We start from the raw sequence: 55,795 nt of genomic DNA on the forward strand, positions 1-55,795 counted from the left end.
GAGGCCCAGGTGTGCTTCTCCCTCTCGGCGGCCGCGCGCGCGATGGTGTCGATCTACCGGCCGATCCTCGAGCCGATGGGGCTCACGCACCCGCAGTACCTGGTGATGCTGGGCCTGTGGCAGGACGACCGGGCGGGCACCCCCACCACCGTCACCGGGCTGTCCGCCCGGCTGCTGCTCGACCCGGGCACCCTCTCGCCGCTGCTCAAGCGGCTGGAGCGGCAGGGCCTCCTCGAACGGCGCCGGGCCAGCGGCGACGCGCGCGTCGTCGAGCTGCACCTCACCGACGCCGGCCGCGCGCTGCGGGCGCGGGCGGAGCAGGTCCCCGCCGCCGTCGTCGCCGCCAGCGGGCTGAGCCTGCCCGAGCTGGAGCAGGTGCGCGACGTCGCCGACCGGGTGGTCGCCGCCTCGCAGGGCGCGCAGCCCGCGACGGTGCCGAGGTCGAGGTGAGCGGTTCGAGCTCGAGGTCCGGAACATCGATCTCGGGCTCTCGCCTCGACCTCGCGGCGAGGCAGGTACGGTGACGCTCATGACCGACGTCACACCCGCCTCGTTCGCGCCCGGCCTCACCCCCGACGACCTCGCGGGGACGGTGCCCGACCCGCGCACCGCGCCGGCCGTGCGCTGGGGCGTGCTGGGCGCCGGCAACATCGCCGGGTCGTTCTCCGACGGGGTCCGGCAGCACACGGCGTCGTCGGTCGTCGCGGTGGGGTCGCGCGACGTGGCCAAGGCGGAGGCGTTCGCCGCCGCGCACGCGCCCGGCGCGCGGACGCACGGCGACTACGCGGCGCTCGTGTCCGACCCGGAGGTCGACGTCGTCTACGTGGCGACGCCGCACAGCCACCACCACGAGCACGCGCTGCTCGCGGTCCGCGCCGGCAAGCACGTGCTCGTGGAGAAGGCGTTCACGCAGGACGCCGCCCAGGCGCGGGAGGTGCTCGACGCCGCCCGCGACGCCGGCGTCTTCGTCATGGAGGCGATGTGGACCCGCTTCCTGCCGCACGTGGCCGCGCTGCGGGGCGTCCTCGCGCGCGGCGAGATCGGGCGTGTCGTGAGCGTCATCGCCGACCACGGACAGCACTTCCCGTTCACCCCCGAGCACCGCCTCTACGCGCCCGGCCTGGCCGGCGGAGCGCTGCTGGACCTCGGCGTCTACCCCGTGTCGTTAGCCCAGGACCTGCTGGGCGCCCCCACGACCGTCACGGCGGTCGGCGCGCTTGCCGAGACCGGCGTGGACGGGCAGGTCGGCATGGTGCTCGGCTACCCGGACGGCGTGCAGGCCACGCTGTCGACGACGCTGTGGTCGCGCACCGCGAACACGGCCGTGATCTCCGGGACCGAGGGGCGCATCGAGGTGGCGCGCACCTTCTACGCGCCGACGTCGTTCACCGTCGAGCGGCACGACGGCGCCACCTGGGCCTACGACGGGTTCCGCGGCGAGGGCAAGCAGTACCAGGCCGCCGAGGTCGCGCGCCGCGTCACGGCGGGGGAGACCCAGAGCCCGCGCATGTCGTGGGACGGCACGCTGGAGGTCATGGACACCCTCGACGAGGTGCGCCGCCAGGTGGGGGTCGTCTACCCGGGCGAGTGAGCCGCCTCAGCGCGTGAGGCGCCGGCCGCTGACGTCGGTCGGCGTGATGCTCACCCACACGTTCTTGCCGTCGTCCTGGTAGCTGACCAGGCCGGTGGCGCGCGCGGCGTCGAGCTCCGCGTCGGTCTCGAGGATCCGCGCCGTGCCCTTCACCACGACGCTCGTCGCGACGCTCTCGCCCCACTCGTCGGCCTCGAACGCCACCCGCGAGTTCACCGTGAGCTCGACGAGCTTCGTCCCCGGGTGGGTGCGGAAGTACACGACGCCGTCCGCCGCGGCGAAGGACACGGGGAAGATCTCCGCCTCGCCGCCGACGGCCGTGGCGAGCCGGCCGAGGCTCTGCGTGCGCAGGAAGTCCCAGCAGGCGTCCTCCGTGAGGAGGGTGACGGGCTGGCTGGACGACGACTCGGCAGGCATGCGACCTCCTGGTACGACGGGCGGTGTCGCTCCCATCGTCGCGCCCCGACGGCCGTGTCGCGCGGCGGGCCGGGATGGAGTGGGTCACGCGGTGCCCGCGCGACGCGTTGTCGCCGCCACCGACTACCGTGTCTGCGTGAGCAGCGCACCCGGGTACTTCGTCTCGTTCGAGGGCGGCGACGGCGTCGGCAAGACCACGCACGTCCGGCTGCTGGGCGACTGGCTGCACGAGGTGACGGGCCGGGAGGTCGTCGTGACGCGCGAGCCGGGCGGCACGGCGCTCGGCCTCGAGCTGCGCAGGCACGTCCTGCACGGCGGCGACATGGACGCCCGCAGCGAGGCGCTGCTGTACGCGGCGGACCGCGCCCACCACGTCGCGACGGTCGTGCGGCCGGCGCTGGAGCGCGGCGCGGTGGTCGTGACCGACCGGTACCTCGACTCGTCGGTGGCGTACCAGGCGGGTGGCCGCGAGCTCTCCGAGGAGGAGATCGAGGCGCTGTCGCTGTGGGCCACCCGCGACCTGCTCCCCGACGTCACCGTGCTGCTCGACCTCGACCCGGTCGTCGGCGCCGCCCGCCTGTCCGGGGCGCCGGACCGCCTGGAGCGCGCCGGCGACGAGTTCCACCGGCGCACGCGCGAGACGTTCCTGCGCCGCGCGGCGGCCGACCCCGAGCGCTGGGTGGTGGTGGACGCGGCCGCGCCGCTCGACGACGTGCAGGCGCAGGTGCGCGTGGACGTCGCCGCACGCCTCGACCTCACGCCGGTGGTCGAGGAGGCCGTCTCCGACGCCGTCGCCGAGGCCGACGAGGCGGCCGAGCCGGGGGAGGGACGCGCATGAGCGTGTGGGACGACGTCGTCGGGCAGCCCGACGCGGTCGCCCTGCTGCGCCGCGCCGCCACCGACCCGTCCGCGATGACGCACGCGTGGCTGCTCACCGGGCCGCCCGGCTCCGGCCGTTCCGTGGCGGCGCGCGCCTTCGCCGCGGCGCTCCAGTGCACGGGCAGCGACGGCGAGACCGGCGGCTGCGGCCGCTGCCACGCCTGCACGACGACGCTCGCAGGCACGCACCCGGACCTCACCGTCGTGGCCACCGACAAGGTGGTCATCACCATCGACGAGGTGCGCGACCTCATCATGACGGCGTCGCGCACGCCGTCCTCGGGCCGCTACCGCGTCATCGTCGTCGAGGACGCGGACCGCATGGCGGAGCGCACCACGAACGTGCTGCTCAAGGCCATCGAGGAGCCGCCGCCGCACACCGTCTGGGTGCTGTGCGCCCCGAGCGCCCAGGACGTGCTGCCGACCATCCGGTCCCGCTGCCGGGGCGTCGTGCTGCGGGTGCCGCCCGCCCAGGACGTGGCGGACCTGCTGGTGCGCCGCGACGGCGTCGACCCGGCGGTCGCGCTGACGGCGGCGCGGGCCGCGCAGTCGCACGTCGGGCTGGCGCGCCGGCTCGCGCGCGACGGGGACGCCCGCCGCCGCCGCGACGCCGTGCTCGAGGTGGCGCGCCGCATCCGCGGGGTGGGCGACGCCGTCCTCGCGGCGGGCGAGCTGGTGGACGTCGCCAAGGCCGAGGCCGTCGCGGCGACGACGGAGCGGGACGCCGTCGAGAAGGCGGAGCTGCTGCGCGCGCTCGGCGTGCACGAGGGCGACACGCTGCCGCCCCGCCTGCGCTCGCAGCTCAAGCAGCTCGAGGACGACCAGAAGCGCCGCGCCACGCGGCGCCAGCGCGACGTCCTCGACCGGTCGATGGTGGACCTGCTGTCCCTGTACCGCGACGTGCTCGTGGTGCAGCTCGGCGCCGCGGTCGACCTGGTGAACGCCGAGCACGACGCGACCGTCCGCGCGCTCGCCGCCGACTCGACGCCGGAGCAGACCATCCGCCGGATGGACGCGATCGGCACCGCGCGGGAGCGCCTCGAGGGCAACGTGGCGCCGCTGCTCGCCCTCGAGGCGATGACCGTCGCGCTCCGCCCGCAGGGCTGATCCCAGGCCGCCCGAGCGGCTCCGGGGGCGGTCGGTGGCGCCTCGGCGCGAGGCCGATAGTTGCCTGATCGCCCCCGATGCTGTGAGGTGTTCCGCGGCGGGGGCCATGGTGGCCTCCGCGATCTGACTGGGGGTTGGCATGAGGATCCTGCTGCTCGTCTCGGCGTTCAACGGGCTCACGCAGCGCGTGTGGGGGCATCTGGCGGACCGGGGGCACGACGTCGGCGTCGAGCTCGCGCCGGCCTTCTCCGCGCCGGAGGACCTGGTCGCGCGCGTCGAGGAGATCGGCCCGGACCTGATCCTGGCGCCGTTCCTCAAGCACCGCGTGCCCGAGGACGTGTGGCGGCGCTGGACCACCGTCGTCGTCCACCCCGGTCCGGTCGGCGACCGCGGGCCGTCCTCGCTGGACCACGGGATCCTCGAGGGGCGCGAGCGCTGGGGCGTGACCGCCCTGTCCACGGTGGAGGAGATGGACGCCGGCCCCGTGTGGGCGACGTCGACCTTCGCGATGCCGTCGCCGCCGGTCGCCAAGAGCGCGCTCTACAACGGGCTGGTCGCGGACGCCGCGATGGCGTGCGTCGACGAGGTGCTGCGGAAGGTCGCCGCGGGCGAGCCGCCGGTCCCCGCCGCCGAGCTCGACCCCGAGGTGCCCGGCACGGGCGAGCTGCCCCTGCTGCGCCGCGCCGCGTTCGAGCTCGACCTGACGCGCCCCGCCGCCGAGCTCGCGCGCACGGTCGCGGCCGCCGACGGGGCGCCCGGCGCGCCCGCGACCGTGCGCGGCGCGCGGGTCTGCCTGTTCGACGCCGTCGCGACCCCGGAGACGATCTCCCCGGACGCGGAGCCCGGCACGGTCGTGGGCCGCGACGAGGACGCGGTGGCCCTCGCGACCGGCGACGGCACGCTGTGGGTCGGTTACGCCGCCACGCTCGACCGGAAGCGGGGCACCAAGCTGCCCGCCGCCTGGGTGCTCGACGTCGCCGGCGTCCCGTTCCACCCGGCGCCCGAGGCGCTCGCCGAGTCCCTCTACGAGCGCGACGGCGACGTCGGGTACCTGACGATCCGCTCGTACAGCGGGGCCATGCACACGCAGCAGTGCCGCCGCCTGACCACCGCGGTCGAGAAGGCCCTCACGGAGGACACGCGGGTGCTGGTGGTGCGCGGCACCGAGCACGCGTTCTCCAACGGCATCCACCTGGGCGCCATCGAGGCCGCCGAGGACCCGGCCGCGGAGGCGTGGGCCAACATCCAGGCCATCGACGACCTGTGCGAGGCGATCGCCCGCGCCGACCAGCTCACCGTCGCCGCGTTCACCGCGAACGCCGGCGCCGGCGGCGTGATGGCCGGACTGTGCGCCGACGTCGTGCTGGCCCGCGACGGCGTGGTGCTCAACCCGTACTACGACATGGGCATCTTCGGCTCCGAGCTGCACACCTGGACCGTCGCGTCGCGGCTCGGCGAGGTCGACGCCGACCGGCTGCTCGGCGCCAAGCTGCCCGTGTCGGTCGCGGAGGCCGCGCGCGTCGGGCTGGTCGACGCCGTCGGGCCGCGCGACCCCGGCCTGTTCGCCGCCTGGCTCGCCGACCGCGCCGCGGCCCTGGCGACGCCGGAGGGGCACGCCGAGGCGGCCGCCACGGCCCAGCTGCGCGCGCCGCGCCGCCCGCTGTCGTACTACCGCACGGTGGAGCTCGCCGAGATGGCGCGCGACCTGTTCGACGACCGCCGCGGGTTCGCGGCCAAGCGGCGGGACTTCCTGCGCAAGTCCGCGCCCGCCGTGACGCCGGAGCGGTTGCGGTTCGAGGACGCCCGCGAGACCGTCGCCCGATGACGACCCTCGCGCGCCGCGCCGCCCGCGGCCTCCTGCTGGCCGGAGCCGCGGGGGTGCTCGCCCTCCTCGTCACGGCGTGCGCGTCCGGCGAGGGCGCGGGCGGCGCGGCGACCTCGGCCTCGCCGTCGTCCCCGGAGCCGTCGCCGTCGGCGTCGTCTCCCGAGCCGGGGGAGGACCCGGCGGCCCTGGCCCCGGGCGAGCACGCGCGGGGTCTGCCCGAGGGCGCCGAGGGCACGATGGACAGCCCGGCCGGCGCCGGCTGGTCGCCCACGCCCGGCGTGCTGCTGGTCGTGACCTACGGGTCGAGCACCTGCCCGCTGCTGGCGCAGCCCGAGGGCGAGCGGGACTCGTCCGGCGGGACGGCCGTCGTGACGTTCGAGAAGCTGCCCGACGGGCCGTGCACGATGGACTACATGCCCACGACCAGCGCCGTCGCGCTCCCGGAGGGCGCCGACGGGGGCGACCCGCTGACCGTCCGGCTGGGCGACCGGGGCACCGTCGAGGTGGCGCCGCGGGGTGCCGAGGGGGAGACGGGGCCGATCGCCTGGGTGGCCCCGAAGGGGTGACCCGACCCCTGCACGGACCACGCGAGGGGCGACGGTAGGTTGGGCGGGTGAACCTCGACGAGCGCCGCCCGACCGCCCGCCGCACGACCACACTCCGCACGACCGGTCGGCGCGCGTCCGCCGCTCTGGTGGCGGGGGTGCTGCTCCTCGCCGGGTGCACGGCGCCCGCCAAGGAGCAGGCGCCGGCGGGCTCGGCGTCGGGCCCCGCGGCGTCGCAGGCACCGGACGGGTTCGAGAAGTTCTACGGGCAGGCGCTCGAGTGGACCGACTGCAAGGGCGGGCTGCAGTGCGCGACGGCCGCGGCGCCGCTGTCCTGGCACGACGCGGGCGCGGGCAGCATCGAGCTGGCGCTGGTGCGCAACCCCGCCGACGGCAAGGACCCGCAGGGCTCGCTGCTGGTCAACCCCGGTGGCCCGGGCGCCTCGGGGGTCGACTTCGTGCGCAGCGACGCCGAGAACGACGGCTCCACGTTCGGCAAGAAGCTGCGGGACGCGTTCGACATCGTCGGGTTCGACCCGCGGGGCGTGCAGGACTCGACGCCCGTGACGTGCTTCGACGACGCGCGCAAGGACGAGTCGCTGGCCAAGGACTTCGACCCGAGCACCGACGACGGGCTGGCCGCCATGGAGGCGGAGTCGCGCGCGTGGGGCGAGGCGTGCGCGGAGCACACCGGTGACGTCCTCGGCCAGGTCGACACGCAGAGCGCCGCCCGGGACATGGACATGCTCCGCGCCGTCCTCGGCGACGACCAGCTGCACTACCTCGGGTACTCGTACGGCACGCAGCTCGGCGCCACCTACGCGGGCCTGTTCCCGGGGCGCGCCGGCCGCCTGGTGCTGGACGGCGCCATCGACACGACGCTCTCCTCGGACGAGATCTCCGCCGGGCAGGCCGTCGGCTTCGAGAACGCCCTGCGCGCGTACGTGGCCGACTGCCAGGCCGGCAAGGGCTGCCCCCTGCCCGGGTCGGTGGACGACGGCATGCAGCGGATCAAGGCCCTCTTCGACCAGGCGTACGAGCGCCCGCTGCCCACCTCCGACGCCGACCGCCCCGTGACCCGCACGCTCGCGTTCTACGGCGTCGCCCTGACCCTGTACAACCAGGCGAACTGGCCCGTCCTCACGCAGGCGCTCACGGAGGCGATCACCAGCGGGACGGGCGACACGCTGCTCTACCTCGCCGACGCCTACAACGACCGGAACGCGGACGGCACCTACTCGTCGAACTCCTCCGAGGCGTTCCGCGCCGTCGGCTGCCTCGACGACCGCGGCACCACGGACGTCGGCGAGATGCGTGCCGAGGCGGCGGAGATCGAGAAGAAGGCGCCCACCGTCGGCGAGTTCTTCGCCTACGGCGGCACGACGTGCGCCGACTGGCCGGCCCCGCTGGCGAAGAAGGAGTTCGACGTCCACGCGAAGGGCGCGGCGCCGATCGTCGTCATCGGCACCACCAACGACCCCGCCACCCCGTACGCGTGGGCGGAGGGCCTGGCGAAGACGCTGGACTCCGGCGTCCTCGTCACCTACGAGGGCGAGGGGCACACCGCGTACTCGCCGTCGCGCCCGTGCGTGGCGGACGTCGTCGAGTCGTACCTCGTGGACGGCGACGTCCCGAAGGACGGCACCACCTGCTGACGCCCGCGGGCGCCACCGTCAGGCGAGCTCGTGCTCCACGGCCGCCGGCTGGTGGCTGCGGGCCCAGTGCCGCAGGGCGAGGACGCCGAGCACGGAGATGACCACCAGCCCCACCACGTAGAAGACGGTGGACCACGTCGACGCGCTGTCCGCCGTCGCCGGCAGCAGCTGGCCGTAGGCGAGCTCGTAGTGCAGGCCGCCGGTGACCTTGATCGCCAGCCAGGCGGACAGGAAGCCCATCGAGTCCCACAGCGCGTGCAGGCCGACGACGGTCAGGTAGGCGAGCAGCACGCCCCCCGTGAACCGGTACTTCCCCGCCGCGGAGGCGGCGCCGAAGATCGCGGCGCCCAGGATGGCCGTCCACAGCACGTGCCCGACCGGGGTGAGCAGCCCGCGCACGGCCTCCGTCTGGAGCAGGGAGTCCAGGTCGATCTGGCCCAGGCGGGTGAGGCTGGCGTTGAACGCGTAGCCCGCCGACTCGAACGCCGCGAACCCGGCGCCGACCACCGCGCCGAGGAACGCGCCCTTGAGGCCGGTCTTCTGGGCGACCCGCGCGCCGACCACGAGGAACACGGCGATCTTCACGGCCTCCTCGATCGCGCCGACACCCACGTAGATCCACCACGACGGCGACAGGTGCGACTCCAGGATCGACGCGCCCAGCACACCGAAGATGCCGCCGAAGAAGAACGCCGCCAGCAGCAGCATGATGTCGATCGACCCGTGCGCCTTCTCGACCACGAACAGCACCACGGTGAACGGCACCAGGAAGCTGCCGAGCAGGATGACCGTCGGGATGAGGTTGGAGTTCTGCGTGCTGAACGTGACGGCCGCGGTGACCGCCCACAGCAGCACGCCCAGGATCAGCGACTTCCACCACCAGCCTCGGCCTGTCGGCACGGAGACCGTCTGCGGCGCGGGGGTGGGGTGCATGGTCGTCCTCCAGATGTTCGGCCAGGCGACCGGCGCCGGGCGCGCGCGGTGCGGCAGGGGTGCTGTACGGGTGCTGCGGGGCTGCTGAGCACGAGTATGCGGAGGTCAGCGCACTCTGTCGCGCGGAAGGGAGATCGCTTCCCGCCCACCGGTTTGGAGAGCGCGCGGCGCGTCGGGTACTGTGGGCGCGCTCGTTGATCCGGCCGCAGCCGGGCGACAGCGACGCCGCCTTAGCTCAGTCGGTAGAGCGATTCACTCGTAATGAATAGGTCATCAGTTCGATTCTGATAGGCGGCTCCGACACGGAAGGCCCCGGATCTCGACGATCCGGGGCCTTCGTCATGCCCTCGGGCGAGCACCATCGTGCGGGTCAGGGGCAGGAGACCAACAGGCTGGTCAGGACGCTGCAGTCGGCGGCAGCCGTGTCGTTGCCCGGGTTCGGATCCGTGGGCGTCGACGCGGTACGGGTCGCCGTGGCCGGGAGCTGGCCGATCGACAGCAGACCGAGGGTGGCGCCGAAGGATGCTGCGAACTCGTCGCCGTCGGCGATCGCACCGGTCGCGCACGTCACCTCGTCCGTGGCCGAGGCGTAGGTGCATCCGGCCGGGAGGCCCGACACCGAGCTCACCTGTGCCGGCAGGTCCACGACGACCGTCGCAGACCCCACGTCGCCCGGTCCCGCGTTGGCGGCCACCGCGTGAACGTGCCCGGGCCCCTGTGCCCAGGCACGCGCAAGCGCGGCGACTGCCGCGCGGAGTGGGTACTGGTCCAGGCTGGGCGGTACGGCAGCCCACGGCAACCGAACAGCGATGGACGATGGCGCGACGAACCTGCGTAGGCCCCGGTCAACCGATGGAACCGGTCGGACGCCACCACCGAGAGTTCACCCGCTCCGGCGTCGCTCGGCGACGTGTCGGCGTGATCTCGATCACGACGAGTGGACCTGAAGATAAGTTGAGGTTGCAGGCTGGGTGTCTCAGGGACGGCCATCGAGGGCAGTCCCGGACTGCGCTGTTGAGGAGCCTGTCATGCACGAGAACCGCGTCGTGGTGGTCACCGGGGCGACCGGGCGGCAAGGGGGTGCCGTCGCACGCGCCCTGCTCTCCCGCGGCTGGGAGGTGCGGGCCCTGGTCCGCGACCCGGACACGCCGCAGGCGCTCGCGCTGAAGGAGGCCGGGGCGATGCTGGTGCGGGGGGACCTGGACGACGACGCCTCGTTGGACGCGGCCCTGGCCGGGGCCTATGGCGTGTTCAGCGTGCAGACGTTCACCGGCCCGGACGGGTTCGTCGGCGAGGTGCGTCAGGGCAAGGCGGTGGCGCAGGCGGCTGCTCGCGCCGGGATCGCCCACCTCGTCTTCAGCTCCGTCGACGGCGCCGATCGCCCCGGCCGGGTGCAGCACTTCGCGACCAAGGGCGAGGTCGAACGCCACATCGAGGCTCTCGGGCTGCCCGCGACGATCCTGCGACCGACGTTCTTCATCACCAACTTCGAGCACCTCGGCCCGCGATGGGTCGACGGAGAGCTCGTCTTCACCATGGCGCTCGACCCTCGGACCCGACTGCAGATGATCACCCCGGACGACATCGGGACCCTGGCGGCCGACGCCTTCGACGCCCCGTCCGACCACCTGGGCCGCGCCATCGAGATCGCCGGTGACGAGCTCACCGGCCCGCAGATCGCCGACGTCTTCGCCCGCGCCGCCGGTCGCTCGGTGCGCTTCGTCGCCCAGCCGGTCGAGCAGGTCCGCGCTCACAGCGAGGAGGTGGGCGCGATGTTCGACTGGTTCAACACGATCGGGTTCCGCGCGGACGTCCGCGCGCTGCGCGCGGCGCACGCCTCGCTGACCACCCTGCAGGACTGGGTCGCCGCACACTGGTCGCTGCCGGCGGAACCGGAACCGGCCATCTGAACGACGCCTCGTGGCGGTCCGCGCCGACCGAAGAACCTGTGCCGTGGGGTCCCGTGCTCGGGTCGAGACCCGGGCGGCGCTGGTGCCGGGGCCCCGCCGTGGGTCACAGTGGCCGCATGGCCGCCAACGAGGTGAAGTTCCAGATCGACGTCCCGACGGAGCTGGAGGGCGGCGTCCCCGCGGACTTCGCGTCCCTGTGGCACACGTCGACGTCGTTCGTCATCGACTTCGTCGCGGCCACGAAGCCGCCGCAGCCGGTGACCGACCCGGACACGGGGGCGGTCACCGGCCGCGTGGTGCCGGGGCGTGTGGTGTCGCGCGTGCGCATCCCCCCGCAGCAGGTGTTCGAGCTGGCGCGGGCGCTCACGCAGCAGCTCGACGCCTGGGAGCGGGAGACGGGGAAGAAGACCGGCGAGACCGCCTGAGCCGTCGTCAGCGGGGTCGTGGGGCCGCGAGCTTGGCGAGGACCACGAGGTAGCGGCAGGGGCTCCGGGTCGCGTTGACGAAGGTGCAGTCGGCCGGCGTGCCCAGCTGGAGGCAGTCGCCGGCCTCGAGCTCGTGCACCAGGTCGCCCTCGACGAACCGCAGAGCGCCGTCCAGCACCCAGATCTGCTGGTCGACGAACCGGAACGCCTCGGCGGGGTAGGTCACCTCCGCACCGGGGGGCAGGTCGACCTCGACGAGCTCGAGCGAGGTGCTCGCGGGCGGGGAGACGGCGCGACGCGTGTACCCCGTCTCGGAGTCCGTCCAGCGCGGCTGCTCGGCCCGGCGGGCCACGCGCCTCGGGTCGCCCTCGGCGCGGGCGACCAGCTCCGAGAGCGTCATCCCCAGCGCCGCGGAGAGGCGGCCCAGCAGGGCGGCGGTGGGCTGGGCGTCACCGCGCTCGATGCGCGAGATCATCGCGCGTGAGACCCCCGACGCCTCCGCGAGCGCGGCGACCGTCAGCCCGCGGTCGGCGCGGGCGGCCTGCACCGTGCCGGCGAGGGCTCCGCTCAGGTCGTCCGTCATCGGACATCGCTGTATACGATAGTAGACATGGTGGCTACTATAGGCCCATGTTGCTCCGTGACGCCGCCGACTCCGACCTGGACGGCATCCTGACGATCCACAACGACGCCATCCGCACCTCCACCGCGATCTGGACGGACGACGAGGTTCCGCGCAGCGAGCGGGAGGCGTGGTTCGCCGCGCAGCGCGCTGCCGGCAACCCGGTCGTCGTCGCGGACGACGGCGGCGAGGTCGCCGGCTACGCCACGTACGCGCAGTGGCGGGCCAAGTCCGGCTACCGGCACACCGTCGAGGACTCGATCTACGTGGCCGACGGGTACCGGGGGCGTGGCCTGGGCCGCGCGCTCCTGGTCGAGCTCGTGGCCCGCGCCCGCGCCGCGGGCCACCGCACGATGCTCGCGGACATCGAGGCCGGGAACGTCGCCTCCGTCCGGCTGCACGAGTCCCTCGGCTTCGGTTCCGTCGGACGGCTGCCGGAGGTGGGCACGAAGTTCGGGCAGTGGCTCGACCTCGAGATCCTCGCGCTCCCGCTGCAGGACGGCGCGGAGACGGCCGGCGTCGCGCCGCGGCTGGAGAGCGTCGGCCACGACGGCTGACGGGCGCGCGGGCCCGGCCGGGTCAGAGCACGCGCTCGGGCCGGGCGAGGATGCCCGGCACGAGGCGGGCGCTGAGCGCGGCGGCTCCTCGGACGGCGAGGAAGCCGAGGGCGAAGACCGCGAGCGCGGTGATCACGGCGACCGGCTGGATGAACACCGCCATCCCGACGAGGGGGAAGATCAGCACGCCCGCGACGAGGGCGGAGCCGCCCGCCACCATCCACAGGGCCGACATCACGGCCCGCCGGGAGGCCTCGCTCATCACGGAGCGCGGCACGCCGAGCCGGTCGAGCGACACGTGCACGGCGCCGCGGTCGAGCGTGGCCGCGGCCTGGTTGATGGCCACCGAGCACGCCACCATGAGGAACGACCCGGCCACGGTGACCAGGACGCCGGTCGAGATGTCGTGCATGAGCCAGCGCTCGTCGGCGTCCATCTCGTCGGTGGCGGTCATGGTCGAGAGGGCCAGGCCGACGGCGCCGAACACGCCCACGAAGCTCGTCATGGCGACGCCGCTGACCTGCCGCCAGGCGGCCTTGGGGTCCTCGAGGATCATGCGCGCGGCGAGGAGGCGGGGCACGGTGCCGGCCTTGCGGGCCTGCCGGCGGGCTCGCACCCGCACGAACCACGGCCCGAGGGCGTCGAGGGCGAGCAGCATGCCGGCGAAGATCGCCGCCATCGTGCCGACGACCGCGACGATGCCGCCCAGCTCGCCGAGCACGCCGAGGAGCTGCATGAGGACGAGGCCGACGAGCAGCACGCCGACGGCGACGACGACGCGCACCCAGTGCGCGGTGCCGGTGCGCTGCCGGGTCCGCACGCCGAGCGGCGTCACGACGACCGCCCGCAGGCCGACGACGGCGCTCCCGGCGGCCAGCAGCGCGACGCCGAGCACGGCCAGGGGGAGCCACCACCAGGGCACCCACATCTGCGACCCGAGCGCCTCGCCGCGGAAGTGCAGCAGGCCGACCAGGGGCGCGGTCACGGCGTAGACGACGACGCCGAGCACGGCGCCGACCAGCGCGGTCACGGCCGCCTCCAGCACCGTGAGGACGGTGATGGTGCCGGTCGTGGCGCCGAGGAGGCGCAGCGACGCGAGGCGCTCGTCGCGCCGGCGGGCGGCGAGCCGCGCCGCGGACGCGCCGACGGTGGCCAGGGGCACGAGCAGCAGGACGACGGCGATGACGGCGAGCGTGGCGTAGGTGGAGGCGAGGTCGTCGTCCCACCCGAAGAAGGCCTGCGCGCCGCCCAGCACGAGGAGCAGCAGCGCGGTGACGACGGCGAAGCTCACCACGGGGAGGGCGGTGGCGAGCCGGTCGCCGTCGCGGCGCCGCGCGAACAGCGGCGCGAGCGCGACGGCGGTGGAGACGGGGCCCGTCGAGCGGGAGCCCGGGAGAGCGGTGGCGGCGGTCATCGCACGACCTCGGCGGCGTCCGCCGTACCGGGGGCCGCGGGCGCAGGCGCCGCGCCGGTGTCGGAGACGACGCGGCCGTCGCGCAGGACGACGGTGCGGGCGCAGCGGCGGGCGACGTCCGCGTCGTGCGTGACGACGACGAGCGTGCGGCCGGCGCGCGTGGCGGACAGCAGCAGGTCGAGGACCTCGACCGACGTGGCGGAGTCGAGCGCGCCGGTCGGCTCGTCGGCGAAGATCAGGCGTGCCCCGGTGACCTGGGCGCGCGCGATGGCGACGCGCTGCGCCTGGCCGCCGGACAGCTCGCCGAGCCGGCGCTGCTCCAGGCCGGCGAGGCCGAGGTGGTGCAGCCACTGCGCGGCCTCCGCCTCGGCCTGCGCGCGCGGCACCCCGCCGAGCATGCGCGCCACGGCGACGTTCTCCAGCGCGGTCAGCTCGTCGAGCAGCAGGCCCTGCTGGAAGACGAACCCGAGCTCCTCGCGCCGCAGCCGCGACCGGCCGGCGTCGTCGAGCGACTCGACGCGCACGGGCCCGCCCGCGGACGCGAAGGTCACGGAGCCGGCCGTCGGCCGCAGGATGCCGGCGAGACAGTGCAGCAGCGTCGTCTTCCCGGAGCCGGAGGCACCCATGACGGCGACGGACTCGCCCACGCCGATGTCGAGGTCCACCGCGTCGAGGGCGGGCGTGACCCCGCCGGGGTACTGCATGGTCAGGCCGCGCGCGCTCAGCAGAGGTGTCATGCCACCCACCCTCGCTCCGGGCGGGGAGCGGGCGCGTCGGACCACGAGCGGATCCGTCGTCGGGCCGGGTCCCCCTGCGGTATGACGCCGATGGGGGAGAACCACGAGTCCGGCACCGTCGCGGCGGTCCGTACGGCGCCGGGCGCCTGGTGGCCCGCCGGTATCCTCGGCGGCATGGCTTGGAGCTTCGGTCGTCGTCGGCCCACCACGTACCTGCTGGGCGAGCCGGTGGACCCGTACCCCGCCCAGGCCCCGGAGGCCGCGCGCGGCCGCGTGCTGCGGATCACCGAGATCGGCGAGCCCGTGCTGCACTCCCCGGCCGCGCCGGTCGAGGAGTTCTCCACCCCGGAGCTCGCGCGCCTGATCGACGACATGTTCGCGACGATGGAGAACGCCGAGGGCGTGGGCCTCGCGGCCCCGCAGGTGGGCGTCGGCATCCGGCTGTTCGTCTACGACGTCACCGACGAGCGGGGCGACCGGCACGTGGGGCACGTCGTGAACCCGGTGCTCGAGACGGACCTCGACGCGGAGCCGGAGACCGAGGACGAGGGCTGCCTGTCCGTGCCCGGCGCGTACGAGCCGCTGGAGCGGCCGGGCGCCGCCACGGTCCGCGGCGTGGACCAGCACGGCGGCCCCGTGCAGCTGTCGGGCAGCGGGTTCCTGGCGCGCGCCTTCATCCACGAGGCGCAGCACCTGGACGGCACCCTCTACTGGGACCACCTGTCGCCCGACCTGCAGGCGGACGCCCTGCGCCAGCGCGACGAGGAGCGGCCGGACATCCTCGCCGGCCGCCACGAGCTCGCCGTCGAGCTGGGCAAGAGGCCTGCCGAGTACCCCGACCGGCCCGCGGGCGGCCGCTGAGACGACGCATCGAGCGTGCTGACCTGAGCCTCGTACGGCGCTCCTGAGGAACAGGTCAGCACGCTCGATGCGTGCCCGGGTCGTCAGCCGAGCATCCCCGGTGCGGTGGAGAAGAACTCCTTGACGCCGTCGTCGACGCTCGTCGTGCCGAACCCGATGTCCTGCGCGATGCGCGTGAACTCGACCTCGACGGCGCCGGCGCCCTCGGGCGGGGGCGGGGGAGTGTCGCCCGCCACCTCGGCGAGCTGCTCCCAGTAGTCGAGGATCTGCTTGTCGAGCCCCTCCGGCTCGAGGGCGTCGAGCGCGGGCTGCGAGATCGGGGCGCCGCGGGACAGGCCGAACTCCTTGCTCACCTCGGGGTCGTTGGCGATGAAGTCGATGAACCTCGCCGCCTCCTCGGGGTGCTCCGTGGTCGCGGACATCGACAGCTCCAGCGACGGCTTGAGGTAGAGACCGCGGTTCGCCGTGTCGTCGGCCGGGGGCAGCAGCATCGCGAACTTCCCGCCCGCGCTGCCCTCGGAGAACCGCACCAGGAAGTTGTAGAAGCTCAGCTCGCTCGCGGTGACCCCCGCCCCGAGCACGTCGGCGCCGTTGAGCTGCTCCGCCCGCTTCGGGTCGACGAACCCGCCGTCGGCGAACAGCGGCGTCGCGCGCTGCCACCACTCCGCGAGGTCCGCCTCGGTGAAGCCCAGGGCGCCGTCGGGCGTGTAGAGGGCCTTGCCGTGCTGGGCGAGCCAGATCTCGAACACCGAGAGGATCTGCACGTACTGCGTGGAGCCGTTCACCTCCGGGTCGTGGTCCGCGCCGGCCGCGCCGACCTGCGACAGGACGTCGTCGTACTGGTCCCAGGTGAGGTCGCCGGCGGGGACGGCGACGCCGAGGTCGTCGAACAGCCCCGTGCTGAAGAAGTTGGCGATGCCGCCGGTGCTCGTCGGGATGCCGACGAGCCTGCCGTCCACCTTCGCCGCCGGCATGACGTTCTCCGGGAACGTCGAGATGTCGATCGTGCCGTCCTCGGCGAAGTCGTCGAGCGCCGCGATCTGCCCGCTGCCGCCGTACTGGGACAGGTAGGACACGTCCATCTGGAACACGTCCGGGAGGCTGCCGCTCGCGGCCTCCGTGTTCCGGGACGTCCAGTAGTCGGCGAACGACGCGTACGACGACTGGATCGTGACGTGGGGGTTCTTCTCCTCGTACAGGTCGATCGCCTTCTCGTACCGCTCGGCGCGCGACGCGTCGCCCCACCACGCGAACGTGAGCGTGACGTCGTCGTCGCCCCCGGCGGAGCCGTCGCCACCGCTGCAGGCGCCGAGCGCCACCAGGGCGCCGACGGCGAGGAGCGCGACGCCCGGGCGGCGACGCAGGCGGCCGACGCGCGGCCGCGGCGCGCGCGGGCTGTCGGTACTCGTGGACATGAGGGCCTCCTTGCACACATGTGCCGTCGGACGACGGTCTGGACACCCGCGATGCTGGCAGGGGGGAGGTCGGGTCGAGCGGGACCGGACAAAAACGCGCTTCGGTGGACACCCGGGCCACGACCCGGGCGCTCTCCGGCCGCCCGCGAAGGGCGCGAGCAGGGCGCGTCAGAGCGTGCGGACCCAGTCCGCGACGGCGGCCGCGACGTCGTCGTCCTTGCCGCGCACGTCGTGCGCGCCGGGGAGGGTGACGGTCGTGACGGGGCCGGGGATCGCCGCGGCGTGCTCGGCCAGCTCCGCGGGCGTGCCGAACGGGTCGCGGTCGCCGGACACGAACAGCACCGGCACGTGGAGCCCCGGGAAGTGCTCGACCCGCAGCCGCTCGGGCTTGCCCGGCGGGTGCAGGGGATAGCTCAGCAGCACGAGCCCGGCGGCGGGCAGACCCTCCGCCACCGCCATCGAGCACATCCGGCCGCCGTACGACCGGCCGCCCAGCAGCAGCGCGTCGGTGCCCGCGCCCAGCTCGGCGGCGAACCGCTCCGCCTCGGCACGCAGGTGCGCGACCGCGACCGGCGGGCGGTCCGGCATCCGCTTGCCCGCCAGCCGGTACGGGAAGTCGACCCGCTCGACCGGCAGCGGCGGATCGGCGTCCGCGAGCCGGCGCTCCACCGCGACCAGCGTGTGGTGGTCGCGGCTCGCGCCCGCGCCGGGGGTGAGCACCAGGCCTCGGGGCGTCGTCGTGGATGGCACGGGTCCAGTGTCGCAAGCCGCCGGTAGCGTCCGGGGGATGGGTGAGATCGAGCCGGGCAGCATCGAGCCGGGCAGCAGCGTGCGCGGCGAGGACTGGTACGGGCGGGACCTGTCCGGCCTGGTGCTCCAGGAGGTGGAGCTGGTCGAGGTGGACCTCACCGAGGTGACGGCCACCGGCGCGACGTTCGACCGGTGCACGTTCCGCGGGGTGCGGTTCAACGCCTCGGCGTGGACGGAGTGCGCGTTCACGGGGTGCACGTTCAGCCGCGCCAACCTGTTCGACGCGCGGTTCGAGCGCTGCAAGCTGGTGGGCTCCCGCTTCGACGACTGCCGCTTCGACCTGCTGCGCGCGGAGCGGGGGGACTGGTCCTTCGTGACGCTGCGGCGGGCGATGCTCGCGGGCGTGCACCTGGAGAACCTGCGGATGCGCGAGGCCGACCTCGACGGCGCGCGCCTGTCCGGGGCCACGGTGCTGGGCGTCGACCTGTCGGGCGCGGAGCTGACCGACGTCGACCTGAGCGGCGCCGTCCTGCGCGGCAGCGACCTGTCGGCGCTGGACCCGCGCGCGGCGCGGCTGGCGGGCGCCGTCGTCGACCCCGCCCAGGCGGTGGTGCTGGCCGAGGCGCTGGGGCTCGTCGTCACGCCCTGACGCGTCCTCGGCCGCGCCCGGGGCGTGGGCCTCGTCACATCGCCGCCGCCCCCGCCCAGGTCATGGCGCCGATCCTCCGGCAGGTGTCTCGGACGTCACCGCGACCGCCCGTTTACATCGTTTACATTCGCCTGTGGAGCAGCACCCGCTGAGCCGACGCCGGACCAGTGCAGGACACCGGAGGATGAGACACCCAATGACGGATCAGGTCACGGTCAACCCGATCGTGCTGCAGCGCGCCGACCCGTGCGTGCTCCGGCACCAGGGCACTTATTACTTCACCGGCTCCCACCCGCGGTACGACCGCATCGTGCTGCGCCGCGCCGAGCGGCTCGAGGACCTGCAGGCGGCCGACGAGGTCACCATCTGGGAGCGGCACGCCGAGGGTCCGCAGTCGCACCTGATCTGGGCGCCCGAGATCCACCGCGTCGACGGGAAGTGGTACGTCTACTACGCCGCCGCGCCGGACGAGTCCGTCACCGTGGACGTGCCGGGCACGGACGACACCTTCAACCACCGCGTCTTCGTCCTCGAGAACGCCGCCGACGACCCGTTCGACGGCGAGTGGGTGGAGCGCGGCCAGGTCGACACCGGCTGGGAGTCGTTCGCGCTGGACGCCACCAGCTTCGTGACGGGCGGCGCGCAGTACCTCGTGTGGGCGCAGCAGCACCCCGACGTCAAGGGGCACTCCAACCTCTACATCGCGCGCATGGCGAACCCGTGGACCCTCGCGACGCCCGCCGTCGAGCTCACGCACCCCGAGTTCGACTGGGAGACCCGGGGCTTCTGGGTCAACGAGGGCCCGTCCGTCCTCGTCCGCGGCGGCCGCGTCCTCCTCACCTACTCCGGCGCCGCCACGGGCATCGACTACGCGATGGGCCTGCTCACCGCCGACGCCGGCGCGGACCTCCTCGACCCCGCGTCGTGGGCCAAGAGCCCCGAGCCCGTCTTCGTCTCCGACCCCGCCGCCGGCCAGTACGGACCGGGCCACAACTCGTTCACGGAGACGCCCGACGGCGACGCCGTCCTCGTCTACCACGCGCGGACCTACACCGAGATCGTCGGCGACCCGCTGCGCGACCCCAACCGGCACGCCCGCGCGCAGGTGCTGCCCTTCGACGCCGACGGCCACCCCGTGTGGGGCACGCCCGTGGCCGACACCCGCCCGACCCCCACCTCCACCGAGGTCCTCCCCGCCGACGGAGCCTTCTGATGAGCACCACCACCGCGGCGCCCGAGACCGCCACGCCCCGGGCGAGGGAGTCGCTGAAGAAGATCGTGTTCTGGAACTACGGCGGTCTGTTCTTCTTCTACTTCGCGAGCTGGCAGCTCGTCTTCACGTTCCTGCCGCTGTGGCTGAAGCATGAAGGGATGACGCCGGGGCCGATCGGTGTCGTCGGTACGGTGCAGGCCGTGACAGCGCTGTTGCTGCAGCCGCTGTACGGGGTGTTGCAGGACCGGCTCGGGTTCCGGAAGAACCTCTTCTACTTCGTCGTGATCTGCGGCGCCCTCATGGGTCCGTTCTTCATGTTCGTGTTCATGCCGCTCATCGGCGTCAACCAGGTGCTCGCCGCCGTCGTCGGCGGTGTCTTCCTGAGCCTCTGTCTCAACTCAGGTGTGGGTGTCGTCGAGGCGTTCAACGAGCGGAACGCTCGGGCGAACAACTTCGAGTACGGCCACATCCGCCTTTTTGGCTCGATCGCCGGCGGCACCATGTCCCTGGTGGGTGGCTTCATCTGGGCGGCGAACCCGGACAGCATCTGGTGGGCAGGGTCCTTCTCCGCCGTCGTCCTGGGCACGCTGCTCTTCCTGGCGCGCACCCCGAAGCCGGGCGAACCGGGTGCTCGTGCCGCCGGCGTCGACGGCGACCAGGGCTCCAGGCCCCGCGTCACGAGGGAGAGCGTCCGGGCGCTGGTCACGAGCCGCAGCTTCGTCGGGTTCTGCGTCCTCATGTTCGGTACGGCCGCGATCTACGACGTCTTCGACGCGCAGTTCCCCAACTACTTCGTCGAGATGATCGGCGGCAACGCCGACGTGCTGTTCACCCGGGTCGTGTCGGTGCAGATCTTCGCGGAGGCGGCCTTCATGGTCGTGGCGCCGTTCATCGTCAACAAGATCGGTGCACGCAACGGGCTTCTCGTGTTCGCCGTCGTCCTGGTGGTGCGCGTCCTCGGCTCCGCGTTCATCACCGGGCCGGAGATGCTCGTCGTGTGGCGGCTTCTGGCGGCCATCGAGATGCCCTTCATGCTCGTCTCAGTGATGAAGTACATCACGCGGATGTTCGACGTCCGGATCTCGGCGACGGCCTACATGCTCGGGTTCAACATGTCGAAGCAGATCGGTGTCGCCCTGTTCTCCACGGTCTTCGGCTACAGCTATGAGGCGATCGGTTTCGCCCACTCCTACGTGGTGATGGCGGTCGTGGTCGCCGTGGTGACGACCGCTGCCGTGGTGTTGATGCGCGACGACCGAGCGCTGGGGGTGGAGGACAGCGGTGTGCCTGAGGCGCGTGCTGCGCATGAGGTCTAGAAGCCTGACCGTGATCGGGAAGACCCGGGGCGCTTGCGCTTTCTGCAATATACCCGACTCGACTTGCGCCCAATGTTGCCGCAGTCCATGGTGCTCTGAAGGACAGGTTCTCTACCGGAGGCATGCAGAGATGCGTCATAGAATTCTTGGGCTCGGCGTGGCGATTGGTATGGCGCTGGGCGTTGCTGTTGTTGGCGCCCAGCCTGCGTCGGCTGCCGTACCGCAGTCGGGGGTTAGGACCGCAATCGCCGATATTACGTGGAATTATGCTTCGCCTGTATGCTCGAAGAACTATACCCATTTCCGATGGTCGCCGATCTTGTTGGCCAAGGCTCGTCATATTCCGAACCGCGACAAGAAGAAGGTGGGGACGAGGTGGGTCTGGACCTACAAGACCACGCTCTACAGCTACGCGTCCGGGGGGAATCGGGGCGAGACGACCTTCACGACAAAGTGCAGCCGATAGGCGCGTAGGTCTACGAATAGATGGCTGTGCGTCGCCCTCTCGCACTTCGCGGTGATGGCGTCCACTTGTCGGATTCTGAGTGGGTGTCACTATGGGCGCATGACCGCACCGCTCGTCGTCCGCGCGCTGGCGCTGGGTCTGGCCGCCGGGTCGCGCTCGACGCTCGGCGTCGCCGCCCCGCTGCTCGGCCCGGCCCCCGCCCACCGGCTCCCCACCCACGGCCTGCGCCGCCCCGCCGGCGTGCTGCGGCTGGTCGCGGGGCTCGCCGTCGCCGGGGAGCTCGTCGGGGACAAGCTCCCCACCGCGCCCAGCCGCCTCGACCCGCCCGGGCCCGACGTCCGCGCCGGGAGCGGCGCCGCCGGCGGGCTGCTGCTCGCCGTCCGGCACCACGCCACGGCGGCCTCCACCGTCGCGGCCGGCCTGGCCGGCGCCGTCGGGGGCGCGGTGGGGACCGGCGCCGGCGCCGCCTGGCGGGCCTCCGTCGCCCGGCGCGGCTGGCCCGACCTCCCGGCCGCGCTCGCCGAGGACGTCGTCGCCCTCACGCTGGCCGCCTGGGCCACCCGCGCCTGACCCGCGGACGAGCGCCGAGCAGGCGGTTGCGCACGTTCTGAGAGCTCAGGACGCGCGCAACCGCCTGTTCGGCACGACGGCGGCGGGTCGGGTCCGGAAGAGTGGGTGCCATGGAGCTGGCATGGACGCGGTAGGCGGGGTGGTCGGCGGGATCTTCGCGTTCGTGTCGACGGTGGCGATGCTCGTGCTGCTGGCCTGGACGGCGCGGCGCGTGATGGGGGCGCCCGTCGGGTGGATCCGCGCGACGCTCGTGTCGCTCGTCGCGATCACGGGCGCGTCGGCCGCCCTGACGGGAGGGCTGCGCGCCGCCGGGTGGTGGGACGACGACGGCGTGCTGGCGGTGGACCCGGGGGTCGCGTTCGTCGCGATCGCCGTCGTGTTCGCGTGGGCGTTCGTGCTGGGGCTGTGCGTGCTCCTCGTGCTGGAGCTGCTGGTGCCCACGGGCACGCTGCCCACGCCGTGGCGCGCGGTGCGGCAGCTGCGGCAGGGCCGCCGCGAGACGCGCCGGTACGCGCAGGTCGTGGCGATCGCCGTGCGGCACGGGCTCGGGGGAGCCTTCGGACGGGTGCGCGGGGCCGGGGTCGGGACGGCGTCGCGGTCGGACGTGCACCGGCTCGCCGTCGGGCTGCGGGACACGCTCACCGACGCGGGCGTCACCTTCGTGAAGTTCGGGCAGATGCTCTCCACCCGCCGCGACCTGCTGCCCGACGCGATCACCGAGACCCTCGCGACGCTGCAGAGCGACGTGCCGCCCGCCCCGTGGGAGCAGGTGGAGCCGCTGGTCGAGGCGGGACTCGGCCGGCCCGTGGCCGAGGTGTTCGCCGCGTTCGACCCGCGTCCGCTCGCGTCCGCGTCCGTGGGGCAGGTGCACGCGGCGCGGCTGCTCGACGGGCGCGAGGTCGTGGTCAAGGTGCAGCGCCCCGGCGCGCGCGAGCAGGTGGCCGTGGACCTCGCGATCCTGGGCCGCCTCGCCCGCCGCGTGGAGCGGGACACGGCGTGGGGTCGCGCGCTCGGCGTGGTCGCGCTGGCGGACGGGTTCGCCGCCTCGCTGCGCGAGGAGCTGGACTACGCGGTCGAGGCGGAGAACACGCGCGCCCTGCGCGCCGCGCTCGACGTGGTGACGCACGACGACGCGTCGTCGGGCCCGCTGGTCGTGGTGCCGCAGGTGGTGGACGGGCCGTCGGGGGACACGCTGCTCGTCCTGGAGCGGCTCGACGGCGTCCCCGTCGGCCGCGCCCAGGACCTCCTCGCCGCGCTCGACGACGCGACCCGCGCGGACCTGGCCGACCGGATGCTGCGCGCCGCGCTCGAGCAGCTCCTGGTGGCCGGCACCTTCCACGCCGACCTCCACCCCGGCAACGTGCTCGTCACGGCCGACGGCGGCCTGGCGCTGCTCGACATGGGCTCGGTGGGCCGCCTCGGCGAGCCCGAGCGGATCGCCCTCGGCGCGCTGCTGCTGGCGATCGAGGGCGACGACGCCATCGCCGCGACCGACGCCCTGCTGGAGCTGCTCGACGCGCCCGCCGGGCTCGACGCGCGTCGGCTGGAGCGGGACGTGGGGCAGCTGGTGCTCCGGTTCCGCGCGGGGGCTGGCGCCGGGGCCGTCTTCGCCGCCCTCGTGCGCCTGGTGACGTCGGCGGGCATCGCGGTGCCGCCGCAGGTCGCGGCCGCGTTCCGCACCTTCGCCTCGCTGGAGGGCACCCTCGACCTGCTGTGCCCCGGCTACGACCTCGTGGCCGCGGCCCGCACCCAGGGGCGGCCGCTGCTGTCCCGCCTCGTGACGCCCGAGGCCGTCCGGCGCAAGGCCACCCAGCAGCTCCTCGGGTTCGCGCCCGAGCTGGAGCGCCTGCCCCGGCGGGTGACCGGCCTGCTCCGCGACCTCGAGGAGGGGCGCTTCACGGTCACCGTCCGCGCGTTCTCCGACCCCGCCGACCGCGCCTTCCTCTCCGGGCTCGTGCAGCAGGTGATCATGACGCTCGTCGCCGTGGGCGCGGTGGTCGGCGCCGTCGTGCTCCTCGTCGCCGACGGCGGCCCGATGCTCGCGCCCGAGCTGTCGTGGTTCACCGTGCTCGGCGCGGCCCTGGCGTTCGTCGGGACCGTGCTCGCGGTGCGGGTGCTGGTGTCAGCGTTCCGTGGGACGGCCCGCGACCGCTGGTGAGCGCCCGGCGGTGACGGAGCCGTCGGACCGGGGCATGATCGGGTCATGAGATACGCGGAGCACATCTCCGAGCTCGTCGGGCACACCCCGCTCGTCCGGCTGACCCGTGTCACGGAGGGCCTGAGCGCGACGATCCTCGCCAAGGTCGAGTACGTGAACCCCGGCGGCTCCGTCAAGGACCGCATCGCGCTGAAGATGATCGAGGCCGCGGAGGCCTCGGGCGCGCTGCGGCCGGGCGGCACGATCGTCGAGCCGACGTCGGGCAACACGGGCGTGGGCCTCGCCCTCGTCGCGCAGCGCAAGGGCTACGACTGCGTGTTCGTCTGCCCGGACAAGGTGAGCGAGGACAAGCGGGACGTGCTGCGCGCGTACGGCGCGCGCGTCGTCGTGACGCCCACCGCCGTGCCGCCCGACCATCCCGACTCCTACTACTCGGTCTCCGACCGGCTGGTCGCGGAGATCCCCGGCGCGTGGAAGCCCGACCAGTACGCCAACCCGAACGGGCCCCTGTCGCACTACGAGTCCACCGGCCCCGAGGTGTGGGCCGACACGGACGGCCGCGTGACTCACTTCGTCGCGGGCGTCGGCACCGGCGGCACGATCACGGGCACGGGCCGCTACCTCAAGGAGGTCTCGACGGACCGCGCGGCGGCCGACGGCGGCCGGGTGCGCGTGGTCGGAGCGGACCCCGCCGGCTCGGTCTACTCCGGCGGCGACGGCCGCCCGTACCTCGTCGAGGGCGTGGGGGAGGACTTCTGGCCCGCGGCCTACGACCCGCGGGTGCCGGACGAGGTCATCGCCGTGACCGACGCGGACTCGTTCGCCATGACCCGGCGGCTGGCCCGCGAGGAGGGCCTGCTGGTCGGCGGGTCGTGCGGGATGGCGGTCCAGGCGGCGCTGCGCCTCGCGCGTCGGCTCGAGGACGAGGACGCGGCCGCGGCGGCGCGCGCCGTGATCGTCGTGCTGCTGCCCGACGGGGGGCGCGGGTACCTCTCGAAGATCTTCTCCGACACGTGGATGCGCTCGTACGGCTTCCTGCCCGACGAGCAGGGCGTCACCGCGGGCGACATCCTGCGCGCGAAGGACGGGCGCCTGCCCGACCTCGTGCACACGCACCCGAGCGAGACGGTGCGCGACGCGATCGAGATCCTGCGCGAGTACGGCGTCTCGCAGATGCCGGTCGTCGGGGCCGAGCCGCCGGTGAAGATCGGCGAGGTCGCGGGCGCCGTGAGCGAGCGCGCGCTGCTCGACGCCGTGTTCGCCGGCCGCGCGGGCCTCGCGGACCGCGTCGACGCGCACATGCAGCCGCGCTTCCCGCTCATCGGCGCCGGCGAGGGGGTCGAGGCCGTGCGCGCCGCGCTGCACGACGACGACGCGCTGCTGGTCGTCGAGGACGGCGACCCGGTCGGCGTCCTCACGCGGCACGACCTCCTCGGGTTCGTCGCGGGCCGGTGACCACGCTCGTGCGTACGCTGGCCGGGTGACCACGACGAGCAGCGAGCACGGCGGCGAGCACCCCGACTGGACCGCGACGGGCTTCTCGACGCGCGCGATCCACGCCGGCCAGGACCCGGACCCGACCACGGGCGCCGTGGTGCCGCCGATCCACCAGGTCTCCACGTACAAGCAGGACGGCGTGGGCGGCCTGCGCGGCGGGTACGAGTACTCCCGGTCGGCCAACCCCACGCGGACCGCGCTCGAGGAGGCGCTCGCCGCGGCGGAGTCGGGCGGGCTCGACGCGCCCGCCCGCGGGTTCGCGTTCGCCTCGGGCCTGGCCGCCGAGGACACGCTCCTGCGCGCGGTGCTGCGCCCGGGCGACCACGTGGTCGTGCCCGACGACGCGTACGGCGGCACCTACCGGCTGATCGCCCGGGTCTTCGGCCCGTGGGGGATCGAGCACACGCCTGTCGACCTCACCGACGTCGCCGCCGTCCGCGCCGCGGTGCGGCCCGAGACCCGGGTGCTGTGGGTCGAGACGCCCACCAACCCGCTGCTCGGCGTCAGCGACCTCGCGGCGCTCGCCGGCGTCGCGCGGGAGGCGGGCGCGCTCCTCGTCGTCGACAACACGTTCGCCACCCCGTACCTGCAGCAGCCGCTCGCGCTCGGCGCCGACGTCGTCGTGCACTCGACGACCAAGTACATCGGCGGGCACAGCGACGTCGTCGGGGGAGCGCTCGTCGTCGGGGCGGGCGCGGTGCTGCCGGGCGGCCTCGAGTCGCCCGCGGGGGGCACGGACGTCGCCGGCGCCGTCGGCTTCCACCAGAACTCCTCGGGCGCCGTCGCGGGCCCGTTCGACGCCTGGCTCACGCTGCGCGGGCTCAAGACGCTCGCCGTGCGCATGGACCGCCACCAGGCGAACGCGGCCGCGGTCGCGGACTTCCTCGCCGGGCACCCCGCGGTGGCCGCGGTGATCTACCCGGGCCTCGCGTCCCACCCGGGGCACGAGGTCGCCGCCCGGCAGATGCGCGGCTTCGGCGGCATGGTCTCGTTCCGGGCGGGCAGCGAGGCGAGGGCGCTCGACGTGTGCGCGCGGACGCGGGTCTTCACGCTCGCCGAGTCGCTCGGCGGCGTGGAGTCCCTCGTCGAGCACCCCGGCCGGATGACGCACGGCTCGGTCGCCGGGACGTCGCTCGAGGTCCCGGACGACCTCGTGCGCCTCTCGGTCGGGATCGAGGACGTGGAGGACCTGGTCGCGGACCTCGACCAGGCGCTCGCCTGAGGGCGGTGGGCGTCAGCCGCGCACCACGGTGACGGGGCAGGGACCGAAGTCGAGCACCTGGCGGCTCACCGAGCCGAGCAGCAGGCGGTCGAAGCCGCCGAGGCCGCGCGCCCCGACGACCAGCCGCTCGGCGCCCTGCGCCGCGAGCACGAGCTGCTTGGCGGCCTGCCCGTGCACGATGCGCCGCACCAGGCGCTCGGGCGGCAGGGTCGCCCCGGCGGCGCGGACCGCCTCGGCGAGGGAGTCGGTGGCGAACTTCTCGTAGTCCTCGATGGGCGGCGCCCAGCCCCACGACCCGGGCAGCGGGGCCAGCGTGGTGATCTGCCAGGCGAAGATCGCCTCGACGGACGCGCCCGTGCGCCCCGCGACCTCGCACGCGTGCCGCAGCGCGGCCACGCTCGGGGCCGACGTGTCGACGCCCACGACGATGCGCGGCGACCCGCCGTCCGCGGCCGCGTCGTCCTCGGGCTCCCCGGCCGGGTCGCCGTGCCGCACCACGGTGACGGGCACGCGGGCGTGCTCGACGACCGTCGTGGACACCGAGCCCAGCACCGCGCGGCCCAGGCGGCCGCGCCGTCGCCGACCGAGGACCAGCATGTCGGCGTCGGCGCCGAGCTCGAGCAGCGCGTCGGCCGCGGGCCCCGGCCGGGCGACGACGGACCCGTCGACCTCCAGGCCCGTGCGGCCGCGGGCGGCGTCGAGCAGCCCCTGCGCCTCCTCGCGCGCCGGCGCGAGCGCCACCTCGTGGGCGGCGTCGTCGGCGCCCTTGCCCGCGCCCGCGGTGACCATGACCACCGTCAGGGGCACGGCGGCCGACGCGGCCTCGCCCATCGCCCAGTCCAGGGCCTCGTCCGACTCGGCCGACCCGTTCACCCCGACCACGATGCCGCGCATCGGTCACCCCGACTCTCTCGTCGCGTGGCGCCGCCCGTCGCGGACGACGCGCCCTCGTCTGCAGGATAGGGCGGGCCCCGCCGCACGTCAGGGCGGGGCGCCGGGACATCGATCACGCGCCCGCGTCGTGACGCCCGCCGGGCCGGCCGCCCGGGCCTGCGGGGGGCCGCCGCGAGGGCCGCCGCCGCGGGCCCGCGGGTCGGCCCCCCGGTTCAGTCGTCCGCGGGCGGCGGCGCGTCCTGGTTGCCGCGGCCGCGGCCGGGCCCGCCCGTGAGCAGGTCGTCCACCGGCTGCGTCACGACCTGCACCTGGTCGACCAGGTCCGCCGGGCCGGTGACCACGAGGGCGCGGTCGGCCGCGGCCACGTACACGGCGGTGGTGTCGCGGGCGGTGACGCGCACGCACGGGGTGTCCTCGCCGTCGACGGCGAACGTGCCGGTGTCGAGGGGCGCCTCGTCGACCTCGGCGACCAGGGCGCGCATGGCGCTGCGGTAGTCCTGGAAGGAGTCGGCGAAGTCGGGCGTCCCGCCGACGGGGCCGCCCGCGGCGCCCGACGGGTCGGGTTCGACGGGCGCGGCGATGTCCGCGTGCAGCGGGGCCGCGAGGGCGCCGCTGCACGCCGCGCGCACGACGTCCTCGACGTCGTCCTCCGGCACCCGCGTACGGAGCGTCTCGACCTCGAGCGCCTCCCCGGTGAAGGAGCGGTAGGCGCGCACGAACCGCTCGCACGTCGGGTCGTCGGAGTCCGCGTGCCCGGTGAGGGACTCGTCCTCCAGGTCGAGTCCCCAGGTGAGGGGGTCGCGGACCTCGGCCACGACCCCGGAGAACTGCGCCAGGCGGGCGTCGTCCCCGTTCCAGGCCCGCGGGCTCCCGCCCCCCGACGTCCCCGGCTGCTGCTCGATCTCGTCCATCGGTACCCCCTGGTTGGCGACGACCGCCTCTCCCCGAGCGTGGACCGCTCCCCCCGCGGCTGGCAACGTGGCACGCCGTCACGCCCCTGGCGAACATGGGCTTACCGAGGGGCTTCGGCGAGTTGGGAGCGCATAGAGTCGTAGCGGTCAGGCTGTAGCCGTCATTCCGACGGGGTGCAGGTAACGCCGCTCGTGAGGGAGCAGCACATGTTCGAGAGATTCACCGACCGAGCCCGTCGGGTGGTCGTCCTTGCTCAGGAAGAGGCAAGGATGCTCAACCACAACTACATCGGTACCGAGCACATCCTGCTCGGTCTCATCCACGAGGGTGAGGGCGTCGCCGCGAAGGCCCTGGAGTCGCTGGGGATCTCGCTCGACGGCGTCCGCACCCAGGTCACCGAGATCATCGGCGAGGGCCAGCAGGCCCCGAGCGGGCACATCCCGTTCACGCCGCGCGCCAAGAAGGTGCTGGAGCTGTCGCTCCGCGAGGCGCTGCAGCTCGGGCACAACTACATCGGCACCGAGCACATCCTGCTCGGCCTCATCCGCGAGGGCGAGGGTGTCGCCGCCCAGGTGCTCACCAAGATGGGCGCCGACCTGAACAAGGTGCGCCAGCAGGTCATCCAGCTGCTGAGCGGCTACCAGGGCAAGGAGCCCGTGGCCGCCGGCGGCCCGCAGGAGGGGCAGCCGTCCGGCTCCGCCGTCCTCGACCAGTTCGGCCGCAACCTCACCCAGGCCGCGCGCGAGGGCAAGCTCGACCCGGTCATCGGCCGCTCGACGGAGATCGAGCGCGTCATGCAGGTGCTGAGCCGCCGCACCAAGAACAACCCCGTGCTGATCGGCGAGCCGGGCGTCGGCAAGACGGCCGTCGTCGAGGGCCTCGCCCAGGACATCGTGCGCGGCGACGTGCCCGAGACGCTGAAGGACAAGCAGCTCTACACGCTGGACCTCGGCGCCCTGGTGGCGGGCTCCCGCTACCGCGGCGACTTCGAGGAGCGCCTCAAGAAGGTGCTCAAGGAGATCCGCACGCGCGGCGACATCATCCTGTTCATCGACGAGATCCACACCCTCGTCGGGGCGGGTGCCGCCGAGGGCGCGATCGACGCGGCGAGCATCCTCAAGCCGATGCTGGCCCGCGGCGAGCTGCAGACCATCGGCGCGACCACGCTCGACGAGTACCGCAAGTACGTCGAGAAGGACCCGGCCCTGGAGCGCCGCTTCCAGCCGATCCAGGTCAACGAGCCGTCGCTCGAGCACGCCATCGAGATCCTCAAGGGCCTGCGCGACCGCTACGAGGCGCACCACCGCGTGTCCATCACGGACTCCGCGCTGGTCTCGGCCGCGCAGCTCGCCGACCGGTACATCAACGACCGGTACCTGCCGGACAAGGCGATCGACCTGATCGACGAGGCGGGCGCGCGCCTGCGGATCCGCCGCATGACGGCGCCGCCGGAGCTCAAGGCCCTCGACGAGCAGATCGCCGAGGCGCGCCGCGACAAGGAGTCGGCGATCGACGAGCAGGACTTCGAGAAGGCCGCCGGGCTGCGGGACAAGGAGAAGCAGCTCACCGCCCAGCGCGCCGACAAGGAGAAGGCCTGGAAGTCGGGCGACCTCGACTCCGTCGCGGAGGTCGACGACGAGCTCATCGCCGAGGTGCTGGCGATGTCGACCGGCATCCCGGTCGTCAAGCTCACCGAGGAGGAGTCCACCAAGCTCCTGCACATGGAGGACGAGCTGCACAAGCGCGTCATCGGCCAGGACACCGCCATCAAGGCGCTGTCCCAGGCGATCCGCCGCACGCGTGCCGGCCTCAAGGACCCGAAGCGTCCCGGTGGCTCGTTCATCTTCGCCGGCCCCACGGGCGTCGGTAAGACCGAGCTGGCCAAGGCGCTCGCCGAGTTCCTCTTCGGGGACGAGGACGCGCTGATCCAGCTCGACATGTCCGAGTTCTCGGAGAAGCACACCGTGTCGCGGCTGTTCGGCTCGCCCCCCGGGTACGTCGGCTACGACGAGGGTGGCCAGCTCACGGAGAAGGTCCGTCGCAAGCCGTTCTCGGTGGTCCTGTTCGACGAGGTCGAGAAGGCCCACGCGGACATCTTCAACTCGCTGCTGCAGGTCCTCGAGGACGGTCGCCTGACCGACTCGCAGGGCCGGGTGGTCGACTTCAAGAACACCGTGATCATCATGACCACGAACCTCGGCACGCGGGACATCGCCAAGGGCGTCCAGACCGGCTTCAACGCCGGCGGCGACCTGGTGACCTCCTACGAGCGCATGAAGGCGAAGGTCAACGAGGAGCTCAAGCAGCACTTCCGGCCGGAGTTCCTCAACCGCGTCGACGACGTGGTGGTGTTCCCGCAGCTCTCGCAGAACGAGATCATCGAGATCGTCGACCTGGAGATCGCCAAGCTCAACAAGCGGATGCGCGACCGGGACATGGGCATCGAGCTCACGCCCGCCGCGAAGCACCTGCTGGCGGAGAAGGGCTACGACCCGGTGCTCGGCGCCCGTCCGCTCAAGCGGGCGATCCAGCGGGAGATCGAGGACACCCTGTCCGAGAAGATCCTGTTCGGCGAGATCAAGTCGGGCGAGCTCGTGCTGGTCGACGGCGTGGGCGAGGGCATCCTCGGGGAGTTCACCTTCCGCGGGGTCCCGAAGAGCGAGCACGAGCGCGGGCCGGTCTCGGTCGGCGCGACGGCGGCGCTCGACGCCCCGGCCGGCGTGTCGGTGCACGACCTGCCCCCGACGGGCCAGATGCAGGCCGGCGCGGAGTGACGCGCTGACCCCCTGACCGGACGGTCGACGACGAGGGCCCCGGATCCACCAGGATCCGGGGCCCTCGTCGTGCGCGTGGCCGGTCAGTCCGCGGCCTGCCAGGGGCCGCTGCCGGAGCGGCCCGGCTCCTGGTCGCGCGTCCACCAGCGCGCGGTGTACGCCGCGCCGTCGTGGGTGACGACGTCGCCCTGGTGGAACACGCGGCTCGGCGTCCAGACGGTGCGGCCGGCCTCGTCGACGAGGATCTCCTGCCACGAGCCGGTCGTGGTGCTGCCCGGCTCCTCGGCGCGCGTCCACCAGGACGCGCGCCACGTGGAGCCGCCGAACCCGACCTCGTCGCCCGCGCCGTACGCGCGGGACGCGTCCCAGGCCGGGGCGGGGAAGGCGACGCGCGGCCCGTCGAGGTCGACGGTGGTGACGGTCTCGCCGGACGTCGACGTCCACGTGGTGGTGGGCGTGAACCCGCCCGCCGCGAGGTCCTCGGCGGTGACCACGTGGTGCGCGGACGTGCAGGTGTAGCGGTCGTTGCCGCTGAGGCCGCGCCACCGGCAGTTCGGGGCCCCGTCGGCGGGGTCGAGCCCGGCGAGGTTGCCGGTCGGCACCACGGTGGTGGTCGCCCCGGACACGTTCCGGACGGTGTAGGTGAACCGGAGCGTGTCGCCCACGGCCCAGGAGTCCTGGGGGTTCGTCAGCGTGCCGCCGGTGACGTCGATCTCCCCGGGGGTGACGACCGGCGCCGACAGCACCCAGTCGAGGTCGAACGTGGCGAACCGGATCCCGTCCCCGGGCTCGTAGAGCAGCCCCACGGTGCCGTCGGGCAGGGTCGCGAGGGTCGAGTACGACATGCTGCCGGCCCGGAACGTGCGGGCCTCGGGCCAGGTCTCGCCGTCGTCGTGGCTGATGCGGACCGTGCCGTTGGAGCGCGAGCTCTGCGAGGCGGCGTTCGAGAACAGCAGCACCTTGGCCTTGTCGGAGCCCTGCGGGGCGTTCGGGTAGGCGCGGACGATCGAGGCGTTGTTGGCGGGGTCGGGCAGCTCGCGGTCGACGGTCACCTCGCCGTACGTGACGCCGCCGTCCGTGGAGTACGCGACCTTGCGGAAGCCGGAGCGGGCGGAGTCGCGCGAGTTGAGCATGACGCGGCCGTCGGACAGCTCGACGGTCTTGTTCTCGTCCATCCCCGTCCCCACGGGGGTGCCGACCTGCCAGGTGTCGCCGTGGTCGTCCGAGTAGACGGTCACCGCACGGAACTGGCCGGCGGCGTCGATGATCGTGTACTGCTGCAGCAGCCGCCCGGCGTGCTCGCCGTAGCGCAGCTGGATGCCCTGGCCCGACGCGGCGAAGCGGGAGCGCCAGCCGAGGTCGGCGGTGACGTCCGCGGTGATGGTGCGGTGGCTCCAGGTGTGCCCGTCGTCGGTGGAGGTCGAGACGTTCGCGTGCAGCACGCCGCGGTCGTCCGGGTCGGTGCCGGGGCGCGACCCGCCGAAGCCCTGGTCGTACGACTTCACGTGGAAGTTGAAGACGTCGCCGGTCTCGCGGTCGACGACGTAGCTCGGGTCGGAGAAGCCCTCGACCGGGGCCGACGTGCGGCCCGCGGCGACCACCTCCTGCTCGCCCCAGGTGGCGCCGCCGTCGGTGGAGCGCCGCTGGAGGATCGAGTTCGGACCCGGGGCGTCGATCGCCGTCGGGCGGCCGTCGTACGAGGCGAGGACGTCGCCGCCCGGGGTCACGGTCAGCGCGGGGATGCGGTAGTTGGGGAAGCCGCCCTCGCCGTTGGTGGCGAGCTGCTCCTCGCGGTAGCTGCCGGGGCCGCCCGTGGGGTCGGCGACGTCGTGGTCGGGGGCGAGGGTCGCGTGGTGTGCCGTGGCGGTGGTCGCGGGGACGACGGTGCCCCCGATCGCGAGGGCCAGCGTGGCGGCGACCGTGAGGGCGCCGGGTCTGCGGAGGTGTCCGAGCATGCCGTTCCTTCCGGTGGGGCCCGGGTGCGGGCCGCCGGACCGGTGCGAGCGGTCGCGTCGGCGGCACTGCCGGGCTAGAGAAGTGATGTCAGATGTCTGACGTCCTGAACGTAGCCGCAGGTCGCGACGGGGTCAAGGAGTCGCGCGGCCGCGGCGGCGGGGTGCGCCGCGGCCGGCCTCACGACGGAGGGGCGGCCGGACGACGGAGGGCCCGGCCGTGCGGCCGGGCCCTCCGGGTCACAGGCCCTGCCAGTCCGGCTTGGAGGCGAAGGTCTGGCGGTAGTAGTCGCCCAGCTGCAGCCGCGAGGCCGCCGCGTCGTCGACCAGCACCGTGGCGTGCGGGTGCATCTGCATCACCGTGCCCGGCCACATCGCCGAGATCGGACCCTCCACCAGCTGGTGCACCGCCTCGGCCTTGCCCCGGCCCGTGGCCAGCAGCACCAGGTGCCGCGCCGACATGATCGTGCCCAACCCCTGCGTCAGACAGTGCGTGGGCACCTGCTCCACGTCGTCGTCGAAGAACCGCGCGTTGTCCACCCGCGTCTGGCGCGTCAACGTCTTGATCCGCGTGCGCGACGCGAGCGAGGACCCCGGCTCGTTGAACGCGATGTGCCCGTCCGTACCGATCCCCAGGATCTGCAGGTCCACCCCGCCGGCGTCCGCGATCGCCTGCTCGTAGGCGGCGCACGCCGCGGGCAGGTCCTCGGCGAGGCCGTCCGGCCCGGACACCTGGTCCGCGGGCCACCCGACGCGCGAGGCGATCTCCGTCTCGATCACGTTGCGGTACCGCTGCGGGTGGTCCGCCGCCAGACCCACGTACTCGTCGAGCATGAAGCCCCGCGCGCGGGCGAACGACAGCCCCTCCTCGCGGTGGCGGCGCGCCAGCTCGTCGTACACCTTCAACGGGCTCGACCCGGTCGCCAGCCCCAGCACCGTGGCCGGGTCGCGGCGCAGCAGGGTCTCGATCGCGTCGGCCGCCAGCACGGCCAGCTCCTCGGCGGGGGCGACGACCACCTCCATCAGGCCACCTCCCCGACCGGGCGGGCGGCCACGGGCACGACGTCCCCCGTGGCGACGGAGCGGTAGGCGGCGTCGGTCACCGCGAGGGACTCCCGCGCCTCGGCGATCCCGTAGTCGGGTCGCCCTCCCGCGAGGATCGCGTCGACCACGTGCCGCAGGTAGGCCGCCGCGGCGACCTGGCCGGCGTCCGGGGCGATCGTGGTGCGCCCGTGGGCGCCGAAGTGCGCGACCGCGGGGGCGTCGTCGTCCGCGACCGCGTGGCCGTGGGAGCCGAGCAGCCGGACGGACGACGTGGTCGGGGTGCCGCCGGGCGCGAACGGGACGCGCCCCAGCGTGACCGTCACCGTGACCCCGCGCTCGAGCCCGACGGTCACGACCGCGGTGTCCTCGACGCCCGCCGCGCGGTGCGGCTCGAGGAACAACGACCCCGTGAAGGCGTGCACCTCCAGGGCGCGCAGCCCGGTCAGGTAGGCCGCCGCGTCGGTGCAGTACCCCAGGAAGTTGAGCAGCTCGCCGCCCCCGGAGAGCTCGCGGTCCACGACGAGCTCCGGCCGCTCGACCGAGGTCGCGAAGTGGGCCCCGGAGGCCAGGAGCTCGAGGTCCAGGTGGCGGGGGAGGCCGACGTGGCCCGCGTCGACCCACTCCCGCAGCCGCCGGAGGGCGGGCGCGTGGGTCCGGTTCATCACCGCGCACACGCGGCCGGCGCGGGCGGCGGCCGCCGCGACCCGGTCGGCGTCCGCGGACGTGGTCGCGACGGGCTTGTCGACGAGCACGTCGAGGCCCGCGTCGAGGAGGGCGACGGCGAGGCGCGCGTGCCGGGTCGGCTCGGCGCACACGACGACGAGGTCCGGCGGGTCGCCCAGCGGGCCGCCGCCGGCCAGCGCGGCGACGTCGTCGACCTCGGCGAAGGCGACCCCGGCGCGCTCGGCCGCGGACCGCGAGTCCTCGCGGACCCAGTCGGGCGCCGACGCCTCCTCCACCACGCCGACGAGCTCGACGCGGTCGTCGTCGGACAGGAGGCGCAGGTAGTCGGACGCGTGCCGCACGGCCGAGGCGAACGCGACGCGCAGCCGGCGGGCGCTCATGCGGCCACCGCCGGGAGGTAGCCGGGGACGTCCGCGACGCGCTCGCGCCGCCCGGACACGAGGGACCGCTGCGCGGCGAGCGCCGTCGCGAGCGCGGCCCGGACCTGAGGCGTCGTGACCACCGGCGCCGCGGTGCCGCGCACCACGTCGAGCCAGTGCGCCAGCTGGAGGCGCAGCGCGCCGTCGACGGACGCGGGGGCGGCGGCCAGGGCGTCGGTGTGGAGCCCGTCCTCCTCGGCGGTGGAGTGCGCGAGGGTGCCCTCGGTGCCGACGAGCACCACGCGTCGCAGCAGCTCGCCGCGACGGCGCAGCGCGTAGCAGAGCTCCAGCGTCGCCAGGGCGCCGGACGCGGTGCGCAGCTGGACGTGGAACGAGTCGGGCGAGTCCATGTCGGGGGAGAAGGTGCGGAAGCCGCGCGCGAAGACCTCGACGGGGTCGTCGCCGAGCAGCCACGTCGCCGCGTCCATGATGTGGGTGCCGTTGTGCACCGGGTGGCCGCCGGAGAGCTCGGGGTCGAGCTGCCAGCCGCGCCAGCCGCCCGGCCAGGAGTGGGCGGTGTACCAGGAGATGTGGGCCAGCCGCGGGGTGCCGATCCGGCCGGCGTGCGCGGCCGCGGCGAGCGCCGTCACGGCGGGCTGGAACCGGACCGTCTGGCCGACGACCAGGGTGGTGCCCCGCCCCTCGGTCGCGTCGACCATCGCGTCGAGCCCGGCGAGCGAGAGCGCCGCCGGCTTCTCGACCTGGACGTGCTTGCCCGCCTCGCCGGCCGCGATCGTGTCGCGCTCGTGCGTGGGGGTCGCGGTGACTACGTCGACGGCCGCCACCCCGGGGTCCGCGAGGGCCTCGTCGAGGCGGGTGGTCGCGCGCGCCCCGGGGACCAGGGCGGCGAGGGTGCGGGTCCGCGCGAGGTCGTGCCCGACGACCCACCGGACGTCGGCGCCGGGCAGGGCGGCCAGGGTCGTGAGGTGCTCGTGGGCGAAGGACCCGATGCCCACGACGGCCACGCCGACCCGGCGCCCTCCGTCGTGCGGCGGGGCGGCGGGCTGGGCGGTCTCGGTCACGCCGTCGTCACCTCGAGGGCCCGGTCGATGGGGTCGTAGTGCGACACGACAGCGGCACGGAAGCCCTCGACGTCGCCGGCCTCGGCGGCGTCGAGCATGAGGCCGTGCGCCTGGGCCGTCTGCTCGAGGTCGGCCGCGACCGAGATCCCGAGCTTCGGCACGACGGCGGTGTGGACGTCCCAGAACGCGGCCACGAGCTGACCCACGAGGGAGTTGTCGAGGCGGGCGAGCAGCCCGGTGTGGAAGGCGCGGTCCTGCTTGGGGAAGGTGCGGCCGTCGGCGGCGGCGGCGACCATCTCGTCCACCAGGGCGTGCAGGTCGGGGTTGGCGGTGCCGGCGAGGCTGGCGACGATGCGCTCCGCCATCGCCAGGTCGAGGGCGCGGCGGATCTCGACGACGTCGCGCAGGGCCCGCAGGTCGTCGCCAGGGCTCAGGACGCCGCGGAACACGAGCGCCTCCACGAGGGCGTCGAGCGACATGTTGCCGACGAAGGTGCCGTGCCCGTGGCGCACCTCGACGATGTCGAGCGTCGACAGGGTGCGGACGGCCTCGCGGACGCTCGAGCGCGAGACGCCGAGGCGCTCGCACAGCTCCGCCTCGGTGGGCAGCGGGTCCCCGGGGCGGAGGCCCTCGCCGAGGATGAAGTCCTTGATCCGGTCCGCCGTGGTCGTCCGCCGCGGCGGGCTCCCGTGCGTCGTCACCGGACTGATCGTGCTGAACCACCGATCCTGCTCCACCATCTTGACCCTCCTCGTTGCTCGTCCTAGTGTCAGGCTACACAACATCAGACATCTGATGTCGGCTGACGTGGTCGTCTGCCGACCTCACCGTCAGGAGAACCAATGAAGCTTCGCGATAGCTCTTCGTCCGGACGGCGGCGGCTCGCCGCCGTCGCCGCGGGCGTCGTCGTCGCCCTCGGGCTCGCCGCGTGCTCCGGTGGCGCGGGCGCCACCGGCAGCGGCTCCGGACAGGCCGGGGCGGCGCAGGGCGACGTCGACAAGGACGCCGTCCTCAAGGCAGGGATCTCGTACGACCTCGGGGGCGGCTTCGACCCCATGACCACGACGGGCGCGGTCACGGTCGCGGCCAACTGGCACGTCATGGAAGGTCTCACCGAGATCGATCCGGCCACGCGCGAAGTGTACGCAGCGCTCGGCGCCGATCTGCCGAAGCAGGTGGACGACACCCACTACGAGGTCACGCTCCGCGACGGCGCGGTGTTCCACAACGGCGACCCGGTGACCACCGACGACGTCGTCTACAGCTTCGAGCGGGTGCTCGACCCCAAGAACGAGTCCCTGTACGCGGACTTCATCGACTTCGTCGACTCGGTGAAGGCGGTCGACGACTCGACCGTCTCGATCACCACCAAGTACCCCTTCACCCTGGTGGCCGAGCGGCTCGCGACCGTGAAGATCGTGCCGAGGTCCGTCGTCGAGTCCGACTACGACGCCTTCAACGCCCTGCCCGCCGGCACCGGCCCCTACCAGCTCACCGCGGCGACCCCCGGCGACAAGATCACGTTCGACCGGTTCGACGACTACACCGGACCGCGCCCCGCCCAGGCCGCCGGGATGCAGTGGGACCTGCTCTCCGACCCCGCCGCGCGCGTCACCGCCCAGAGCTCCGGCACCGTCCAGGCGATCGAGGACGTGCCGTACATCGACATCCCGACGCTCGAGGGCGCCTCGTCCGTCGAGTCGGTCCAGTCCTTCGGCCTGCTCTTCATGATGTTCAACACGGACGAGAAGCCCTTCGACGACCCCCGGGTGCGGCAGGCGTTCTTCTACGCCCTGGACATGGACAAGATCATCGCGACCGGCATGCTCGGCAACGCGGAGGCGGCGACGAGCTTCCTGCCCGCGAACCACCCGAACTACCACGAGGCGTCGACGGTCTACAGCCACGACCCGGAGAAGGCGAAGCAGCTCCTCGCGGACGCCGGCGTCGAGAACCTCTCGATCGACCTGACCACCACCGACACCGCGTGGGTGGGCGACGTGGCGCCGCTCATCAAGGAGGACCTCGAGGCGATCGGCGTGAAGACCCGCCTCGACGTCGGCCAGTCGGCCGGGCAGTACGCCAAGGTCGACGACGGCGGCTTCGACGTCATGGTCGCCCCCGGCGACCCGTCGGTCTTCGGCAACGACCCCGACCTGCTCATGCGGTGGTGGTACGGGGACAACGTCTGGTCGAAGTCGCGCTACCGCTGGAACGACGACCCCGAGTTCGCCGAGCTGCAGAAGCTGCTCGACCAGGCCGTGCAGGCCAGCGGGGACGAGCAGCAGGAGCTGTGGAACCAGGCGTTCGACCTGATCTCCGACCAGGTGCCGCTGTACCCGCTGTTCCACCGCAAGCTGCCGACCGCCTGGAACGGGGAGCAGCTGGCCGGTTTCAAGCCGCTGCCCGTGACCGGCCTGTCGTTCCTCGACGTCGGGTCGACCGCGAGCTGACCCCCTCGGTCCTGCCGGGCCCGGCACCGACGCCGGGCCCGGCAGGACGGCCGTGGCCGCGCCCCCGCGGCCCCTCCCACGCGACCCGAACGGAACCGCCGATGACTCCGACCAGCACCGCGACGCGGGCGCCCCGCGCCCCCGGAGCCGCGCCATGAGCAACGTGCTGCGGCTGATCGCCCGCCGCCTCCTCCAGCTTCCGGTGATGATCCTCGGCATCACCTTCCTCGTCTTCTTCGTCATGTCGTTCTCGCCGGTCGACCCGGCGTTCCTCGCCCTGGGCGAGGGGTCCTCGCCGGAGGCCCGGGCGGCCTACAACGAGGCCAACGGCTACGACGCACCGCTGCTCGCCCAGTACGTCCGCTACCTCGGCGGGCTGCTGCACGGCGACCTCGGGACCTACACCGCGCGGCACCTGTCCGTGTCCGACGCGATCTCCCAGGCGCTGCCCATCACCCTGGCGCTGACGTTCATGGGCCTCGCCATCGCGATCGTCTTCGCCTTCGGCCTCGGCATCCTGGGCGCGCTGTACCGCGACCGGTGGCCCGACCAGGCCGTGCGGGTCCTCTCGGTGGTCTCGCTCGGGACGCCGTCCTTCTGGCTCGCCGTGCTGTTCATCCAGCTCTTCACGCTGCAGCTGGGCTGGCTGCCCGGCAGCGGCCCGCTGCCGGCCTTCGCCGACGACCCCGCCGGGTACCTCGCGCGCATGGCGCTGCCCGCCGTCGCCCTCGCCGTCCCCGTGATCGGCCAGATGACCCGCGTCGTGCGCACCTCCATGGTCGAGGAGCTCGACAAGGACTACGTCCGCACGGCGATCGGGGCGGGGCTGCCCCGCACCGTCGTGGTCGGCCGCAACGTGCTGCGCAACGCGCTCATCACCCCGATCACCGTGCTCGGGCTGCGGGTCGGCTACCTCATCGGCGGCGCCGTGGTCATCGAGGTCATCTTCGCGCTGCCCGGCATGGGCACGCTGATCCTCGAGGGGATCACCTCCAACCAGGCCAACCTGGTGCAGGGCGTGACGCTCACCGTCGCCCTGGCCTTCGTGGTCATCAACATCGTGGTCGACCTGCTGTACGTGCTCGTCAACCCGCGGATCAGGACGGTGTGACGTGCGACGCAACCTCACGGACCGGCTCTCCGGCCCCGCGCTGCGGCTGCGCGCCCTGCCGCTCCCCTCGAAGATCGCCCTGGTCGTCGTCGCCGTGGTGGCGCTCGCCGCGGTCTTCGCCCCGCTCGTGACGGTCCACGACCCGCTGGCCTCCGGCACCCCCGTGCAGCCGCCGAGCGGCGAGCACTGGTTCGGCACCGACCGCCAGGGGCGCGACATCTTCTCCCGCCTCGTCTACGGCGGGCGGTACTCGCTGGTGATCGGCATCGGGGCCACCGGGGTCGCGCTGGTCGCGGCCTGCATCCTCGGCGCGATCACGGCCACCGCCACCAAGGCCGTCTCCGAGACCCTGATGCGGGTCCTCGACGTCGTCATGTCCTTCCCGGGCATCGCGCTCGCCGCGGTGTTCGTCACCGTCTTCGGCCGGTCCCTGCCCGTGCTGGTGCTCACCATCGCGTTCCTCTACACGCCCCAGCTCACCCGGGTGGTCCGGGCCAACATCCTCGACCAGTACGGCGAGGACTACGTCTCCGCCAGCCGGGTGATGGGCGCGCGCACCTCCTGGATCCTCGCCCGGCACGTGCTGCGCAACTGCATGGCGCCCGTGCTGGTCTTCACCACGGTGCTCGTCGCGGACGCCATCGTGCTCGAGGCGTCGCTGTCGTTCATCCAGGCCGGCGTGGCGCCGCCGCAGCCGTCCTGGGGCAACGTGATCTCCGACGGCCGCGCGCTCGTCATGGGCGGCTACTGGTGGGCGACGTTCTTCCCCGGGCTCCTCATCATGGTGACGACCCTGGCGCTCAACGTCCTCGCCGAGGGCATGACCGACGCGATGGTCGCGGCGCCGCGTGCCGCCGCCCGCCCGGCCGCCGTCCAGGACGAGGAGGCCGCCGAGGCCCAGCCGTCCGCCGCGGTCGCCGCCGACGCCGCGGACGGGCCGACGACGCTCGACGACGTCGACACGCCCCTGGCGGAGCACGAGGCCGCCGTCCCGCTCGACGAGCGGCTGGCCGCGCTGCGGGCGGCCGAGCTCGTCCGCACCGACCGGCGGACCTTCACGGGTGGCGACGAGCCCCTGCTCGAGGTGCGCCACCTGTCCATCCGGTTCCCGGAGCGGCACGGCGACGTCGCCGTCGTCGACGACGTGTCGTTCGCCGTGCGGCCCGGCGAGGTCATGGGCCTCGTCGGCGAGTCCGGCTGCGGCAAGTCGATCACCTCGCTGGCGATCATGGGCCTGCTCGACCCCTCGGCGCAGATCAGCGGCGAGATCCTCTACCAGGGCCGCGACCTGCTGGCGATGAAGGACCGCGAGCGCGCCGCGCTGCGGGGCACCGACGTCGCGATGATCTACCAGGACGCGCTGAGCTCGCTCAACCCGTCCATGCTGATCCGCGCGCAGATGAAGCAGCTCACCCGCCGGGGCGGGACGCGCACGGCCGAGGAGCTGCTCGAGCTCGTGGGCCTCGAGCCCGAGCGCACGCTCCGCAGCTACCCGCACGAGCTCTCCGGCGGGCAGCGCCAGCGCGTGCTCATCGCCATGGCGCTCACCCGCGACCCGCGGCTGGTGATCGCCGACGAGCCGACCACGGCGCTCGACGTCACCGTGCAGGCCCAGGTGGTCGAGCTCCTGGACGAGCTGCGGCAGAAGCTCGGCTTCGCGATGGTCTTCGTCAGCCACGACCTCGCCCTCGTCGCCCAGATCGTGCACCGCATCACCGTGATGTACGCCGGCCAGGTGGTCGAGCAGGCCGCGACGCGCGACCTGCTCCTCGACCCGCGGCACGAGTACACGCGCGGGCTGCTCGGGTCCGTCCTGTCCATCGAGTCGCGCGCCACCCGGCTGCACCAGATCCCCGGGACCGTGCCGTCGCCGCGGGACTTCCCCGCCGGCGACCGGTTCGCCCCCCGGTCCTCGTGCCCCGCCGACGGCCTCGACACGCGCCCCGTGCTGCGGGGGGTGCCGGACCAGGACGAGCACCTGGTCGCCGTGCCGCCGGCGGCGCCCGAGCTCGCCGTGGCCGGCGCCGGCCACCGACCGACGAACGGAGACGCGCGATGACCGCCTCGACCGCCACGACCGCCACGGACGGCACCGCCGCCGCCGACGCCCCCGTCATCGAGCTGCGCCGGGTGCACGTCGTCTTCCGTTCGCGGGCCGGGTCGCTCTTCCGGGCCCAGGAGGTGCACGCCGTCGACGACGTCTCGATCCGGGTGCGCCGCGGCCAGACCATCGGCATCGTCGGCGAGTCGGGGTCCGGCAAGTCGACGATGGCGAAGGTGCTCGTGGGCCTGCAGGCCCCGACGGAGGGCGAGATCAGGTTCCGCGGCGACGTCGTCACGCGCTACACGCACGCGGTGCGCCGCCAGGTGGGACGCGTGGTGTCCGTGGTCTTCCAGGACCCGGCGACCGCGCTGAACGCCCGGATGACCGTGCGGGACACGTTGCGCGACCCGCTCGACGTGCACCGCGTCGGCACGCCCGCCACCCGCGACGCGCGGGTGCGCGAGCTCGTGCACCTGGTGGGCCTCCCGCCGTCCGCGCTGGACGCGCTGCCCGGCCAGATGTCCGGCGGGCAGCGGCAGCGCGTGGCGATCGCCCGCGCCCTGGCCCTGGAGCCCGACGTGATCGTGGCTGACGAGCCGACCTCCGCCCTCGACGTGTCCGTCCGCGCCCAGGTGCTCAACCTGCTCGACGACCTCAAGGCGGAGCTCGGCCTCGGGATGGTCTTCATCTCCCACGACATCCAGACCGTGCGGCACGTGTCCGACGAGATCGTCGTCATGCGGCACGGCCGGGTCGTCGAGTCGGGGCCCGCCGCGCGGGTCCTGGACGACCCCCAGGAGGAGTACACGCGCACGCTCCTCGGCGCCGCGCCCGCCCTCCTGTGACCCCCGGGTCCCCGACCCCCGCGAACCAGCCCCACCACCAGCAACCCCAGTACGGAGCAATCGTGACCCAGCACCGCTTCCACGGCATCGTGCCGCCCGTCCTCACGCCCCTCACGGCGGAGGGCGAGGTCGACGTCGCCTCCCTCGAGCGGCTCACCCGCCACCTCGTCGACTCCGGCGTGCACGGTGTGTTCGTCCTCGGCTCGACCGGAGAGGTCGCCTACCTGACCGACGCGCAGCGCGACCTCGTGGTGCGCACCGTGGTCGGCGCCGTCGACGGGCGCGTCCCGGTGCTCGCCGGGGCGATCGACCTCACCACCGAGCGCGTCGTGGCCCAGGCGCGGCGTCTCGTCGAGGCCGGGGCCGACGCCGTCGTGGCGACCGCCCCCGTGTACGCGCTCAACGACGAGGCCGAGATCGAGGCGTCCCTGCGCAGGATCGCGGCCTCGGTCGACGTCCCCCTGCTCGCCTACGACATCCCGGTGCGGGTCCACGTCAAGCTGTCGGCCGAGCTGCTCGTCCGGCTCGGCGCGGAGGGGGTGCTCGCGGGGGTGAAGGACTCCTCGGGCAACGACGTCGCGTTCCGGCGCCTGGTCGCCGCCAACCGGGCCGCCGGCTCCCCGCTCGCCCTGTTCACCGGGCACGAGGTGGTCGTCGACGGCATGCTGCTGCTCGGCGCCGACGGGGTGGTGCCCGGGCTCGGGAACGTCGACGCGGCCGGCTACGTGCGGCTGTGGGACCTGGCGCGGGAGGGCCGGTGGGACGAGGCCCGCGAGGAGCAGGACCGGCTCGCCGCGCTGTTCGAGATCGTGTTCCAGGCGCAGGGCCGCTCCGCGGACGTCTCCGGCGTCGGGGCCTTCAAGATCGCCGCGCGCCAGCAGGGCCTGATCGACACCGACGTCATGTCCTTCCCGCTGGAGTCCCTCGGCGAGGACGTCGCGCGCCGCGTCGGGTCGATCACCCGCGCCGCCGGCCTCCTCGCCGGCTGAGACGCCGCCGATGATCCCGCAGGAGCCGGCCGGCGTCGTCGTCGGCGTCGACCTCGGCGGCACCAAGACCGCCGCGGCGCTCGTCGGGCCCGGGGGAGACGCCGGACCGGTGCGGGCGGTGCCCACCCCCGCCCTGGACGGGCCGGACGCCGTGCTCGACGCCGTCGCGGCGCTCGTGACCGACGTCGTCCGCGCGGCCGGCGCCCCGCTGCGCGCGGTGGGCGTGGGCGCGGCCGGCGTGATCGACGCCGGCCGCGGCACGGTCGTCTCCGCCACCCGGACGTTCGCCGGCTGGCCCGGCACGGACGTCGCGGGCGGGCTGCGGCGCCGACTCGCCCCGCTCGCCGGGGCCGGCAGGCCCGTCGTCACGGTGGAGAACGACGTCGACGCGCACGCGGCGGGCGAGGTCTGGCGCGGCGCGGCCGCCGGCGCCGGCAGCGCCCTGCTGGTGGCCGTGGGCACCGGCGTGGGCGGCTCCGTCGTCCTGGACGGGCGGCCGCTGCGCGGGGCGCACCACGTGGCCGGCGAGATGGGGCACATGCCCGTCCCCGGCGCCGAGGGCCTGCGCTGCGCCTGCGGCCGCACCGGCCACCTCGAGGCGATCGGCGCCGGGCCCGCGATCCACCGGCGCTACCGCCGGCTCGGCGGCGACCCCGCCAGCCCCGACGCCCGCGACGTCGTCGCGCGCGCGGTCGCCGGCGACGACCTCGCCGTGCGGGTCGTGCGTGCCGCGGGCGAGGCGGTCGGCCGCGCCGTCGCCGGCGTCATGACCGTCCTCGACCCCGAGGTCGTCGTCGTCGGCGGCGGGGTCGCCGCGGCCGGCGACCTGTGGTGGTCGGCCCTCGTCGGCGCGCTGCGGGCGGAGGTGGTCGACGTGCTCGGCGACGTGCCGGTCCTCCCCGCCGCCCTGGGTGCCGACGCCGCCGTCGTCGGGGCGGCGCGCGGCGCCTGGCGCGCCTCCGCCGCGGTGCCGCCCCTCGTCCCGTCCGTGCCGACCACCCCCGGAGCCGCCCCGTGACCCGCACCCCGACCCGCTCCCGCGACGCCGTCCTCGACGCCATGCGGGGCCGCCTCACCGTCTCGTGCCAGGCCTACCCCGGCGAGCCCCTGCGCGACCCGCGCACCACCGCCCAGATGGCGCGGGCCGTCGTCGCCGGCGGCGCGGCGGCGGTGCGTGCGCAGGGGGTCGAGGACGTGGCGGGCGTCGTCGCCGCGGTCGACGTCCCCGTCGTCGGGCTGTGGAAGGACGGGGCCTCGGGAGTCTTCATCACCCCCACGCTCGACCACGCGCTCGCCGTCGCCCGCGCCGGGGCGCACGTGGTCGCCCTGGACGGGACGCGGCGGCCGCGCCCCGACGGGCGCACGCTGGCGCAGACCGTCGCGGGGCTCCGCGCCGAGGCGGACGTGCTGGTCATGGCCGACTGCGGCTCCCTCGACGACGCCGTCGCGGCGCAGGAGGCGGGCGCGGACCTGCTCGGCACCACCCTCTCCGGCTACACCGGCGAGCGGCCGCGGACCGACGGGCCCGACCTCGACCTGCTGGACCAGCTGCTGGCGGCGTGCCGGCTCCCGGTGGTCGTCGAGGGGCGCGTCCACACGCCCGGGCAGGCGGCGGCGGCGCTGCGCCGCGGGGCGTTCAGCGTCTGCGTGGGCACCGCGATCACGCACCCGACGACCATCACCGGCTGGTTCGTCGACGCGATGTCCTGACCGGGTCGCCGTGCGCCCGCGAGCTCAGCGCAGGCGCGCGAGGACGGCGTCGGCGAGGCGCGCGACGTCGTCGACCCGTGCGACGGCGCCGGCCCGCTCCAGCTCGCCGGGCGCGGCGTACCCCCAGGTGACGCCGAGGCAGCCGATGCCGTGCTCGGCGGCGCCGTGCACGTCGTGCTCGCGGTCGCCGACCATGAGCACGGGGCCGTCGGCCGGGTCCACGGGGGAGGTGCGGCCGAGCGCGGCGAGTGCCTTGGCGATGACGTCCGCCTTGGTCGACGTGCCCTCGTCCAGCGGCGCGCCGAACACGCCGTCCACCAGCTCCGTGAGCCCGAAGCGGTCGCAGATGGGCTTGGCGTAGACCTCCGGCTTGGAGGTCGCGACGGCCAGCGTGCAGCCGGCCGCCCGCAGCGCGCGCAGCTCCCCGGGGATCCCGTCGAACACCCGGTTGTCGTACATGCCGCCCCCCGCGAAGACGTCGCGGTACGCGCGCACGGCCTCGTCGACCCGGTCGGCGGGGACGCCGTGCGCGAGGAACGACGCGGTGATCGGCGGGCCGACGAACGAGCGCAGCGTGGCGTCGTCCGGCACCGGCAGCCCGAGGGCGCCGTACGCGTGCCGGATGCCCGCGACGATGCCGGGCGCGGAGTCGGTGAGCGTGCCGTCGAGGTCGAGCAGGACGAGCGGGGCGGGGGAGCGGGTCACCTCGGCAGGGTACGTGGCCGCGTCCCCGGCCCGCCCGGGCCGGCCGGGCGTCGACCGGCCGTCGACGGGGCGTCAGACGGCGCGCGCGTGGGCCACGAGCCGGTCGAACGCGGCGTCCAGGGCGTCGTCGACGCGCCGGGCGTCCGGGTGGGCGTCCAGCCACGCGACCTGCTCGACGGCGGCCTGGTCGTAGGTGATCGTCGTGCCGAACTCGGGGACCAGGGCCCGCACCTTGGCGCAGTCGAACAGCATCGTGTGCGCCTTGTCGCCGAGCAGGCCGGGCCCGGCGTCGGGGAGCACGCGGGCGATCGTCTCGGACGCGACGTGCACCAGCTCGGGCTCGGGGACCCCGGCCGCGGCGGCGAGCCACCGGTAGACCTGGTCCCACGTCGGGGCGTGCGAGCCCATGATCTGGAACGTGTCGCCGACCGCGCCCGGGTGGCCGAGCAGGCCCACGAAGCCGACGGCGAAGTCCTCGGTGTGCGTGAGCGTCCACAGCGACGTGCCGTCGCCGTGCACCACCACGGGCCTGCCGGCGCGCATCCGCGCGACGTCGGTCCAGCCGCCCAGGGTCGGCAGGAGCGTGCGGTCGTAGGTGTGCGACGGGCGCACGACCGTCGCCGGGAAGCCGTGGTCCCGCCACGCGCGCACGAGCACGTCCTCGCACGCGATCTTGTCGCGCGAGTACTGCCAGAACGGGTTGCGCAGGGGGGTGGACTCCGTGACCGGCAGCCGCTCGGGCGGCGTCTGGTACGCCGAGGCCGAGGAGATGAAGACGTACTGCCCGGTGCGCCCGGCGAAGCGCTCCACGTCGTGCGCCACGTGCCCGGCGCCGAACGCCAGGAACTGCGCGACGACGTCGAAGTCGCGGCCCGCGAGCGCGGCGTCGACGGCGGCGTCGTCGCGCACGTCCGCCACGAGGGTCTCGACCTCCGGCGGCAGCGGGCGCGCGGTCGACGTGCCGCGGTTGAGGACCGTGACCCGGTGCCCCAGCCGGACGGCGCGGTCGACGCTCGCGGCGCTGATCACGCCGGAGCCGCCGATGAACAGGATGTCGCGAGGGGTGCGCAGGCTCATGACGCCATCGTGCCCGCGCCGGCCGGCCGGCCCGGGCACCGGTCGCGGGCGCGGCGCAGGAACGGTCAGCCCGGCAGGCTGAGAGCGGCCGCCGGCGCCAGCGAGGCGGCGCCGAGCGCGACGGCGTCGCGGCCCAGCGACGACGGCCGCGCGCGCACGGCGGCGCCGGAGACCGGGGGCTCGCGGAGCACGCTCTCGGCCACCCCGGGACCCAGCAGGTCCCACGCCGCCGCGACACCCCCGCCCACCACGACGTCGGTGACGTCGAGCAGGCTGGCGACGAGCACCGCCGCGCGGCCGACGGCGTCCGCCGCCGCGGCGAACGCGTCCCGGGCGTGCGGGTCGCCGGCCCGGGCGAGGTCGGCGACCTCGCGCGCCCCGGCCACCGCGGTGCCCGCGGCCCGCTGGTAGGCGCGCGCGACGGCGCGCCCGGAGGCGAGGGTCTCGAGGTGGCCCCGGCCGCCGCAGGTGCACGGCAGGTCGCCGAACCCCCTCACGTGGCCGATCTCGCCGGCCGCCCCGCGCGGGCCGCGGTACAGCTCGCCGCCGAGCACGAACGCCCCGCCGACGCCGGTGCCGAGCGTGACCGCGAGGACGTCGTCGAGCCCCCGGGCGGCGCCGAGCCGGGACTCGCCGAGGGCGAAGGCGTTGACGTCGTTCTCGACGCGGACCGGCACCCCGAGCGCGGCCCCGAGCTCCGCCCCGAGCGGGAAGCCCGCCCAGTCCCGGAACGAGTCCGACGCGGCCACGACCGTCCCGGAGGCGGCGTCGACCACCCCCGCCGCGCCGACGCCCGCGCCGACCAGCCGCGCGCCGGGCGTCGCGCCCAGGGCGGACCGCACGAGGCCGGTCGCCGTGGCGGCCATGGCCGCCCCGCCGTCCCGTGCCGGGGTGGGGGCGTGCTCGCGGGCGACGACCCGCTCGCCGTCCAGCAGGACGACGGACGTGCCCGTGCCACCGATGTCCAGGCCGGCGACCACGTCCCGCGCGCCGTCGGGCGCGCCGTGCTCCCTGCCCACTCAGCGACCCCCGAGGCCGGCGGTGGCGATGCCCTTGACCAGGTGCTTCTGGAGGGCGATGACGATGATCGTCGTCGGGACCATCGAGATGATCGACGCCGCCATCTGCAGGTCCCACCGGGTGCCGTTCTGGCCGGAGAACGTCGCCAGCCCGATGGGCAGCGTGCCGTGCGACTGGTAGTCGACCACGGTGATCAGCGGCCACAGGTAGCTGTTCCAGAACGCCATGAACGTGAAGACGGCGAGCACGGCGACGGCCGACGTGGCCAGCGGCAGGATGATCCGCCAGAACGTGCGGAACGGGCCCGCGCCGTCGACCCGGGCGGCCTCGTCCAGCTCGAACGGGATGCCCCGGAAGAACTGCCGCATGAGGAACGTGCCGAACGCCGTGAAGGCGAACGGGAAGATCAGCGACTGGTACGAGTCCACCCAGCCGAACCACTGCATGACGATGAACATCGGCACCACCAGGACCTCCTGGGGCACCATCAGCGTCACGAGGAAGAGGACGAAGACGAGGTCGCGGCCCTTCCAGCGCAGCCGGCCGAACGCGTAGCCGGCGGTGGTCGAGACGGCGAGCACCACGAGCGTGCCGGCCACGGCCACCAGGAACGAGTTGCCGATGTACGTGGCGAACGGGCCGTACGTGAAGACGTCGACGAAGTTGCTCCACCGCACCTCGGAGCCCACGAGCCGCGGGGGCATCGAGAAGATCTCGGTGTTCGGCTTGAGCGCCGAGAAGAAGGCGTACACCAGCGGGAGCGCGAACAGCGCGGCGGCCAGGACGACGCCGACGTGCGCGAGCACGAGGCGGACCCGGCCGGTGCCGGAGGTGCTGCCGCGCCGCGGGCGGGGCCCGGCGGCGGGGACGGGGTCGGCGGCCGCCGCCGGCGGCGGCGCCATGAGGACCTCGGTGCGGTCAGTGCTCATAGTGCACCCACCTCTTCTGCGCCCGGAACTGGAACGCGGTCAGCCCGATGATGAGCACGAACAGGACCCAGGCCGCGGCCGCGGCGAGGCCGAGGTCCTGGAACTTGAAGCCCTGGTTGTAGATGAACTGCACCAGGGGGAGGGTCGAGTTGCCCGGCCCGCCGCCGGTGAGCAGCTGGGGCTGGGCGAAGACCTGGAGCGCCGTGATGACGGTCATCACCGTGGCGAAGAAGATCGCCGGCGACAGCATCGGCAGCACCACGCTGCGCAGCATGCGCCACCCCTGGGCGCCGTCGATCCGCGCCGCCTCGACGACGGGGGCCGGCAGCTGCTCCAGCGCGGCCGAGAAGATGAGCATGTTGTAGCCCATGCCCTGCCAGACCGACATGACGACGACCATGACCATCGCCCAGTGCTGGTCGGCGAGGAAGTTCGGCAGCTCGACACCGAGCACGGACACGGAGATGCCGTTGAACAGGCCCTGCGGCTGCAGGAGCATCTTCCACACGAGCGCGTTCGCCACGATCGGCGTGACGACGGGGATGAAGAACAGCACCCGGAACGCGCCCCGGCCGCGGATGCGCGGGCCGAGGGCGAGCGCGAGCGACAGCGCCACCACGAGGTTGAGCGGCACGTACAGCAGCGCGAAGACGGCGGAGTTGCGCAGCGCCGGCCAGAAGTCGGGGTTCTGGGTGAACAGGGCGACGTAGTTGCCGAGCCCGGCGAAGCTGCGCTCGCCGAACGCGGGCCAGTGGAACAGGCTCATCACGATCGAGAGCCCGACGGGGACGATGGTGAACAGGGCGAGGCCCACCAGGGCCGGGCTCATGAAGCCCAGCGCCTGGCGGGACTCGACCCGGCTCAGCCGGGAGCGGCTGGCGCGCCGCGTCCCGGCCGTGCTGGTCGTGGTCATCGGTGGGAGACCCCTCTCGCGCGGCTCACTGGCCGAACTGCTGCTGCGTCTGCCCGAGGACGTCCGTCATCGAGGCCTGGCCGTTGTAGACGCTGACGAGGTTGGGCTGCAGCGCGGTGTTGACCTGGTCCCAGTTCTTGGTGGAACGCTGGCCCTCGACGTCGGCGAACGCGGCGTCGAACGCGGCCTTGACGTCGTCGCGGACCGACGCGTCGAGGGACTCGAAGTACAGCGGCTGCGACTCGGTGCGCGCGGGGTAGCTGCGGCCGGAGGTCGCCATCGCGTCCTGCGCGTCCTTGCCGACGAGGGAGCCGAGCACCTTCAGGGCGGCCTCCTTGTCGTCGCAGCCCTTCGCGATGCCGTAGCCCGAGCCGAGGACGAGGCTCGTGGAGCCGTTCTCGCCGGTGGGCAGGTCGACCATGCCGGCCTCGAACCCGGCGTCGTTGGTCAGGTAGGTCGCGGCGTTCCAGGTGCCGTCCACGGCCATCGCGGCGTTGCCGCCCGAGTACTGGTTCTCGCCCCAGCCGGTGTCGGACGCGGAGGCCGCGGGCAGCGCGACCTTCTGGTCGGTGACGAGGCCGGCGTACCACTCCGAGGCGTCGACGAACGCCGGGTCCGTGAGCGCGAGCGCGCCGTCCTCGCCCACCGGCTGCTTGCCGGACTGCGCGATCGGCAGCGCCATCCACTGGAACTCGCCCAGCCCGACGGCGAAGCCCGCGTCGGAGTCCGTCGTGGCGCCCTTCGCGGTCGCCTCGAAGTCGTCGAAGGACCACCCGATCGCCGGCTCCGGGGCACCCGCCGCGTCGATGAGGTCCTTGTTGTAGTAGACGAGCATCGTCGCGACGTCGTAGGGCACCCCGAGGAGCTTCCCGTCGTAGGTCATGATGTCGAGCGCGCCCGGGGCGAAGTCGTCCTTGCTGAGGCCGGCGGTCTCGAGGTCGGCGTCCGTGAGCGGCTCGAACGCGTCGGCGTACGTGGACAGGCGCTGGCCGTTCATCGACGTGATGCAGGCCAGGTTGCCCGACGACAGGTTGGTCGTGAGCTTCGTGAAGTAGTCGTTCCACGGGGCCGTCTGGAGCCGGACCTCGACGTCCGGGTTCTCCTTCTTGACGATCTCGAGCGTCTCGTTGAGCGCGTCCGTGTCGGACTGGCTGCCGGACCACATGTCCCAGACGATCGTGCCGCCGTCGGAGCCGGAGCCGCCGGATCCGGAGCCGGAGCCGCACGCCGCGAGGCCGAGGGTCGCGAGGACCGCGGTGCCGGCGAGGAGGGGGGTGCGCATGCGCATGGGAGTTCCTCTCTGGTGGGTGCTGTGCGGGGCGCGGCGTCGGTGCCGTGCGCCCTGGAGCGAGGTGGGGGGCTGGGGAGACGGAGCCGCGGGGTGCCGACCGTCGTCGGCGGGCGTCCGCGGTGTCGTCATGGCGTCGTCTTCTCCTCGTCGAGATCCGTCCGGCGCCGTCCGTGGCCCGGGGGTCGACCGAGGGGTGCTGTCTTCGTTCGGTCGAACGTGCGCCCATCACACCATACGAATCAAAGTTTGCGAACTTAGTTCGGCAATCTCGTCCAATATTCGGGCCGATCGCGCGATCGGCTGGTCCTGACGCCGCTCGTGAGCCACGATGGGGCGTGTCAACTTTGTTCGATCGCGAAGGAACCTCGATGGTCGTCGACCCCGCTCCCGCCCAGGCAGCCGCCGACGCGCCCGTGACGTCGCAGATCGTCGCGCTGGTCTCCGCCGGCGTCGCGACGTCGCGCGCCGACCTCGCCCGCGAGCTGGGCGTGGCCCCCTCCACGGTCTCCGCCCGCGTCACCGAGCTCATCGACGCCGGCGTCCTCGACGAGGGTGGCGCGGGCGAGTCGCGGGGCGGTCGCCGCCCGCGGCTGCTGCGGCTGCGCCCCGAGGGCGGCCACGTGCTCGCCGCCGACCTCGGGGGCACGCACGCCCGCATCGGGGTCATGAGCCTCACCGGCCGCCTCGAGGCCGTCCGCGAGGTGCCCGTCGAGATCGCGGCCGGGCCGGAGGCCGCGCTCGCCGCCGTCCTCGCCGAGGGGACGGACCTGGCCGCGCCGTTCGCGCCCGCGTCGGTGCTCCGGGGGCTCGCGGTGGGCCTGCCAGGCCCGGTCGACGTCGAGACCGGCCGCGTGGAGTCGCCTGCGCGCATGCCCGGCTGGAACGGCTTCCCCGTGCGGGAGTGGCTGGCCGAGCGCGCCGGGGTGCCGGTGCTGGTGGACAACGACGTCAACCTCATGGCGCTGGGCGAGCACTTCTCCTACGGGCGCCGGGTGCAGCACTCCGTGACCGTGAAGGCCGGCTCCGGGATCGGCAGCGGCCTCATCGCCTCGGGCCGCCTGCACCGCGGGGCGACGGGGGCGGCCGGCGACATCACGCACTCCCGCGTGAGCGCCGCCGGGGAGATCCCCTGCTCGTGCGGCAAGCTCGGCTGCCTCGAGACGATCGCCTCCGGCGCCGCGATCGTGCGGCAGCTGCGCGCCCGGGGCGTGGACGTCGCCACGACGGCCGACGTCGTGCGTCGCGCGCGCGACGCCGAGCCCGACGCGACGACCCTCGTCCGGGAGGCGGGGCGCCACCTCGGCGAGGTGCTGTGCACCGTCGTGAACTTCGTGAACCCCGACGCGGTGTTCCTGGGGGGCGCCCTGTCCACGCTGGAGCCGTTCGTGGCGAGCGTGCGGTCCCAGCTCTACGAGGGCTGCCACCCGCTCGTGACGAAGAACCTCGTCATCACGCGCGCCACGACCGGCCCCGAGGCGGGCGTGATCGGCGCCGGGCGGCTCGTCGTGCAGCACGTCCTCGCCGATCCCGGCACCTACCTGCTCCACGACTGACCGCGGGCCCCCGCAGGGGCCCGCGGCGGGTCACCGGCGCACGCGCAGCACCGCGACGTGCGCGTCGCGGAGCCCGTCCGGCACGACGACGTCCCGCGTGGGGTCGCCCGCGGCGCCCGCGGCGCCCGCGGTGCCCGCGCGGTCGGCGGGCGCGCCGGAGAGCCAGGCGACGTCGGCCGCCCCCGCGAGCTCGGGCGCCAGCGCGACCAGGCCCCTGCCGGGCTCCAGGACGTGCACGAACACCTCGTCGCCGCGGCTCGTGTACGCGACCGGGCTGCGCAGCGGGTCGGGGCGCCCGGTCACCGGGTCGGACGGGACGTCGCCGCTGCGCACCCACGGCCGCGTGCCGTAGATCGCGTCGCCGTACGCCCCGAGCCAGCGCCCGAGAGCGCCGAGGCGGTCGCGCTGCAGGTCCGGGATCGACCCGTCCGAGCGGGGGCCCACGTTGAGCAGCAGGTTGCCGTTCTTGCTCACGACGTCGACGAGCAGGTGGATCAGCTCGCGCTCGCCGATGGTGTGCTCCGGCCCCTCGGCCTCGTTGTAGCCGAACGACCACCCGAGGCCCCGGGTCGCCTCCCACGGGTGCGGCAGGGTCTCCGGCACGTGGGAGTACTCGCGGGTCCAGAACCCGTGGAACGGCACGCCCCACCGGTCGTTGACGACGCCGCCGGGCACGGCCTCGAGGTACTCGCGCAGCACCGCGGCCAGCCCGTGCGGCGCGGTCGTCTTGCCGGCGTCGGGCCAGTCGATGTCGTTCCACAGCACGTCGGGGGAGAAGCGGTCCACGAGCTCGCGCAGCTGCGCCGCGGCGTACCGGGCGAAGACGTCGTCGTTGCGGCGCAGCCGGAACAGGTCCGTCGACGACTCGATCGGGGGGTACTCGCTGGTGTGCCAGTCGAGCGCACCGGAGTAGTACAGGCCGAGGCGGGCACCGGCCTCGCGGGTCGCGCGGGCGATCTCCGCGACCAGGTCGCGGCCGGGGCCGCGACGGACGGCGTTGAACGGCGTGGTCCCGGTGTCCCACAGGCAGAAGCCGTCGTGGTGCTTCGTGGTCGGCACGACGTAGCGTCCGCCGGCCGCGACGAGGTCGCCCACGAGCGCGTCGGCGTCGAAGCCCGTGACGTCCCAGAGGTCGGCCAGGTCCTCGTACGACGTGCCCGCGCCGTACCGCTCCTCGTGCCGGCGGCGCGTGGGGCTGCCGTCGATGCGCACCGTGTTGGCGTACCACTCGGCGTACTGGTGGTGGGCGTAGGCGTCCTCGTCGGGCACCGAGCCCTCGGCGTGCGGGGTGCCCCACGCGGGCACGGAGTACACGCCCCAGTGGACGAAGAAGCCCAGCTTGGCGTCGCGGTACCACGCGGGCACGACGGCGTCGGGGTAGGTGGGGGTGTCGGCGCCCAGGTCGGGCCCGGTGCGCTCCTCGAAGTTCAGCACGGTCGGCTCCTCGGTGGTGGGGTCGGCGTGGTCGTGGTGGTGGGTGGGCTCGCGGGCGGGCCGCGGTCAGCCGCGCCGCTCGGGCTCGCCGCGGCGGCGCAGCACCGGGCGCAGGTCGGGGTCGGGCATGTCCGGGTCGAAGGGGAACATCGGGCGCTCGATCCGGTGGTGGCCCAGGCGCAGGAGGTCCTGGTCCACGCCGCCGGGCGTGAGCGCGAGGCGCCAGTCGGCGGCCAGGTCGTACAGCTCGGGCTCGAGGTAGCCGATCTTCACGACGACGACGTCCGCGCGGTGCGGGTCCAGGCCGAGCCGCGTGAAGTCCTGCACGTGGTGGTAGGGCTTGCGGCGCTCGGTGACGATCGCGTGCACGCCGCCGCGCCGCACCACGACCACGGTGCCGGCGTCGGCGTCGCCCGGCGTGACCGAGAAGACCTCGCCGTCGAGCCGCACCGGGCCCCGGGCCCGGCCGTCGACGTGGCCCCCGACCTCGACGTCGACCCGGCCCCCGACGCCCGCGCGCACCGCGGCCTGGACCGCCGCGGGGTCGAACACCGACGCGTGGATCACGGTGGGACCGTCGGCGGCGGCGAACCGGGCGTCGTCGAGCAGGGCGCCGAGCGACCAGGAGACGTCGCCGGCGCCGCCCGCCGTGGGGTTGTCGCCGGAGTCGGAGACGACGAACGGGCGCGGGGCGTCGTGCGGCCGCGCGAGAGCGAGGTCGAGGCACTCGCCGAACGTGCCGGTGGGCGCGACGAACTCGAAGCCGTCCCGCGCGGCCCAGAACGCGTCCGCGAGCGTGCGCGCCTCGGCGGCGGCGAGGTCCGGGTCGTCGCCGGTGACGACGACGGCGGCCTGGCAGCGGGGCTCGTCGGCCCAGGCGTACCCGATCCAGATCGCCGCGTCGAGGACGCCGTCCTTCGCCTCGACCGCCGGCAGCCGGTCGTAGAGGCCGAGGGCCGGCTCGAGCCGCGTGCTCGTCTTCTCGCCGGGCAGCAGGACGGGCACCTGCACCCACGCCTGCCACGGCCGGCGGGCGGCGGGGTCGGAGCCGTGCGGGCCGCGGAGCCGCTCGAGCAGGTGGTGCACGGCGCGCTCGCGGGTGTTCGCCTCGTCCTCGTGCGGGGCCATGCGGTAGCAGGTGAGGAGGTCGACCGCGCGCGACAGCGCGGCGGACACGTTGCCGTGCAGGTCCATCGACGCGGACACGAGCGTGTCGGGGCCGAGCGCCTCCCGCACGGCGGTGGCCAGGTCGCCCTCGGCGTCGGTGGCGCCGACCACGCTCATCG

50 protein-coding genes and 1 tRNA gene (2 of these 51 running past the window's edge) are annotated in these 55,795 nt (G+C 74.2%); 28 read left to right on the forward strand and 23 right to left on the reverse strand.

Going from position 1 to position 55,795, the window contains the following annotated elements:
- Both ACFU9A_RS05520 and ACFU9A_RS05525 read left to right on the forward strand, forming a co-directional pair.
- Positions 1 to 450 carry the 3' portion of a MarR family winged helix-turn-helix transcriptional regulator gene (locus ACFU9A_RS05520; RefSeq protein WP_430574251.1) on the forward strand. It extends 30 nt beyond the left edge of the window, so 450 of the gene's 480 nt are visible here — the last part of the coding sequence; the start codon falls outside the window, past its left edge; it ends in the stop codon at positions 448 to 450.
- A 79-nt stretch (positions 451 to 529) separates the two neighbouring features.
- A complete protein-coding gene (locus ACFU9A_RS05525) occupies positions 530 to 1,591 on the forward strand; it encodes a Gfo/Idh/MocA family protein (RefSeq protein ID WP_430574252.1) in 1,062 nt (353 codons plus the stop codon).
- Between the two features lie 6 nt (positions 1,592 to 1,597).
- Here ACFU9A_RS05525 and ACFU9A_RS05530 read toward each other — a convergent pair whose 3' ends face one another.
- Positions 1,598 to 2,008, reverse strand: coding sequence for a pyridoxamine 5'-phosphate oxidase family protein (locus tag ACFU9A_RS05530; RefSeq protein ID WP_430574253.1), 411 nt, complete (start codon positions 2,006 to 2,008; stop codon positions 1,598 to 1,600).
- Between the two features lie 136 nt (positions 2,009 to 2,144).
- Here ACFU9A_RS05530 and tmk point away from each other — a divergent pair, with 136 nt between their 5' ends.
- From tmk to ACFU9A_RS05555, 5 genes are all read left to right on the forward strand, one after another.
- Complete coding sequence (gene tmk, locus ACFU9A_RS05535) at positions 2,145 to 2,846, forward strand: dTMP kinase (RefSeq protein ID WP_430574254.1); 702 nt, start codon at positions 2,145 to 2,147, stop codon at positions 2,844 to 2,846.
- Positions 2,843 to 3,994, forward strand: coding sequence for a DNA polymerase III subunit delta' (locus ACFU9A_RS05540; protein ID WP_430574255.1), 1,152 nt, complete (start codon positions 2,843 to 2,845; stop codon positions 3,992 to 3,994). The genes tmk and ACFU9A_RS05540 overlap by 4 nt, the downstream gene beginning before the upstream one ends.
- A gap of 139 nt (positions 3,995 to 4,133) precedes the next feature.
- Positions 4,134 to 5,819: an enoyl-CoA hydratase-related protein gene (locus ACFU9A_RS05545; protein ID WP_430574256.1), complete on the forward strand. Its 1,686-nt coding sequence runs from the start codon at positions 4,134 to 4,136 to the stop codon at positions 5,817 to 5,819.
- Positions 5,816 to 6,385, forward strand: a complete 570-nt coding sequence (locus ACFU9A_RS05550; RefSeq protein WP_430574257.1) for a hypothetical protein — start codon at positions 5,816 to 5,818, stop codon at positions 6,383 to 6,385. The genes ACFU9A_RS05545 and ACFU9A_RS05550 overlap by 4 nt, the downstream gene beginning before the upstream one ends.
- A gap of 47 nt (positions 6,386 to 6,432) precedes the next feature.
- Positions 6,433 to 8,019, forward strand: a complete 1,587-nt coding sequence (locus ACFU9A_RS05555; RefSeq protein ID WP_430574258.1) for an alpha/beta hydrolase — start codon at positions 6,433 to 6,435, stop codon at positions 8,017 to 8,019.
- Positions 8,020 to 8,037: 18 nt separating this feature from the next.
- Here ACFU9A_RS05555 and ACFU9A_RS05560 read toward each other — a convergent pair whose 3' ends face one another.
- Positions 8,038 to 8,952: a PrsW family intramembrane metalloprotease gene (locus tag ACFU9A_RS05560; RefSeq protein ID WP_430574259.1), complete on the reverse strand. Its 915-nt coding sequence runs from the start codon at positions 8,950 to 8,952 to the stop codon at positions 8,038 to 8,040.
- 224 nt (positions 8,953 to 9,176) lie between these two features.
- On the opposite strand from ACFU9A_RS05560, the gene ACFU9A_RS05565 reads away from it, so the two are divergent.
- Positions 9,177 to 9,249 (forward strand) — tRNA-Thr (locus ACFU9A_RS05565).
- Positions 9,250 to 9,322: 73 nt separating this feature from the next.
- Here the strand turns inward: ACFU9A_RS05565 and ACFU9A_RS05570 are convergent.
- Positions 9,323 to 9,646, reverse strand: coding sequence for a hypothetical protein (locus tag ACFU9A_RS05570; RefSeq protein ID WP_430574260.1), 324 nt, complete (start codon positions 9,644 to 9,646; stop codon positions 9,323 to 9,325).
- A gap of 334 nt (positions 9,647 to 9,980) precedes the next feature.
- Between ACFU9A_RS05570 and ACFU9A_RS05575 the strand changes: the two genes are divergently transcribed.
- Positions 9,981 to 10,862 (forward strand): NmrA/HSCARG family protein, encoded by an 882-nt coding sequence (locus ACFU9A_RS05575; protein ID WP_430574261.1) that lies wholly within the window; start codon positions 9,981 to 9,983, stop codon positions 10,860 to 10,862.
- Positions 10,863 to 10,978: 116 nt separating this feature from the next.
- Positions 10,979 to 11,287 carry a DUF3467 domain-containing protein gene (locus ACFU9A_RS05580; RefSeq protein ID WP_430574262.1) on the forward strand — a complete coding sequence of 103 codons (309 nt, stop codon included), beginning with the start codon at positions 10,979 to 10,981 and terminating at the stop codon, positions 11,285 to 11,287.
- 7 nt (positions 11,288 to 11,294) lie between these two features.
- Here the strand turns inward: ACFU9A_RS05580 and ACFU9A_RS05585 are convergent, their stop codons facing one another.
- Positions 11,295 to 11,870: a helix-turn-helix domain-containing protein gene (locus ACFU9A_RS05585; protein WP_430574263.1), complete on the reverse strand. Its 576-nt coding sequence runs from the start codon at positions 11,868 to 11,870 to the stop codon at positions 11,295 to 11,297.
- Positions 11,871 to 11,917: 47 nt separating this feature from the next.
- On the opposite strand from ACFU9A_RS05585, the gene ACFU9A_RS05590 reads away from it, so the two are divergent.
- Positions 11,918 to 12,466 (forward strand): GNAT family N-acetyltransferase, encoded by a 549-nt coding sequence (locus tag ACFU9A_RS05590; RefSeq protein WP_430574264.1) that lies wholly within the window; start codon positions 11,918 to 11,920, stop codon positions 12,464 to 12,466.
- 22 nt (positions 12,467 to 12,488) lie between these two features.
- On the opposite strand, the gene ACFU9A_RS05595 is transcribed toward ACFU9A_RS05590, so the two are convergent.
- Complete coding sequence (locus tag ACFU9A_RS05595) at positions 12,489 to 13,880, reverse strand: FtsX-like permease family protein (protein ID WP_430574265.1); 1,392 nt, start codon at positions 13,878 to 13,880, stop codon at positions 12,489 to 12,491.
- On the reverse strand, positions 13,877 to 14,617 hold the full coding sequence (locus ACFU9A_RS05600; protein WP_430574266.1) for an ABC transporter ATP-binding protein: 741 nt from the start codon (positions 14,615 to 14,617) through the stop codon (positions 13,877 to 13,879). The genes ACFU9A_RS05595 and ACFU9A_RS05600 overlap by 4 nt, the downstream gene beginning before the upstream one ends.
- 174 nt (positions 14,618 to 14,791) lie before the next feature.
- On the opposite strand from ACFU9A_RS05600, the gene def reads away from it, so the two are divergent.
- Positions 14,792 to 15,478: a peptide deformylase gene (gene def, locus ACFU9A_RS05605; RefSeq protein ID WP_430574267.1), complete on the forward strand. Its 687-nt coding sequence runs from the start codon at positions 14,792 to 14,794 to the stop codon at positions 15,476 to 15,478.
- Positions 15,479 to 15,561: 83 nt separating this feature from the next.
- Here the strand turns inward: def and ACFU9A_RS05610 are convergent, their stop codons facing one another.
- Both ACFU9A_RS05610 and ACFU9A_RS05615 read right to left on the reverse strand, forming a co-directional pair.
- Entirely contained in the window at positions 15,562 to 16,893 is a 1,332-nt protein-coding gene (locus ACFU9A_RS05610) for an ABC transporter substrate-binding protein (RefSeq protein WP_430574268.1), read from the reverse strand.
- A gap of 168 nt (positions 16,894 to 17,061) precedes the next feature.
- Positions 17,062 to 17,643, reverse strand: a complete 582-nt coding sequence (locus ACFU9A_RS05615) for an alpha/beta family hydrolase (RefSeq protein ID WP_430574269.1) — start codon at positions 17,641 to 17,643, stop codon at positions 17,062 to 17,064.
- 37 nt (positions 17,644 to 17,680) lie between these two features.
- Between ACFU9A_RS05615 and ACFU9A_RS05620 the strand changes: the two genes are divergently transcribed.
- From ACFU9A_RS05620 to ACFU9A_RS05650, 7 genes are all read left to right on the forward strand, one after another.
- The gene (locus ACFU9A_RS05620) at positions 17,681 to 18,292 is read left to right on the forward strand and encodes a pentapeptide repeat-containing protein (RefSeq protein ID WP_430574270.1); all 612 of its coding nucleotides are present in this window, start codon (positions 17,681 to 17,683) and stop codon (positions 18,290 to 18,292) included.
- 196 nt (positions 18,293 to 18,488) lie between these two features.
- Positions 18,489 to 19,505: a family 43 glycosylhydrolase gene (locus ACFU9A_RS05625; RefSeq protein ID WP_430574271.1), complete on the forward strand. Its 1,017-nt coding sequence runs from the start codon at positions 18,489 to 18,491 to the stop codon at positions 19,503 to 19,505.
- Entirely contained in the window at positions 19,505 to 20,821 is a 1,317-nt protein-coding gene (locus tag ACFU9A_RS05630; RefSeq protein WP_430574272.1) for an oligosaccharide MFS transporter, read from the forward strand. Before ACFU9A_RS05625 ends, ACFU9A_RS05630 begins: the two co-directional genes overlap by 1 nt.
- Before the next feature lie 565 nt (positions 20,822 to 21,386).
- Positions 21,387 to 21,857 (forward strand): hypothetical protein, encoded by a 471-nt coding sequence (locus ACFU9A_RS05635; protein ID WP_430574273.1) that lies wholly within the window; start codon positions 21,387 to 21,389, stop codon positions 21,855 to 21,857.
- 121 nt (positions 21,858 to 21,978) lie between these two features.
- Positions 21,979 to 24,015, forward strand: coding sequence for an ABC1 kinase family protein (locus ACFU9A_RS05640; protein ID WP_430574274.1), 2,037 nt, complete (start codon positions 21,979 to 21,981; stop codon positions 24,013 to 24,015).
- A 45-nt stretch (positions 24,016 to 24,060) separates the two neighbouring features.
- Positions 24,061 to 25,470, forward strand: coding sequence for a cystathionine beta-synthase (locus tag ACFU9A_RS05645; protein ID WP_430574275.1), 1,410 nt, complete (start codon positions 24,061 to 24,063; stop codon positions 25,468 to 25,470).
- Between the two features lie 25 nt (positions 25,471 to 25,495).
- Positions 25,496 to 26,734 (forward strand): cystathionine gamma-synthase, encoded by a 1,239-nt coding sequence (locus ACFU9A_RS05650; protein WP_430574276.1) that lies wholly within the window; start codon positions 25,496 to 25,498, stop codon positions 26,732 to 26,734.
- 12 nt (positions 26,735 to 26,746) lie between these two features.
- Here ACFU9A_RS05650 and ACFU9A_RS05655 read toward each other — a convergent pair whose 3' ends face one another.
- The gene (locus tag ACFU9A_RS05655) at positions 26,747 to 27,628 is read right to left on the reverse strand and encodes a universal stress protein (RefSeq protein ID WP_430574277.1); all 882 of its coding nucleotides are present in this window, start codon (positions 27,626 to 27,628) and stop codon (positions 26,747 to 26,749) included.
- Between the two features lie 212 nt (positions 27,629 to 27,840).
- On the reverse strand, positions 27,841 to 28,539 hold the full coding sequence (locus ACFU9A_RS05660) for a hypothetical protein (RefSeq protein WP_430574278.1): 699 nt from the start codon (positions 28,537 to 28,539) through the stop codon (positions 27,841 to 27,843).
- A gap of 207 nt (positions 28,540 to 28,746) precedes the next feature.
- On the opposite strand from ACFU9A_RS05660, the gene ACFU9A_RS05665 reads away from it, so the two are divergent.
- On the forward strand, positions 28,747 to 31,314 hold the full coding sequence (locus ACFU9A_RS05665) for an ATP-dependent Clp protease ATP-binding subunit (RefSeq protein ID WP_430574279.1): 2,568 nt from the start codon (positions 28,747 to 28,749) through the stop codon (positions 31,312 to 31,314).
- Between the two features lie 83 nt (positions 31,315 to 31,397).
- Here the strand turns inward: ACFU9A_RS05665 and ACFU9A_RS05670 are convergent, their stop codons facing one another.
- The 5 genes from ACFU9A_RS05670 to ACFU9A_RS05690 form a co-directional block, all read right to left on the reverse strand.
- Positions 31,398 to 33,269, reverse strand: a complete 1,872-nt coding sequence (locus ACFU9A_RS05670) for an exo-alpha-sialidase (protein WP_430574280.1) — start codon at positions 33,267 to 33,269, stop codon at positions 31,398 to 31,400.
- 237 nt (positions 33,270 to 33,506) lie between these two features.
- A complete protein-coding gene (gene nagB, locus ACFU9A_RS05675) occupies positions 33,507 to 34,289 on the reverse strand; it encodes a glucosamine-6-phosphate deaminase (RefSeq protein ID WP_430574281.1) in 783 nt (260 codons plus the stop codon).
- Entirely contained in the window at positions 34,289 to 35,374 is a 1,086-nt protein-coding gene (locus ACFU9A_RS05680) for a Gfo/Idh/MocA family protein (protein ID WP_430574282.1), read from the reverse strand. Before ACFU9A_RS05680 ends, nagB begins: the two co-directional genes overlap by 1 nt.
- On the reverse strand, positions 35,371 to 36,435 hold the full coding sequence (locus ACFU9A_RS05685) for a Gfo/Idh/MocA family protein (protein WP_430574283.1): 1,065 nt from the start codon (positions 36,433 to 36,435) through the stop codon (positions 35,371 to 35,373). Before ACFU9A_RS05685 ends, ACFU9A_RS05680 begins: the two co-directional genes overlap by 4 nt.
- A complete protein-coding gene (locus tag ACFU9A_RS05690) occupies positions 36,432 to 37,136 on the reverse strand; it encodes a FadR/GntR family transcriptional regulator (RefSeq protein WP_430574284.1) in 705 nt (234 codons plus the stop codon). Before ACFU9A_RS05690 ends, ACFU9A_RS05685 begins: the two co-directional genes overlap by 4 nt.
- A gap of 141 nt (positions 37,137 to 37,277) precedes the next feature.
- Between ACFU9A_RS05690 and ACFU9A_RS05695 the strand changes: the two genes are divergently transcribed.
- The 7 genes from ACFU9A_RS05695 to ACFU9A_RS05725 all read left to right on the forward strand — a co-directional run bounded on the left by ACFU9A_RS05695 (position 37,278) and on the right by ACFU9A_RS05725 (position 45,587).
- Positions 37,278 to 38,888 (forward strand): ABC transporter substrate-binding protein, encoded by a 1,611-nt coding sequence (locus tag ACFU9A_RS05695; RefSeq protein ID WP_430574285.1) that lies wholly within the window; start codon positions 37,278 to 37,280, stop codon positions 38,886 to 38,888.
- A gap of 154 nt (positions 38,889 to 39,042) precedes the next feature.
- A complete protein-coding gene (locus tag ACFU9A_RS05700) occupies positions 39,043 to 39,999 on the forward strand; it encodes an ABC transporter permease (RefSeq protein ID WP_430574286.1) in 957 nt (318 codons plus the stop codon).
- Between the two features lies 1 nt (position 40,000).
- Positions 40,001 to 42,058 (forward strand): dipeptide/oligopeptide/nickel ABC transporter permease/ATP-binding protein, encoded by a 2,058-nt coding sequence (locus ACFU9A_RS05705; protein ID WP_430574287.1) that lies wholly within the window; start codon positions 40,001 to 40,003, stop codon positions 42,056 to 42,058.
- Positions 42,055 to 42,888: an ABC transporter ATP-binding protein gene (locus tag ACFU9A_RS05710; protein ID WP_430574288.1), complete on the forward strand. Its 834-nt coding sequence runs from the start codon at positions 42,055 to 42,057 to the stop codon at positions 42,886 to 42,888. Before ACFU9A_RS05705 ends, ACFU9A_RS05710 begins: the two co-directional genes overlap by 4 nt.
- Positions 42,889 to 42,950: 62 nt before the next feature.
- Positions 42,951 to 43,877, forward strand: coding sequence for a dihydrodipicolinate synthase family protein (locus tag ACFU9A_RS05715; RefSeq protein ID WP_430574289.1), 927 nt, complete (start codon positions 42,951 to 42,953; stop codon positions 43,875 to 43,877).
- Positions 43,878 to 43,887: 10 nt separating this feature from the next.
- Positions 43,888 to 44,895 carry an ROK family protein gene (locus ACFU9A_RS05720; RefSeq protein WP_430574290.1) on the forward strand — a complete coding sequence of 336 codons (1,008 nt, stop codon included), beginning with the start codon at positions 43,888 to 43,890 and terminating at the stop codon, positions 44,893 to 44,895.
- The gene (locus tag ACFU9A_RS05725) at positions 44,892 to 45,587 is read left to right on the forward strand and encodes an N-acetylmannosamine-6-phosphate 2-epimerase (protein ID WP_430574291.1); all 696 of its coding nucleotides are present in this window, start codon (positions 44,892 to 44,894) and stop codon (positions 45,585 to 45,587) included. Before ACFU9A_RS05720 ends, ACFU9A_RS05725 begins: the two co-directional genes overlap by 4 nt.
- A 24-nt stretch (positions 45,588 to 45,611) precedes the next feature.
- Here ACFU9A_RS05725 and ACFU9A_RS05730 read toward each other — a convergent pair whose 3' ends face one another.
- The 6 genes from ACFU9A_RS05730 to ACFU9A_RS05755 all read right to left on the reverse strand — a co-directional run bounded on the left by ACFU9A_RS05730 (position 45,612) and on the right by ACFU9A_RS05755 (position 51,513).
- Positions 45,612 to 46,292, reverse strand: a complete 681-nt coding sequence (locus tag ACFU9A_RS05730) for an HAD hydrolase-like protein (protein ID WP_430574292.1) — start codon at positions 46,290 to 46,292, stop codon at positions 45,612 to 45,614.
- Positions 46,293 to 46,364: 72 nt separating this feature from the next.
- Positions 46,365 to 47,369 (reverse strand): NAD-dependent epimerase/dehydratase family protein, encoded by a 1,005-nt coding sequence (locus ACFU9A_RS05735; protein WP_430574293.1) that lies wholly within the window; start codon positions 47,367 to 47,369, stop codon positions 46,365 to 46,367.
- 65 nt (positions 47,370 to 47,434) lie between these two features.
- Positions 47,435 to 48,388, reverse strand: a complete 954-nt coding sequence (locus ACFU9A_RS05740; RefSeq protein ID WP_430574294.1) for an ROK family protein — start codon at positions 48,386 to 48,388, stop codon at positions 47,435 to 47,437.
- Positions 48,389 to 49,318 (reverse strand): carbohydrate ABC transporter permease, encoded by a 930-nt coding sequence (locus ACFU9A_RS05745; RefSeq protein WP_430574295.1) that lies wholly within the window; start codon positions 49,316 to 49,318, stop codon positions 48,389 to 48,391.
- Positions 49,308 to 50,231, reverse strand: coding sequence for a carbohydrate ABC transporter permease (locus ACFU9A_RS05750; RefSeq protein WP_430574296.1), 924 nt, complete (start codon positions 50,229 to 50,231; stop codon positions 49,308 to 49,310). Before ACFU9A_RS05750 ends, ACFU9A_RS05745 begins: the two co-directional genes overlap by 11 nt.
- Before the next feature lie 25 nt (positions 50,232 to 50,256).
- Positions 50,257 to 51,513, reverse strand: coding sequence for an ABC transporter substrate-binding protein (locus tag ACFU9A_RS05755; protein ID WP_430574297.1), 1,257 nt, complete (start codon positions 51,511 to 51,513; stop codon positions 50,257 to 50,259).
- Positions 51,514 to 51,890: 377 nt separating this feature from the next.
- Here ACFU9A_RS05755 and ACFU9A_RS05760 point away from each other — a divergent pair, with 377 nt between their 5' ends.
- Positions 51,891 to 53,075 carry an ROK family protein gene (locus tag ACFU9A_RS05760; RefSeq protein WP_430574298.1) on the forward strand — a complete coding sequence of 395 codons (1,185 nt, stop codon included), beginning with the start codon at positions 51,891 to 51,893 and terminating at the stop codon, positions 53,073 to 53,075.
- A 30-nt stretch (positions 53,076 to 53,105) separates the two neighbouring features.
- Here ACFU9A_RS05760 and ACFU9A_RS05765 read toward each other — a convergent pair whose 3' ends face one another.
- On the reverse strand, positions 53,106 to 54,509 hold the full coding sequence (locus ACFU9A_RS05765; protein ID WP_430574299.1) for an alpha-L-fucosidase: 1,404 nt from the start codon (positions 54,507 to 54,509) through the stop codon (positions 53,106 to 53,108).
- A gap of 66 nt (positions 54,510 to 54,575) precedes the next feature.
- Positions 54,576 to 55,795, reverse strand: partial view of a M81 family metallopeptidase gene (locus tag ACFU9A_RS05770; RefSeq protein ID WP_430575344.1) — the 3' portion only. 313 nt of this gene lie beyond the right edge of the window; 1,220 of the gene's 1,533 nt are visible here — the last part of the coding sequence; the start codon falls outside the window, past its right edge — the gene reads right to left on this strand; the stop codon is at positions 54,576 to 54,578.

Source organism: Isoptericola sp. NPDC057653 (assembly GCF_042799955.1).
Lineage (GTDB): Bacteria > Actinomycetota > Actinomycetes > Actinomycetales > Cellulomonadaceae > Isoptericola.

Coding starts and splice junctions, on each gene's coding strand:
- ACFU9A_RS05525 (WP_430574252.1), top strand. CDS start 530: ATGACCGACGTCACACCCGCCTCGTTCGCGCCCGGCCTCACCCCCGAC.
- ACFU9A_RS05530 (WP_430574253.1), bottom strand. CDS start 2,008: ATGCCTGCCGAGTCGTCGTCCAGCCAGCCCGTCACCCTCCTCACGGAG.
- ACFU9A_RS05540 (WP_430574255.1), top strand. CDS start 2,843: ATGAGCGTGTGGGACGACGTCGTCGGGCAGCCCGACGCGGTCGCCCTG.
- ACFU9A_RS05545 (WP_430574256.1), top strand. CDS start 4,134: ATGAGGATCCTGCTGCTCGTCTCGGCGTTCAACGGGCTCACGCAGCGC.
- ACFU9A_RS05550 (WP_430574257.1), top strand. CDS start 5,816: ATGACGACCCTCGCGCGCCGCGCCGCCCGCGGCCTCCTGCTGGCCGGA.
- ACFU9A_RS05560 (WP_430574259.1), bottom strand. CDS start 8,952: ATGCACCCCACCCCCGCGCCGCAGACGGTCTCCGTGCCGACAGGCCGA.
- ACFU9A_RS05575 (WP_430574261.1), top strand. CDS start 9,981: ATGCACGAGAACCGCGTCGTGGTGGTCACCGGGGCGACCGGGCGGCAA.
- ACFU9A_RS05580 (WP_430574262.1), top strand. CDS start 10,979: ATGGCCGCCAACGAGGTGAAGTTCCAGATCGACGTCCCGACGGAGCTG.
- ACFU9A_RS05585 (WP_430574263.1), bottom strand. CDS start 11,870: ATGACGGACGACCTGAGCGGAGCCCTCGCCGGCACGGTGCAGGCCGCC.
- ACFU9A_RS05590 (WP_430574264.1), top strand. CDS start 11,918: ATGTTGCTCCGTGACGCCGCCGACTCCGACCTGGACGGCATCCTGACG.
- ACFU9A_RS05595 (WP_430574265.1), bottom strand. CDS start 13,880: ATGACCGCCGCCACCGCTCTCCCGGGCTCCCGCTCGACGGGCCCCGTC.
- ACFU9A_RS05600 (WP_430574266.1), bottom strand. CDS start 14,617: ATGACACCTCTGCTGAGCGCGCGCGGCCTGACCATGCAGTACCCCGGC.
- def (WP_430574267.1), top strand. CDS start 14,792: ATGGCTTGGAGCTTCGGTCGTCGTCGGCCCACCACGTACCTGCTGGGC.
- ACFU9A_RS05610 (WP_430574268.1), bottom strand. CDS start 16,893: ATGTCCACGAGTACCGACAGCCCGCGCGCGCCGCGGCCGCGCGTCGGC.
- ACFU9A_RS05620 (WP_430574270.1), top strand. CDS start 17,681: ATGGGTGAGATCGAGCCGGGCAGCATCGAGCCGGGCAGCAGCGTGCGC.
- ACFU9A_RS05625 (WP_430574271.1), top strand. CDS start 18,489: ATGACGGATCAGGTCACGGTCAACCCGATCGTGCTGCAGCGCGCCGAC.
- ACFU9A_RS05630 (WP_430574272.1), top strand. CDS start 19,505: ATGAGCACCACCACCGCGGCGCCCGAGACCGCCACGCCCCGGGCGAGG.
- ACFU9A_RS05635 (WP_430574273.1), top strand. CDS start 21,387: ATGACCGCACCGCTCGTCGTCCGCGCGCTGGCGCTGGGTCTGGCCGCC.
- ACFU9A_RS05640 (WP_430574274.1), top strand. CDS start 21,979: ATGGACGCGGTAGGCGGGGTGGTCGGCGGGATCTTCGCGTTCGTGTCG.
- ACFU9A_RS05645 (WP_430574275.1), top strand. CDS start 24,061: ATGAGATACGCGGAGCACATCTCCGAGCTCGTCGGGCACACCCCGCTC.
- ACFU9A_RS05655 (WP_430574277.1), bottom strand. CDS start 27,628: ATGCGCGGCATCGTGGTCGGGGTGAACGGGTCGGCCGAGTCGGACGAG.
- ACFU9A_RS05660 (WP_430574278.1), bottom strand. CDS start 28,539: ATGGACGAGATCGAGCAGCAGCCGGGGACGTCGGGGGGCGGGAGCCCG.
- ACFU9A_RS05665 (WP_430574279.1), top strand. CDS start 28,747: ATGTTCGAGAGATTCACCGACCGAGCCCGTCGGGTGGTCGTCCTTGCT.
- ACFU9A_RS05670 (WP_430574280.1), bottom strand. CDS start 33,269: ATGCTCGGACACCTCCGCAGACCCGGCGCCCTCACGGTCGCCGCCACG.
- nagB (WP_430574281.1), bottom strand. CDS start 34,289: ATGGAGGTGGTCGTCGCCCCCGCCGAGGAGCTGGCCGTGCTGGCGGCC.
- ACFU9A_RS05680 (WP_430574282.1), bottom strand. CDS start 35,374: ATGAGCGCCCGCCGGCTGCGCGTCGCGTTCGCCTCGGCCGTGCGGCAC.
- ACFU9A_RS05695 (WP_430574285.1), top strand. CDS start 37,278: ATGAAGCTTCGCGATAGCTCTTCGTCCGGACGGCGGCGGCTCGCCGCC.
- ACFU9A_RS05700 (WP_430574286.1), top strand. CDS start 39,043: ATGAGCAACGTGCTGCGGCTGATCGCCCGCCGCCTCCTCCAGCTTCCG.
- ACFU9A_RS05710 (WP_430574288.1), top strand. CDS start 42,055: ATGACCGCCTCGACCGCCACGACCGCCACGGACGGCACCGCCGCCGCC.
- ACFU9A_RS05720 (WP_430574290.1), top strand. CDS start 43,888: ATGATCCCGCAGGAGCCGGCCGGCGTCGTCGTCGGCGTCGACCTCGGC.
- ACFU9A_RS05735 (WP_430574293.1), bottom strand. CDS start 47,369: ATGAGCCTGCGCACCCCTCGCGACATCCTGTTCATCGGCGGCTCCGGC.
- ACFU9A_RS05745 (WP_430574295.1), bottom strand. CDS start 49,318: ATGAGCACTGACCGCACCGAGGTCCTCATGGCGCCGCCGCCGGCGGCG.
- ACFU9A_RS05750 (WP_430574296.1), bottom strand. CDS start 50,231: ATGACCACGACCAGCACGGCCGGGACGCGGCGCGCCAGCCGCTCCCGG.
- ACFU9A_RS05755 (WP_430574297.1), bottom strand. CDS start 51,513: ATGCGCACCCCCCTCCTCGCCGGCACCGCGGTCCTCGCGACCCTCGGC.
- ACFU9A_RS05760 (WP_430574298.1), top strand. CDS start 51,891: ATGGTCGTCGACCCCGCTCCCGCCCAGGCAGCCGCCGACGCGCCCGTG.